Origin of the sequence: Cryobacterium sp. MLB-32, assembly GCF_000738085.1 — a bacterium.
Taxonomy (GTDB): domain Bacteria; phylum Actinomycetota; class Actinomycetes; order Actinomycetales; family Microbacteriaceae; genus Cryobacterium.
Genome location: NZ_JPRS01000003.1, coordinates 1 through 57671 on the forward strand (window position 1 = coordinate 1; position 57671 = coordinate 57671).

The 57671-nt window shown below is 65.2% G+C and carries 49 protein-coding genes and 3 pseudogenes (1 of these 52 running past the window's edge); 21 read left to right on the forward strand and 31 right to left on the reverse strand.

Translation table 11 applies throughout. From position 1 onward, the window contains the following. The first annotated feature begins 298 nt into the window (after positions 1–298). Genes JF66_RS00425 through JF66_RS00445 form a run of 5 tightly spaced genes read left to right on the forward strand, consistent with a single transcriptional unit; the run spans position 299 to position 4303 of the window. Positions 299–784, forward strand: a complete 486-nt coding sequence (locus JF66_RS00425) for a flagellar protein FlgN (RefSeq protein ID WP_035873789.1) — start codon at positions 299–301, stop codon at positions 782–784. Positions 785–792: 8 nt separating this feature from the next. Beyond that, complete coding sequence (gene flgK / locus JF66_RS00430; protein ID WP_035873790.1) at positions 793–2238, forward strand: flagellar hook-associated protein FlgK; 1446 nt, start codon at positions 793–795, stop codon at positions 2236–2238. A gap of 3 nt (positions 2239–2241) precedes the next feature. Beyond that, on the forward strand, positions 2242–3144 hold the full coding sequence (gene flgL / locus JF66_RS00435) for a flagellar hook-associated protein FlgL (protein WP_035873791.1): 903 nt from the start codon (positions 2242–2244) through the stop codon (positions 3142–3144). Beyond that, positions 3141–3521: a flagellar assembly protein FliW gene (locus JF66_RS00440; RefSeq protein WP_035873792.1), complete on the forward strand. Its 381-nt coding sequence runs from the start codon at positions 3141–3143 to the stop codon at positions 3519–3521. Before flgL ends, JF66_RS00440 begins: the two co-directional genes overlap by 4 nt. Before the next feature lie 26 nt (positions 3522–3547). Next, positions 3548–4303, forward strand: coding sequence for an SDR family oxidoreductase (locus JF66_RS00445; protein WP_035873793.1), 756 nt, complete (start codon positions 3548–3550; stop codon positions 4301–4303). Positions 4304–4321: 18 nt separating this feature from the next. Here JF66_RS00445 and JF66_RS00450 read toward each other — a convergent pair whose 3' ends face one another. From JF66_RS00450 to JF66_RS00460, 3 genes and pseudogenes are all read right to left on the reverse strand, one after another. Continuing rightward, positions 4322–4711 carry a hypothetical protein gene (locus JF66_RS00450; RefSeq protein WP_035873796.1) on the reverse strand — a complete coding sequence of 130 codons (390 nt, stop codon included), beginning with the start codon at positions 4709–4711 and terminating at the stop codon, positions 4322–4324. A gap of 117 nt (positions 4712–4828) precedes the next feature. Next, a pseudogene (gene sufU / locus JF66_RS00455) lies at positions 4829–5310 on the reverse strand (Fe-S cluster assembly sulfur transfer protein SufU). Continuing rightward, positions 5307–6617: an aminotransferase class V-fold PLP-dependent enzyme gene (locus JF66_RS00460; RefSeq protein ID WP_035873797.1), complete on the reverse strand. Its 1311-nt coding sequence runs from the start codon at positions 6615–6617 to the stop codon at positions 5307–5309. Before JF66_RS00460 ends, sufU begins: the two are co-directional and overlap by 4 nt. A 99-nt stretch (positions 6618–6716) precedes the next feature. On the opposite strand from JF66_RS00460, the gene clpS reads away from it, so the two are divergent. Both clpS and JF66_RS00470 read left to right on the forward strand, forming a co-directional pair. Further along, entirely contained in the window at positions 6717–6995 is a 279-nt protein-coding gene (clpS, locus tag JF66_RS00465; RefSeq protein WP_035873798.1) for an ATP-dependent Clp protease adapter ClpS, read from the forward strand. Further along, a complete protein-coding gene (locus tag JF66_RS00470; RefSeq protein WP_035873799.1) occupies positions 6992–7552 on the forward strand; it encodes a DUF2017 family protein in 561 nt (186 codons plus the stop codon). The genes clpS and JF66_RS00470 overlap by 4 nt, the downstream gene beginning before the upstream one ends. A 15-nt stretch (positions 7553–7567) precedes the next feature. Here the strand turns inward: JF66_RS00470 and JF66_RS00475 are convergent. From JF66_RS00475 to JF66_RS00490, 4 genes and pseudogenes are all read right to left on the reverse strand, one after another. Next, a pseudogene (locus tag JF66_RS00475) lies at positions 7568–8125 on the reverse strand (ABC transporter permease); the annotation flags it as partial. A gap of 322 nt (positions 8126–8447) precedes the next feature. Continuing rightward, positions 8448–9242 (reverse strand): ABC transporter permease, encoded by a 795-nt coding sequence (locus tag JF66_RS00480; protein ID WP_035873801.1) that lies wholly within the window; start codon positions 9240–9242, stop codon positions 8448–8450. After that, positions 9239–10141, reverse strand: coding sequence for an ABC transporter ATP-binding protein (locus JF66_RS00485; protein ID WP_051972929.1), 903 nt, complete (start codon positions 10139–10141; stop codon positions 9239–9241). Before JF66_RS00485 ends, JF66_RS00480 begins: the two co-directional genes overlap by 4 nt. Continuing rightward, complete coding sequence (locus tag JF66_RS00490) at positions 10141–11205, reverse strand: ABC transporter substrate-binding protein (RefSeq protein ID WP_035873884.1); 1065 nt, start codon at positions 11203–11205, stop codon at positions 10141–10143. Before JF66_RS00490 ends, JF66_RS00485 begins: the two co-directional genes overlap by 1 nt. 302 nt (positions 11206–11507) lie before the next feature. Here JF66_RS00490 and pucL point away from each other — a divergent pair, with 302 nt between their 5' ends. Further along, positions 11508–12413 carry a factor-independent urate hydroxylase gene (gene pucL / locus JF66_RS00495; protein ID WP_035873803.1) on the forward strand — a complete coding sequence of 302 codons (906 nt, stop codon included), beginning with the start codon at positions 11508–11510 and terminating at the stop codon, positions 12411–12413. Positions 12414–12444: 31 nt separating this feature from the next. Then, positions 12445–13857, forward strand: coding sequence for an amidohydrolase family protein (locus JF66_RS00500; RefSeq protein ID WP_035873887.1), 1413 nt, complete (start codon positions 12445–12447; stop codon positions 13855–13857). Between the two features lie 41 nt (positions 13858–13898). On the opposite strand, the gene uraH is transcribed toward JF66_RS00500, so the two are convergent. Both uraH and uraD read right to left on the reverse strand, forming a co-directional pair. Beyond that, the gene (gene uraH, locus JF66_RS00505; RefSeq protein WP_035873805.1) at positions 13899–14237 is read right to left on the reverse strand and encodes a hydroxyisourate hydrolase; all 339 of its coding nucleotides are present in this window, start codon (positions 14235–14237) and stop codon (positions 13899–13901) included. Further along, a complete protein-coding gene (uraD, locus tag JF66_RS00510; RefSeq protein ID WP_051972932.1) occupies positions 14234–14728 on the reverse strand; it encodes a 2-oxo-4-hydroxy-4-carboxy-5-ureidoimidazoline decarboxylase in 495 nt (164 codons plus the stop codon). The genes uraH and uraD overlap by 4 nt, the downstream gene beginning before the upstream one ends. A 333-nt stretch (positions 14729–15061) precedes the next feature. Here uraD and JF66_RS22770 point away from each other — a divergent pair, with 333 nt between their 5' ends. After that, complete coding sequence (locus JF66_RS22770; protein WP_156109590.1) at positions 15062–15202, forward strand: hypothetical protein; 141 nt, start codon at positions 15062–15064, stop codon at positions 15200–15202. A gap of 61 nt (positions 15203–15263) precedes the next feature. Here the strand turns inward: JF66_RS22770 and JF66_RS00515 are convergent, their stop codons facing one another. From JF66_RS00515 to JF66_RS00555, 10 genes are all read right to left on the reverse strand, one after another. Beyond that, complete coding sequence (locus tag JF66_RS00515) at positions 15264–16115, reverse strand: MurR/RpiR family transcriptional regulator (RefSeq protein ID WP_035873806.1); 852 nt, start codon at positions 16113–16115, stop codon at positions 15264–15266. Then, positions 16112–17380 (reverse strand): allantoate amidohydrolase, encoded by a 1269-nt coding sequence (locus JF66_RS00520; protein WP_035873807.1) that lies wholly within the window; start codon positions 17378–17380, stop codon positions 16112–16114. Before JF66_RS00520 ends, JF66_RS00515 begins: the two co-directional genes overlap by 4 nt. After that, entirely contained in the window at positions 17377–18567 is a 1191-nt protein-coding gene (locus tag JF66_RS00525) for an alanine--glyoxylate aminotransferase family protein (RefSeq protein ID WP_081882042.1), read from the reverse strand. The genes JF66_RS00520 and JF66_RS00525 overlap by 4 nt, the downstream gene beginning before the upstream one ends. Before the next feature lie 280 nt (positions 18568–18847). Next, positions 18848–19999, reverse strand: a complete 1152-nt coding sequence (locus JF66_RS00530) for an amidase family protein (protein ID WP_081882043.1) — start codon at positions 19997–19999, stop codon at positions 18848–18850. A gap of 72 nt (positions 20000–20071) precedes the next feature. Continuing rightward, a complete protein-coding gene (locus JF66_RS00535) occupies positions 20072–21160 on the reverse strand; it encodes an acetamidase/formamidase family protein (RefSeq protein WP_035873810.1) in 1089 nt (362 codons plus the stop codon). Between the two features lie 89 nt (positions 21161–21249). Next, complete coding sequence (locus JF66_RS00540; RefSeq protein WP_035873812.1) at positions 21250–22563, reverse strand: nucleotide disphospho-sugar-binding domain-containing protein; 1314 nt, start codon at positions 22561–22563, stop codon at positions 21250–21252. Continuing rightward, on the reverse strand, positions 22560–24494 hold the full coding sequence (locus tag JF66_RS00545) for a glycosyltransferase family 4 protein (RefSeq protein ID WP_231556238.1): 1935 nt from the start codon (positions 24492–24494) through the stop codon (positions 22560–22562). Before JF66_RS00545 ends, JF66_RS00540 begins: the two co-directional genes overlap by 4 nt. Next, positions 24410–24763, reverse strand: a complete 354-nt coding sequence (locus JF66_RS24105) for a hypothetical protein (RefSeq protein WP_231556239.1) — start codon at positions 24761–24763, stop codon at positions 24410–24412. The genes JF66_RS00545 and JF66_RS24105 overlap by 85 nt, the downstream gene beginning before the upstream one ends. 335 nt (positions 24764–25098) lie before the next feature. Continuing rightward, positions 25099–26493, reverse strand: coding sequence for an OFA family MFS transporter (locus JF66_RS00550; protein ID WP_035873891.1), 1395 nt, complete (start codon positions 26491–26493; stop codon positions 25099–25101). Positions 26494–26854: 361 nt separating this feature from the next. Next, positions 26855–28249, reverse strand: coding sequence for an OFA family MFS transporter (locus tag JF66_RS00555; RefSeq protein ID WP_035873813.1), 1395 nt, complete (start codon positions 28247–28249; stop codon positions 26855–26857). Positions 28250–28418: 169 nt separating this feature from the next. On the opposite strand from JF66_RS00555, the gene JF66_RS00560 reads away from it, so the two are divergent. Continuing rightward, the gene (locus JF66_RS00560; RefSeq protein ID WP_035873817.1) at positions 28419–30728 is read left to right on the forward strand and encodes an FdhF/YdeP family oxidoreductase; all 2310 of its coding nucleotides are present in this window, start codon (positions 28419–28421) and stop codon (positions 30726–30728) included. A 71-nt stretch (positions 30729–30799) separates the two neighbouring features. On the opposite strand, the gene fdhD is transcribed toward JF66_RS00560, so the two are convergent. The 4 genes from fdhD to JF66_RS00580 form a co-directional block, all read right to left on the reverse strand. After that, on the reverse strand, positions 30800–31687 hold the full coding sequence (fdhD, locus tag JF66_RS00565) for a formate dehydrogenase accessory sulfurtransferase FdhD (RefSeq protein WP_051972935.1): 888 nt from the start codon (positions 31685–31687) through the stop codon (positions 30800–30802). A gap of 5 nt (positions 31688–31692) precedes the next feature. Next, positions 31693–32811, reverse strand: a complete 1119-nt coding sequence (moaA, locus tag JF66_RS00570; protein ID WP_035873819.1) for a GTP 3',8-cyclase MoaA — start codon at positions 32809–32811, stop codon at positions 31693–31695. Positions 32812–33095: 284 nt separating this feature from the next. Beyond that, entirely contained in the window at positions 33096–34313 is a 1218-nt protein-coding gene (gene fdhA / locus JF66_RS00575; RefSeq protein WP_035873823.1) for a formaldehyde dehydrogenase, glutathione-independent, read from the reverse strand. A gap of 193 nt (positions 34314–34506) precedes the next feature. Continuing rightward, entirely contained in the window at positions 34507–35655 is a 1149-nt protein-coding gene (locus JF66_RS00580) for a glycerate kinase (protein WP_231556240.1), read from the reverse strand. Between the two features lie 167 nt (positions 35656–35822). Here JF66_RS00580 and JF66_RS00585 point away from each other — a divergent pair, with 167 nt between their 5' ends. Beyond that, a complete protein-coding gene (locus tag JF66_RS00585; RefSeq protein ID WP_035873824.1) occupies positions 35823–36095 on the forward strand; it encodes a hypothetical protein in 273 nt (90 codons plus the stop codon). Between the two features lie 9 nt (positions 36096–36104). Continuing rightward, positions 36105–39539 (forward strand): DNA polymerase III subunit alpha, encoded by a 3435-nt coding sequence (gene dnaE, locus JF66_RS00590; protein WP_051972937.1) that lies wholly within the window; start codon positions 36105–36107, stop codon positions 39537–39539. Positions 39540–39548: 9 nt separating this feature from the next. Here dnaE and JF66_RS24110 read toward each other — a convergent pair whose 3' ends face one another. The 3 genes and pseudogenes from JF66_RS24110 to JF66_RS00600 form a co-directional block, all read right to left on the reverse strand. Continuing rightward, positions 39549–40535 carry a penicillin-binding transpeptidase domain-containing protein gene (locus tag JF66_RS24110; RefSeq protein WP_081882044.1) on the reverse strand — a complete coding sequence of 329 codons (987 nt, stop codon included), beginning with the start codon at positions 40533–40535 and terminating at the stop codon, positions 39549–39551. Positions 40536–40896: 361 nt separating this feature from the next. Further along, positions 40897–41745 (reverse strand): annotated as a pseudogene (locus JF66_RS25180) (transglycosylase domain-containing protein); the annotation flags it as partial. A 423-nt stretch (positions 41746–42168) separates the two neighbouring features. After that, a complete protein-coding gene (locus JF66_RS00600) occupies positions 42169–43707 on the reverse strand; it encodes a flotillin family protein (RefSeq protein ID WP_051972939.1) in 1539 nt (512 codons plus the stop codon). A 266-nt stretch (positions 43708–43973) separates the two neighbouring features. Between JF66_RS00600 and JF66_RS00605 the strand changes: the two genes are divergently transcribed. After that, a complete protein-coding gene (locus JF66_RS00605) occupies positions 43974–44747 on the forward strand; it encodes a BTAD domain-containing putative transcriptional regulator (protein WP_051972940.1) in 774 nt (257 codons plus the stop codon). A 78-nt stretch (positions 44748–44825) separates the two neighbouring features. On the opposite strand, the gene pflA is transcribed toward JF66_RS00605, so the two are convergent. The 3 genes from pflA to JF66_RS00620 form a co-directional block, all read right to left on the reverse strand. Then, positions 44826–45626: a pyruvate formate-lyase-activating protein gene (gene pflA, locus JF66_RS00610; RefSeq protein ID WP_035873825.1), complete on the reverse strand. Its 801-nt coding sequence runs from the start codon at positions 45624–45626 to the stop codon at positions 44826–44828. 5 nt (positions 45627–45631) lie between these two features. Beyond that, entirely contained in the window at positions 45632–47899 is a 2268-nt protein-coding gene (gene pflB / locus JF66_RS00615; RefSeq protein WP_051972941.1) for a formate C-acetyltransferase, read from the reverse strand. An 82-nt stretch (positions 47900–47981) separates the two neighbouring features. Beyond that, positions 47982–49709, reverse strand: coding sequence for an AMP-binding protein (locus JF66_RS00620; RefSeq protein ID WP_035873826.1), 1728 nt, complete (start codon positions 49707–49709; stop codon positions 47982–47984). Between the two features lie 187 nt (positions 49710–49896). Between JF66_RS00620 and JF66_RS00625 the strand changes: the two genes are divergently transcribed. Then, positions 49897–50673: an enoyl-CoA hydratase gene (locus JF66_RS00625; protein ID WP_035873827.1), complete on the forward strand. Its 777-nt coding sequence runs from the start codon at positions 49897–49899 to the stop codon at positions 50671–50673. On the opposite strand, the gene JF66_RS00630 is transcribed toward JF66_RS00625, so the two are convergent. Then, on the reverse strand, positions 50670–51176 hold the full coding sequence (locus JF66_RS00630) for a MarR family winged helix-turn-helix transcriptional regulator (protein WP_035873830.1): 507 nt from the start codon (positions 51174–51176) through the stop codon (positions 50670–50672). The two genes, JF66_RS00625 and JF66_RS00630, sit on opposite strands and share 4 nt — an antisense overlap. A 42-nt stretch (positions 51177–51218) precedes the next feature. Beyond that, positions 51219–51827, reverse strand: coding sequence for a TetR/AcrR family transcriptional regulator (locus JF66_RS00635; protein ID WP_035873832.1), 609 nt, complete (start codon positions 51825–51827; stop codon positions 51219–51221). Positions 51828–51901: 74 nt separating this feature from the next. Between JF66_RS00635 and JF66_RS00640 the strand changes: the two genes are divergently transcribed. The 6 genes from JF66_RS00640 to JF66_RS00665 form a co-directional block, all read left to right on the forward strand. Next, positions 51902–53119, forward strand: coding sequence for an acyl-CoA dehydrogenase family protein (locus JF66_RS00640; RefSeq protein ID WP_035873834.1), 1218 nt, complete (start codon positions 51902–51904; stop codon positions 53117–53119). A 122-nt stretch (positions 53120–53241) separates the two neighbouring features. Then, entirely contained in the window at positions 53242–54729 is a 1488-nt protein-coding gene (locus tag JF66_RS00645) for a hypothetical protein (protein WP_051972942.1), read from the forward strand. Between the two features lie 148 nt (positions 54730–54877). Continuing rightward, positions 54878–55309 (forward strand): hypothetical protein, encoded by a 432-nt coding sequence (locus JF66_RS00650; protein WP_035873836.1) that lies wholly within the window; start codon positions 54878–54880, stop codon positions 55307–55309. Continuing rightward, the gene (locus tag JF66_RS00655) at positions 55306–56232 is read left to right on the forward strand and encodes a hypothetical protein (RefSeq protein ID WP_035873838.1); all 927 of its coding nucleotides are present in this window, start codon (positions 55306–55308) and stop codon (positions 56230–56232) included. The genes JF66_RS00650 and JF66_RS00655 overlap by 4 nt, the downstream gene beginning before the upstream one ends. A gap of 19 nt (positions 56233–56251) precedes the next feature. After that, a complete protein-coding gene (locus tag JF66_RS00660; RefSeq protein WP_081882049.1) occupies positions 56252–57538 on the forward strand; it encodes a V-type ATPase 116kDa subunit family protein in 1287 nt (428 codons plus the stop codon). Continuing rightward, on the forward strand, positions 57535–57671 hold the start of the coding sequence (locus JF66_RS00665) for an ATP synthase subunit C (RefSeq protein ID WP_035873840.1). It continues 295 nt past the right edge of the window; the window shows 137 of its 432 coding nt (coding positions 1–137); the start codon lies at positions 57535–57537; its stop codon lies off the right edge, out of view. Before JF66_RS00660 ends, JF66_RS00665 begins: the two co-directional genes overlap by 4 nt.

Consider the following 57671-nt stretch of genomic DNA (forward strand, 5'->3'; position numbering starts at 1 on the left):
ACCTGAACCGTGGCACCTCGACACGCGTACACCGCGAATAGTGATCCCCCGCGGGTACGCGTTCACCCGCGATTCACAGCTTAGGGCGAAGGTAGACCGGACTTCTACCAAAACACCCCCGAATCGGGGCAGAACGTGTCGGCATTTAGGGGGACATGATTTTGACCCCAATTCGGGTCATATTCAGCATTCATTGACTAACGTTGGGTCAAACCCTGCCGATAGTGCCTACGAATGAGCTGAAAGCCCTGCATTGTGCGGGCGGCACGGCACGAATCTGAGATGGTGGTTGAAGCACATGGGTGCCAATGAGCTGTCCGCGTTGCTCTGGCGCGAACGAGAGTTGCTGGAGCTGCTCGTCTTCAAACTAGAAGAAGAGCAACTGCTGCTTCAGGGCGGTAAGAGCCGCTGGCTGCAGCACGCCACCCGCGAGGTCGAGCAGGTGCTCGCCCTGGTGCGCGAAGCCGGCCTCGGCCGCTCCGTGGAGGTCGCCGCCCTCGCGACCGAATGGGGCAGCACCCAGGACGCCACTCTTCGCGAACTCGCCGCGAGTGCCCCCTCGGGCCCGTGGGCCGAAATTCTCGGCGCGCACCTCAAGGCTATGGCCGACCTGACCACACAGATCAAGCAGCTGCGCGACGTGAACGAACAGTTCATTCGGGCCGCCAGCCGCTCCACCCAGGAGACGCTCGCCGGGCTGAGCCCAGACGTGAAGACCTACGACGCCCGCGGAACCACCGACGTGGACGCCACCGCCGCTCGCCTCTTCGACCGGAACCTGTAGGCCGCCGGATGAGTACCTTCGGCGGACTGAACACGGCCTACAGTGGCCTCGTTGCCGCGCGCAAAGGCCTCGACGTGGTGGGGCAGAACATCGCCAACGCCAACACCCAGGGTTATACGCGCCAACGCATCGAGACCTCGGCACTGAGCCCCACCGCGCAGACCGGCATGTTCACCAACAACATCCGCATCGGCCAGGGAGTCACCGTCGACGGAGTGGCCCGTCTCGGCAGCGCCCAGCTGGATGCCCAGGTGCGCTTCTCGTCCGGAACCGCCGGGTACACCGCGGTGCGTGCAAATTCACTCAGCGCCCTCGAGGGGTCGCTCAAGGAACCGACCGAGAACGGCCTCTCGGCCAAGCTCGGGGATTTTTGGGCCGGCTGGCAGAACCTCGCCAACGGTGCCGACACCTCAGCGCCGGCGGCTCTGCTTCTCGGCACCGCAACTGAGCTCGTCGGACAGATCAAGCAGGGCTTTCAGGCCGTCTCAAGCGAGTGGTCCAGCGTGCGCAATGACCTCAACGGCATGGTGAGCGAGTTGAACAACGCCGCAACCCAGGTGGCGGACCTGAACGCCCGCATCCGCTCCACTCTCGCCTCGGGGGGATCGGCCAACGAGATGCTCGACCAGCGCAGCGCCCTCACCACGACGATCGCTGCGCTCACCGGCGCGACCGTGCGCGACAAGGCCGACGGCACGGTCGATGTACTGATCGGCGGCAACGCCCTCGTCTCGGGAGACAAGGCGCACGCCCTAGCGGCGTCAGGTTCGGCGACACTGGCCAACGTGATGACGAGCCCACGACCAGAAACCGGCGCGGATCCGCGCCTCGTCTGGCAGGACGCCAGCCGCGCCAGCACACCCGTCGTCGTCGACAGTGGCGAGATCGCCGGTGCTCTGTCCATGCTCGGCGTCGGGGGACCAATCGTCTCGGCTGCCGATTCATACAACTCCTTCGCCTCTGACCTGGCAGAAAAGGTCAACGCCATCTACGCGCCGGCCGCCGGTGATGGCGCATTCTTCTCCTTCGGTACCACCGACAACGCTGCGGCGAGCCTGAGCGTTATCCCGACCACCGGCGCCGCTGTCCGTGCCGGTGACGCGTCGCTCGGCGTGTACGACGGATCGATCGCCGATGCGATCGCACAGCTCGGCGCCGGCAAGGCCGTCGGCACCGACGGCGCCGCCATCGAGTCTCCCGACTCTGTCTGGTCGACATTCGTCACCGAGCTCGGCGTGGCAACACAGGGCCAACTCCAGCAGGCCACTACCGCCAGCTCAAGCGCGACAGCCGCTGCGGGGCAACAGCTCGCCAACGCGTCCGTGGATCTTGACGAAGAAAACGTGAACCTGCTCATGTACCAGCATGCCTACCAAGGGGCAGCCCGCGTGATGACCGCCGTCGACGAAATGCTCGACACCTTGATCAACCGCACCGGATTGGTGGGAAGATAACCGATGATTTCTCGTGTAACCAGCCAGACTCAGCTGCGCACCGCGCAGCTGAACCTGCAACAGAACATGGCCAATATGTCGAAACTCCAGGAGCAGGCGAGTTCGCTCAAGGCGATCAACCGCCCCTCCGACGACCCGACAGCCGCCGCCGCCGCGCTGTCCGTGCGCGCCGAGGCTCGTGCCGTCGACCAGTACAGCCGCAACGCCGACAACGGCAACGACTGGCTCACCACCATCGACTCTGCTCTGAGCGCGTCGACCAACATCATGAACCGCGTGCGGGACCTCACGGTACAGGGCGGCAACGGAGCGCTCTCCCCCGCGGCGAAGGAGGCTATCGCGGTGGAACTCGACGGGCTCAAGGAAGATCTGCTCGGATTGGCCAACACTTCCTACCTCGGTCGCACGGTCTTCGCGGGCAGTTCCAACGCGGGAGTCGCGTTCACCCCGGTCACCGAGAACGGCATCACCACCTACAACGCAGAATCCAACCCCGCCAGCTCTGTCACGCGGCGTATCGGCGCCGATACGACCGTGCGAGTGGATGCCGACGGCGCGGCCGTGTTCGGTACGGGTCCCGGGTCGGTTTTCTCCCTTATCGATACGATCGCGAGCAACCTGCGCGATGACACCCCACTGAGCGACCAGCTGGACAACGTGGACAAGCACCTCGGTACGATCATCGGGCAGCGATCGGAAGCGGGGGCGCGGCTGGCTCGCGTGGAACGCGCCCAGAGCGCCTTGGTGGAGCAGGCGGGATCGCTGGAAGCCCAACGTTCCGGGCTCGAAGACATCGACCTCGCCCAGGTGATCGTGGACCTCAAGCTGCAGGAGGTCACCTACCAGTCGGCCCTCGCGGTGACCGCCCGCGTGCTGCAACCGACCCTGATGGACTTTCTGCGATGACCCCTGCACTGACCTTCGTCACTCCCCCGCCCGGCCTCGCGCCGATCACCGACTTCACCCTCAACACGGTCGACGGTGCCGACGGACTCTACTCGCTGCAAGCGGTGCCCAATCCGAGCACACGGTTGTTCGTGCTCGACGCGTCGGTCTACCTGCCCGATTACACGCCGTACATTTCGGCAGAGCAGTCCAGCGCCCTCTCGCTGACCGTGGCAGCGGACGCCCTCGTGCTCGTGGTCGTCAACCCCGGCGAAGGCAACACGACCGTGAACCTGATGGCACCGATCGTCGTGAACGCCTCGACCGGAGTCTGCGCCCAGGTGATACTCGAAGGTCAGGACTGGCCTTTGCGCGCGGAACTCAGCACCGCCGCTTAAGCGCCACCGGTGCCAGACTGGGCCTCATGAGCTCATTACTGCTGACCGGTGCCACCGGAACCCTCGGGCGTGCGGTCGACTCGCTTGCGGTGCCCGGCGAAACGCGCACGCTCAGCCGTCGTGCCGCACCGGCTGGGCTCGCAGGGGCTTCCTGGGCGCAGGGCGACCTGGCCACTGGCGAGGGCCTCGACGCGGCTCTCGAGGGCGTCGACACGATCATCCACTGCGCCACGCGTCCACGCGGCGGTGACGCCCGCATGACGCGCATTCTCGTCGACGCGGCTCGCCGCTCCACGACGCCGCCACACATCGTCTATGTCTCCATCGTCGGAGTCGACCGCATTCCTCTGGCTTACTACCGGGAGAAGCTGGCCGCCGAAGACGTCGTCGAAAGCTCGGGACTGCGGTTCAGCATCCAGCGCGCCACACAGTTTCACAACCTCGTCTTCTCCGTCGTCGCGTCCCAACGACGGATGCCCCTGGTGCTGACCCCCAGCATCCGAGTTCAGCCCATCGACGTGCACTACGTCGCGGATCAATTGCTCGCCCTGGCTCGCACGGGCATGGCCGGCCGGATGCCCGACATCGGGGGGCCCCAGGTGGTGCGCGCCTCCGACCTGGCCCGGGCCACCCTCAAGTCGCTCGGCACCCAACGCCCCGTTGTTCCCGTGTTGCTGCCCGGTGCGGTCTTCGCTGCCTTCCGGGCCGGCCACAACCTGGCGCCCGGTAACCGGCTCGGCACCCGCACCTACGACGACTTTCTTGCGGGCCTCCCGGTCTGACTCCCCCGGGATTCGGGGTCACCGGGTGAGCTGGTGGGCGCGCTGGGGAGAGATGTCGAAGGCGCGGGCCACCGCGGCGAGCGTGAACCCCTGCTCGCGCAGGGCCTGCACGGCCTGTTTACGCAACACCGATGCTTCGGAGGCGGCCACCCGCGCCAGCTCGCACAGCTCCTGGGCACTCTTCCAGACGGCCCGGGACTCGTCAGGCACCTGCAGGGTCACGTTCACGTCCACGTCCCCGGGCGAGCAGTGCAGCCAGAGAGCCGCCACCTCTGTGGCGATCTCATCAATCTGCCGCACCGTCGAGGCCTGTCCCCCGGTCCCCAACTCGGGAATGTCGATCGCCCATTCCTTGCCGCGCAGCGTTGCCGTTGCTTCGATCACGGCACTCACGTTCGCTGTCGTCACTGACGCTTCTTCCTGATGCCCCCATGGAAATTCGACTCGTCCCTCTAACGTACCGGACGACCGTTTATGAACGCATGGGACTTTCGGCCCCTCTTGGCACCGCCGGTCGGGCTCCGTCTAGCGGGATTCAGCCTCGAGCACGGCCGCTTCGAACGCCACCCAGGGCAACATCGCGCACTTGACCCGGGCCGGATAGCGAGACACTCCGCCGAACGCCGCCGCGTCGCCGAGCACCTCTTCGTCGGGTTCGACCGTGCCGCGCGAGCGCAGCATCTCGCGGAACGTATCCAGAAAGGCCCGCGCCGCCACAACCGTGAGTCCGCGCAGCTCGTCGTTCAGCACAGAGGCGGATGCCACGGAGATGGAGCAGCCCTCGCCGCGCCACACGATATCGTCGACGCGCGCCTCCTCACCGGCGCCCAGGGTCACGCGCATCGTGACCTCATCACCGCAGGTGGTGTTCACCTGGTGCGACTCGGCCACGCGGGGCCACCCGACACAGCGTCGGGAATGTCGGTCAAGGGCTCGACGGAGGCTCCGTGTCGAGCCTTCGAGTGGTCGAGAATGATGGTCTGGTAGAGCTGCTGCAGAGCGCTCATCGGGTTGCTCCAAAGAAAGGTGCGACCTCACGCAGGGTGGCCAGGAACTGGTCGACCTCGTCGGTCGTCGTGTAGAGGTAGGTGCTCGCCCTGGTGGACGCCGTCACGCCGAGGCGCCGGTGCAGGGGCTGGGCGCAGTGGTGTCCGACCCGCACGGCGATGCCCGCGTCGTCGAGGTACTGCCCCACATCGTGGGCGTGAACGCCGGCCACCTCGAAGGAGGCCAACCCGAGGCGTTCCACGCCGAGCCCGGGACCGAGCAGGCGGATGCCCGGGATCTCACCGAGCCCCGCCACGAGGCGCTGGCCGAGTTCCGCCTCTCGACCGCCGATACGATCCATGCCGGTTTCCCGGAGGTAGTCGACCGCGGCGGCGAGGGCAATGGCCTGCGAGATTCGTTGCGTACCGGCCTCGAAGCGCTGCGGCGGCGCGAGGAACTCGGCGCTCTCCATATCGACGGTCGTGATCATTGAACCGCCGGTGAGAAAGGGCGGCATGCCGGCCAGCAGCTCGGCCTTGCCGTAGAGTGCGCCGATGCCCGTGGGGCCGAGCATCTTGTGCCCGGAGAACACGGCGTAGTCCACGTCGAGGTCAACGACGTTCACCGGGAGGTGGGGCACGGACTGGCAGGCATCGAGGAGTACGAGCGCACCGACCCGGCGGGCGAGGGCGACGAGCTCGGTGACCGGGTTGATCACGCCGGTGACGTTAGACGCGTGGGTGAATGCCAGCACGCGCGTGCGCGCCCCCACGATCTTGGCGGCGGCCACGAGGTCGAGGGAGCCATCGTCGTGGATCGGAATGTAGCGCAACGTCGCGCCGGTGCGCAGAGCAAGCTGCTGCCACGGAATCAGATTGGCGTGGTGTTCCATCTCCGTGACGACGATCTCGTCGCCGGCGCCGAGGGCGAACCGCTGTGCTGCTGCTCCCCCGAGCCCAAGCGAGGCGTTCGAGAACGAGTACGCCACGAGGTTGATCGCCTCGGTCGCGTTGGAGGTCCAGACGATCGTGTCGCTCGGCGCGCCGATGAACGCCGCGACGGTCTCGCGGGCTGCCTCAAAGGCCTCGGTGGCCCCGAATGCAAGCGTATGAGCGCCCCGGTGCACGGCAGCGTTGCGCTGCTCGTAGTACTCCTGTTCGGCCTCCATCACGCTGATCGGGTTCTGCGAGGTCGCCCCGGAATCCAGGTAGTTGAGCGGATGCCCATTCACCAACTGGTCTAGCACGGGGAAGTCATTACGGATGCGTTCGACCTCAACGCCCGTCAACGTGGGTGCTGTCTGGGTCGATGGAACAAAAGACGTCATACTCTTAGGATATTGCCTTCTGCGGCTCGCGTTCCCGGCCCCCGAGCGCGGTGGGCGGTGGAATTCCCGTCAACGCCGTGGCACCCTTGAAGGGTGACGATGACCGATCCCCTGCTTGACCTGCGATCCCAGGTCGCGCTCGAACAACCCTGGATCACGCTCGTCTGGGATGACCCGGTCAACCTGATGTCCTATGTCTCCTATGTCTTTCGCGCCTATTTCGGCGTCACGCCGGAGGAGGCGGAGCGGCTGATGCTGCAGGTTCACAACAACGGTAAGGCCGTGGTGGCAACGGGCAATCGTGAGGCCATGGAACGACACGTGGAGGCCATGCACGGCTACGGGCTCTGGGCGACCCTCGCCAAGGCCGACGCATGAACAGGTTCGGGCTGACCCAGAGCGGCTCCCTCTTGGGCCGTTTCGAGCCGATCGAGGTGGACCTGCTGAAACTGGTGGCCACCCAGCTCGTCGATATGCTTCGGGAGGCCGGCGAGAACGTGCCCGCAGCCGCACAGGACCCCGTGTTCCGGCGAATGCTGCCCGACGCCTACCCCGACGACACGGAGGCCACCGACGAATTCCGGCGGTTCACTGCAGGGGACCTTCTCGAGAGCAAGGTCTTCAATGCGGGCGTTGTGCTCGCAACCCTGGGCGCGGCGCTGGCGGATCCGCCTCAGGCCGACGCCCTGGCCTCCGCCCGGGACGACATCGACGAGCCGCCCGAGCGCGAGGCCGTCACTCTCGACCTCGATCCGGAGGCCGTGCAATCCTGGCTGCGCACCCTCACCGACCTGCGGCTGACGCTCGCCGAGCGACTCCTGATCGCCCCCGACGGAACCAGGCATCTCGAAGGCGACGAGGAACCGTTCCTCCGCGAGCTGTACGAATGGCTCGGTAGCGTGCAGGAGTCCCTCGTGTACGCGATCGACATCTAGGGCGATCCCGCCCGGCTACCGCGCGGGTGCCTGCATCCCCATCCGGCGCAGCACGAGCGTTTCCACGAGCTGCGCACCACCATAGAGAACAAGAGAAGCAACCGTGATCACGACCACGGAGGCCCACACCTCGGAATTCCGCACCTGCGCGACGGCCGTCACGATGCCGTTGCCGAGTCCCTGACCGGTCGAGAGCCACTCGGCCAGCAGCGCCCCGGTGATCGCGGCAGGGATCGAGATTTTCACCGCGGCGAAAAACGACGGCAACGAACTCGGCAACGCGACAAGCCGCAGCGCGGTGACGGCATTTCCGCCGTAGACGGCGATCAGATCATTCATGTGCAGCGACGAGGATCGAAGCCCGAACGCGATGTTCACCAGAGCGGGAAACAACACCACAATGCTGCCCATCACGACGACGGTCGTGAGGCCGCGACCCGTGATCAGGCTGATCACCGGGGCGAGGGCCACGAGCGGAACTGACCGCAGCAGGAGCGCGAGTGGCATCAGGGCGCTCTCGACGCCCCGAGACAGAGTGAAGACGACGGCCAGCACGAGTGCGGCCGTGAGCCCGGCCACGAATCCCAGGAAGGCATCGCCGAGCGTCACCACCAGATTGTCGCCGATTCCGGCACGGTTTTCGGCGGCGGTCGGCACGGTAAACAACCAGGTGAACACGTCCATCGGGCCCTTGGCAAGAAATGGGGAGATGCCGAGGACGAGCAGCAGGCCCTGCCAGGTGAGAACGACGAGGGCCAGGGTGAGGAACCCGGTCAGGAGCGCGCGCCCCACCGTGACGGCGAGACCTCGAGCCGCCACGACGCCGGCTTTGGGTTCCACGCGCACGACCGAGGCCCGTCGGGGAGACGCCGCTGGGGAGAATATCCTCGTCATATCAGGCCGCCCGCGCCCAGGGGGTGGCGACCCGGGCGATCAGCGCGAAAATGGCGTAGCCCAGTCCGGCCATGAGACCGGCCACGAGCGCGAGGCTCCACACCCGGTCAACGTTGGCGGACGAGCCGGCCACGAGCATGGCAATGCCGAGGCCACGCTCCACCCCGCCGAGGTATTCGCCGAGAATGGCCCCGAGGAACGCGGCCGGCGCGGCGACCTGCAGCGCGGAAAGCACGCTGGGCAGCCCCGCGATGACTCGCACGAGACGCAGCTGGGTGAACCGGCCGCCCCCGTAGGCCGTCACGATGTCCAGACTCGCCGCATCCGCTGCCTTGAGTCCGACGAGCGAGCCCACCACCGTGGTGAAGAAGACGGACATCGCCGCCAAAAAGACGGCGGTGCCGGAGGGGTCCCCACTCTGCGGGGCGCCGATCACGATGTAGGCGATCGGGCCGATTGCAACGATCGGTATGCAGTAGGTGATGACCGCGATCTGCAGGGCGACCTTCTCAATGCGGGGCACAACCAGAACAAGCCCGGCCAGCAGCAGCGCCAGGGAATTGCCCCACAGAAAGCCCTGTGCGGCTTCCTGAACCGTGACGGACACATGCGGCCAATAGAAGGCGGGCCCGTCGGTCAGGAGCTGGACGAACACGTCGCCCGGGGTGGGAATCGCGCCGCCGGGCATCGACCCCACACTGCGAAACACCGTGGCGGCCCCGAGCCACCACAGCCCGATGACGAGGGCGAAACCGATGATGCCGGTACCCCAACGCGGCAGCCTCCGGCTCGTCACGAGGTTCCGGCGGGGACGGCGCCGGGTGCGGGAACGCCGTCGACGTCGGAGCGGCCACGAATGGCGTTGTCGCGCGCAGTGCCCTCCCGTGCTGCCTCATCGCTGCCGAACAACAGGTCCGATGCCCGGTCGTGCAGAGCATGGAACGCCGCCGTGCGCATCATCTCGGGGTGCCTGGGCCGCGGCAGGTCGATCTCGATGACCTCCTTGATCCGACCGGGGCGCGCACTCATCACGGCGACCTGATCGGAGAGAAAGATCGCCTCGGATATGCCGTGGGTGACCATGAGGGTCGTGGCCGGCTTCTCGGTCCAGATGCGGAGCAGTTCCAGATTCAATCGCTGGCGCGTCATATCGTCCAGGGCCCCGAACGGCTCATCCAGCAGCAGCACGCTGGGTTTGAGCACGAGGGAACGCGCAATCGACACCCGCTGACGCATACCGCCCGACAGCTGAGAGGGCTTCGCCTTCTCGAACCCGGTGAGGCCGACCAGCGAAATGAGCTCGGTGACGTAGTCCTCGTCGACGGGCAGCCGCGCCACCTCGAAGGGCAGCCTGATGTTGCTGCGCACGCTGCGCCACGGGAGCAGGGCCGCATCCTGGAAGGCGATGCCCAGGCCGTGGTTCTTCTTAAGCTCTCGCGGTGACTGGCCGTCGACCATGGTGGTGCCGCTCGTGGCCGTCTCCAGACCGGCCAGGATGCGCAGGATGGTGGACTTGCCGCAGCCCGAGGGACCTAACAGCGAGAGAAAACTGCCGCGTTCGGAGTGCAGGGTGGCGTTCTCGAGAGCGACGACCGGGATCCGGCCCACCGAAAATTCCTTGTGCAGCCCCTCGATGCGCAGGCCGGTGCCGCCAGCAGTTGTGCCGTCCGGCACCGGTCCCCTCGAGTCGGACATCAGCCGGCGTAGTTCACGAGGTCGGGGTTCTCGGCGTAGACCTCGTCGAGCAGGGTCATGTCGAACAGCTGGGCGGCACTCACGTCGATGCCTGCGGCCGCGAGCGTGGCCACACTCTGCTTTTGCAGCGCGGGGCTGATCGTAAATAACCCGTTGGCGGTGGTCTCTGGGCTCACCACGAGATCAGCCGACTGGATCTCAGCCTGCCGTTTCTCTTTCGCGAGGCTGAGGCCGAGGTCTTTTCCGTAGGTATCCACGGCGAGGGATGCGGAGGCATCCGGGTTCTTGATGGCCTCGGTCCAGCCGCGAATCTGGGCCACCAGCAGTGCCTTGAGCAGCTCCCGGTCATTGGCGATGGCGTCATCGGTCACCGTGAAGGTCTCGGCGACGAAGGGAAGGCCGTTGTCGGCGAGCGGCAGGTTGACCGGGTCAAGTCCCTTGAGCTCGGCGTCGATGGCCTCGTTGGTGACGTACGCAAACCAGCCGTCGACCTCACCGTTGAACAGCGGTGTTGGGTCATATTCCACGGGGAGAGTCGTAACGTCGGTGTCCTTGATGCCGTTGACCTTGAGGAAGGCCTCCCACAGGTTGAGGTTGCTCGCCTGCACACCGATGGTCTTGCCCTTGAGGGCTGCGAGGGTGTCGATGTTGCCGTTGCCCGCGAGCGACAGGATGGAGAAGGGGTTCTTCTGGTACGTCGCGCCGATAATCTTGAGCGGCGCGCCCTCACTCGCGATGACCGTACCCGTGGACACGGCATTGCCGATTCCCATCGTCACGTTCCCGGAGATGACGGTGGCCTCCACGGAGGTGGGCGGCCCGGAGACCAGGTCAACCGAATCGAAGCCGGCGTCGGTGTAGTAGCCCTGGCTGTCGGCGGAGAACTCGCCCATGAACTCGGTGTTCTTGATCCAGGACAGCTGGATGCTCGCGGCCCCATACGACGCCGGGCCGCTGGTAGCTGCCGGAGTGGTCGAGCCCGTGGCACACGCCGTGATTGCGACCGTGAGTGCGGCCGCGGCGGCAACACTGCGGGCCACGCGCACCGCGGTGCGACGTGTCACAGAAGGGGAGTTGGGGATCATGGACGGGTCCTCTCGGGAGCGCACGGGTGAGAACTGTTCGCCTCAAGCATGCTGTGACTGACGCGAGCGCGGTGCCGCCTGCTGGCTGGCAAGATCCTCTGATCGCATGACGACCGCGGATGTTCACATACTAGAGCTCCCGTGTGACGAGAAAACCTCAGTTGGGTTTCCGGCACGTTTCCGGAACTCACTATTCCCGGCAAGCGACTTCACTAGTGTGATCAGACGCCCGAATGAGGATCCCCGCGGTTCCACGTTTTTCAGCAGCAAGGAGCACCCAGATGTCGATTATTCTCGGATCAAACCGATACGGCAAGGCGGAGAACCGCATCGTGCGCCTCTACCGCGACACACCTCGCCACGAGATTCACGACATCAGTGTGTCTACGGCGCTCCGCGGGGATTTTGCCGCCGCACACCTCGCCGGAGATCAGTCCCAGGTACTGCCGACCGACACGCAGAAACAGACCGCCTATTCATTCGCCAAGGAAAAAGGCCTGCTCTCCATCGAAAGTTATGCCCTCACCCTCGCGACGCACTTCGTGGACCACATCGCTCCCGTGCACAACGCCCTGATCGAGGTCGAGGAATTCGCCTGGGAGCGCGTGGTCGTGGACGGGACCGAGCACGACCACACCTGGGTTCGGCGTGGTCAGGAAACGCGGACGGCCAGCGTGACGGTGGATGGGGAGGGCGACGCGCAACGCACCTGGGTGATCGGCGGTTTGAAAGACCTGGTGATTCTCAAGTCCACCGGATCAGAGTTCGCCGGCTTCATGCAGGATCCGTACACCCTGCTTCAGCCCACGAATGACCGGGTGATGGCCACGTCCCTCACCGCGGCGTGGCGCTTCAGCACCATTGATGTGGCGTGGGAACAGGCCTACGCCCAGATCAAACAGATCCTGATCAGCCAGTTTGCACTGGTGCACTCCCTGGCCTTGCAGCAGACGCTGTACGAGATGGGCAAGGCCATCCTCGAGGCCTGCCCGTTCATCGCCGAGGTGAGGCTGTCCGCTCCGAACAAGCATCATTTTCTTTACGACCTCTCACCCTTCGGAGTGGAGAACACCAATGAGGTCTTCCACGCCTCTGATCGGCCGTACGGTTTGATCCAGACGACGGTGCTGCACGACGACGCCCCGGATGCCGGCCCCGCCTGGGACTCATACACCGGACTGGTCTGAGCACACATCTTCGGATGTGTATCGTATGCACGTGCATCGAAATACTAATTCCGTCGGTCAGGTCTATCGCGGCCATGTCTTCGACGTAGCCGGTTCCCCCACGCTTGCCGAGTCGCGACGCCACCTGCGCTCGATTCCCGATGGCGCGCTCGTCGTGCGCGCCGACGGCACGATCGCATGGGTGGGGGCGTTCGCGGAACTGCCGGCAGAGTTCGCGTTGTGGACCGTGTCCGGCGACGCCGGTAATTTTCTGCTGCCGGGGTTCGTTGACGCCCATATGCACTTTGCGCAGACGTACTCGACGGATGCCTTCGGCGGCGGCCACCTGCTGGATTGGTTGGACTCGTGCGTCTTCCCTGCCGAAGCCCGGCTCGCGGACCCGGACTTCGCTGAGCGCATCGCGCGAGATTTCACGCGTCGACGGGTGATGGCCGGAACCACGAGCGCGCTGGTGTTCGGCTCGGCCTTCCCGCAGGCACAGGACGCTCTTTTCGAGGCGACCGAGCGTTCGGGATTGCGGATCGTCAGTGGGCGGGGCATTCAGACCGTGGGCCCCCCGTCGTCGTCGGCTCTGCTCACCTCGGACAGGGCCGCACTCGACCTTGCCGCGGCAGAGATCTCCCGCTGGCACGCCGTGGACACGGGCGATCCCCTGACGGCCCGACTGCAGGTAGCGCTCGTGCCGCGATTCTCCCTCTCGGTGACGCCCTCAACCCTCGCCTCCCTCGGCGACCTCTACGACGATGTGCGCGCGAGCGGGGTGTATTTCCACAGTCACCTGAGCGAGAATGTGAACGAGATCGCCGCTGTGCACTCGGTGTTCGAGACAGAGAACTATCTCGACACCTACGACGGGCACTTCCTGCCGGGTTCGGTTCGAGGCGGGTCCAGTTTGCTCGGGCGGCGCAGCATCCTCGCCCATGCCGTGCACTGCCAGGACGGCGAGCTGTCACGCCTCGTGGAGACCGGCAGCTCGATCGCCCATTGCCCCACCTCGCAGCAGTTTCTCGGCTCGGGCACGATGCCGTGGCGTCGAACGGCGGAATCCGGTGTCACGGTGGCGATCGGCAGCGATGTGGGTGCCGGTGACGAGTGGCTGATCTCCCGCGTTCTCAACGACGCCTTCAAGGTGCACCTGTCGGATTCGGGTTCTGCCAGCATCGCCGTGCACCCGGCCGAGATGCTCTTCAGCGGCACACTCGCCGGAGCCCGAGCACTCGACATGGAGGCGCGTTACGGCAACTTCGATGTGGGCAAGGACGCGGACTTCCTCGTGATCGACCCCGACCGTTGGGAGCCGCTGGCGGCGGTTCTCCAGAACGGAATCCGCGCCGATGATGCCGCCCGCGCCGCGGAACAGACTCTGTTCACCCTGCTCATGGCCCTGCGAGAGCCTGCAATTGCCGGAGTCTTCGTTCGCGGCCGTCGCGTCACCGCCGACTAGCCCTGCCCTCGTTCGACCGCGTGGGCGAAAACGTCCAGTACCTAGCTTCCGCGATACGTGGAGTACGCGAACGGGCTCAGCAGCAGTGGCACGTGATAGTGCGTCGCGGCGTCGCCGAGTTCAAAGCTGATCTGCACTTCGGGGTAGAACGTGGGCTGTCCGGCCGCGGAGAACCAGGCCCCCGTGTCAAAGCTGATGCGGTATCGACCCACCGGCAGGCCGGCGGGTCCCAGGTCGGTGATCCGGCCGTCGGCATCCGTTACCCCGGCCGCCAGCGCTTCCCAGACGTCGCCGAGGTGCTGCTCGAGCGTCACGGCAATGCCACGTGCCGGGCGACCCGTGACGGCATCCAGCACGTGTGTCGTGACGTGACTGATCATTCCGATGCTTTCTTGCCGGCGAGGGCAGCGAGACGGAGCAGGGCGATATCGCGCAGCTCGCTCGCCACGATACGCACCTCGGCCTCATCGTCGAGCTGGAGCCGACGGTTGAGCTCGGTGAGAATCTGCGTGCGCGAGCGTCCCGCGGCCCGGATGAGGAATACCCGGTTGAATTTGTGCTCATAGGCACGGTTACCCTCGACGATCGCCGCGGCGAGGGCCTCGTCGTGCGCGTCATCGGAACGCTGCTCGCCACGGGAAAACCGGGCGGCCGGCGAATCGCCCGGCGCCGATTCGCCGATTCTGGGATGCCCGGCCAGTGCCTGGTCGACCTCGGCCCGGCTGAGCGGCGTCGCGGCCTCACGTGCGGCCAGCAGCAGGTCGGCAGTGCTGGTGAAGGGCGCGCGGGCGACCACATCGTCCGCCCAGCGGGGAACCGCAAGGCAGGAGCCGAGCCACTCGCGCAACTGGTCATTCGGCAACGTCTTCATGGTCTCCCCTGCGGTGAATCGTGAATTGTTCCCGGACTGCTTCAGCCTAGAGCCTCGTGCGATGTCGCGACCAGATAGACGCAGACGATGTGGGAGTGCACACCGCATCCGCATCGGTCTGCGGGGCTCGTGCTCGCCGCAGGAGCCGGATCGCCCAGGCGGAGCGCCCCGGTCGATCGGTCGCCCGGGAGTAAGACACTTCCCACCAATTCCCACTATGGAACGGGGGCGCGATGGCAAGAAGCGGTACCCGGCGTGGCACCGTGATCCGCACCGGACTGGCGGCGATCGCGTTCCTCGTGCTGCTCGTAGCGCGGATCCATTCTGGTCTGGATGGCCCTCGCCGCCGGCGTGCTCACCTCCGTGAACCAGCTCGACTTCACCCTCCTTGATCTCTCGCAGGGTCTGGATCGCTCGCCGGTGCACGATCTCCTGCACGACGCCCGCCCCGTCCTGAGATCATCGGTTCGCTGATCACCCGCCTCACCCCACCGGATGCGCCCCAACAGCAGACGAACCAATCGACAAAATAGCCTCACCAGGGAACCTCGAGCTCCTCCAGGTCTTCGTAGACGCTCGTGATGGCCGCGATGCGCGTGCGGCTCTCGCGAACGTTCGCCCCCATCGCCCCGGTGACGAGAAGATTGATCAAGCTCATGGCGGTGGCGTAGCTGTCGAAGGCCGACACGCTGTCGATGGGGCACTCGAGCCAGTGTGTGGCGAGGTCGGAATGCCGCCGGGCAGACGAATCGGCGATGAGCACGAGCGGGATGCCTCGCCGGTGGATAGCCGCCACGAGTGCGCCGAAACCGGACGCTCGTCGGCGGAACCCCAGGAGGACGACGACGTCATTGCTGCCGAGTCCGGCTAGATCTTCGGCCAGGGATTGGCCAGGCTGGGGCGCGAGCCGAACGCGGTCGCGCACCTGAACGAGTTGTTCGCGTAAATGCAAAGCCAGCGGGTAGCTGTTGCGCATGCCGATCACGACGACCGTACCCGCCGTCACGATCAACCGACTTGCGGCATCCAGACGCCCATCGTCGAGGCTCTCCAGCAGACGACGCAGGTTCTCGTGCTCCGCGTCGGCGTGGGCGGCGAGCCGCGACGGCGTGCCCGCAGACGCCCCCGGCCCGCCGATCGGGGACCCGTGACTGCGCAGGGCCCTGGCATGGTCGCGCACCTCGGCCGAGTCCTGAAAGCCCAGCCGACGGAACAGTCGCGACACGGTGGCTTTGGACACACCGCTCAGCCGCGCGAGCTCCGAAGCGTTGTAGACGGCCAGATCGCTGAGGTGGTCGAGGATGAAGTCCGCCGCACGCTGCTCCTGCGGCGACAGCTCCCCGTACCGCCCGTCGATGCGCTGTCCGATGTTGAGCGCGTGCGTCATGCCGACCCTCCCGCCGTCGCATAGCCGTCGGCCAGGGCCAGCACCGCAGCCTCGAGGGCGTCAAGCGCCACAGCAACGTCGGCCGCCGTGACCGATTCGTCGGGGTGATGGCTGACCCCACCGGCACAGCGCACGAACAACATGGCCACGTCGGTGACGGCCGCGACGGCCATGGCGTCGTGACCGGCCATGGAAAACAGCGACGGCACATCCGTCGGCGCCGCTGCGGCGGTTCGAGTCGAACGGATGCCCCGGTCCAGGACCGCGCGGAGCGGCGCGCTGCAGTGGGCGGCCGGGGCGACATGCGTCTGAACGGTGTGCACGTCCAGCTGCCGGCGAGAGCAGATGTCGGCCAGTGCTGTCTCGATTCGGTCCCAGACCGCATCCCGGGCGGCGTCGGATTCCCCGCGCAGATCGAGGCTGAATTCCGCACGGCCGGCAATGACGTTCACGGCGTCGGGGAAGACCTGCAGGTGCCCGACCGTGGCGATCAGGTTCGCCGTGCGAGCGATGTCTTCGATCGCCAGAATCGCCTCACTCGCACCCGCGAGGGCGTCACGGCGCAGGCTCCAGGACGTTCCGGAATGCCCGGCCGCGCCCTCGATGGTGATCTGGAATCGACGTGCCCCGGCGATTGACGTGACCACGCCGAGTGGTTCGTCGGCGTCGTCCAGCACGGGGCCCTGCTCGATGTGCGCCTCGAGGTACCCGACCAGGTCTCGCGTACTGCGGGCGGCCTCCCCGACGCGGTCCGGGTCGAGGCCAAAGGCCAGGAATGCCTCGTGCACGGTGACGCCATCGGCGTCGGACAGGTTCCACCATTCCGGTTGCCAGGTCCCCGAGAACGCGCGGCTGCCGAGCAGGGTAGTACCGAAACGGGTGCCTTCCTCGTCGCCGAAGGCGACGACCTCAAGCGCGAAAGGGAGGCGACGGCCGGACGCACGAATACGATCGGCCACGGCGATCGCGAGCAGAACACCGAGAATGCCGTCATACCGGCCGGCTGACGGCACGGTGTCCAGATGCGACCCGAGCAGGAGCGCCGGCAGCCCAGGAACGGCCCCTTCGCGACGGCCACACTGATTACCGGCCGCGTCCTGCCAGATGGACAGCCCGGCCTCGGTCATCCAGCGGGCGGCGAGAGAATTGACGGCCGCGTGCTGGGCCGAGAGATAGACCCGCTCGATCAAACCCCCGGGCAGTACCGTGTGGGTGGCCAGTTCGTCGCACCGGGCGAGGATGAGTGCCGCCGTCGCCCCGGTCACGACGCCACCTCGTCGGCGTAAACGTCCCACGCGGCGCCGACTCCCCCGCCGCCCGTCACCGGAGCGCCCGAGCGCCGCAGCACCTGCTCGAGGGCGGCCAGTGTGGTCAGCACGGTGTCCCGACGGGCGTTGTATCCCATGGTGCCGATACGCCAGACCCGGCCGTGCAGCGGGCCGAACGACGTACCGATCTCAATCCCGAAATCGTCCAGGAGCGAGCCGCGCACGGTTTCACCGTTGACGCCGTCGGGGATGAGCACCCCCACGACGTTGTTCATCTTGTGCTCGAGGTCGCCGAACACCGAGAGCCCCAGACCGCGCACACCGGCGAGCATCGCCGCCCCGTGCAGTCGGTGCCTCTCGATCGCGGCCGGCAGCCCCTCCTCAATGAGCAGCCGGGCACATTCCCGCGCGCCGTACAGGGCGGTCGTGGCCTCTGTGTGGTGATTGAGTCTCTTCGGGCCCCAGTAGTCGAAGAGCATCGCAAGGTCGAAGTAGTTCGATCGAATCGGACTGCGGCCCGCCGCCTCGCCGGGCTCACGCAGGCCGGCCTCGACGCTCGAGCGCGAGCGGATGACCTCCGTCGCGCGGGGCGAGAACGTGGCGGGAGCGCTCCCGGAAGGACCAGCAAGGCATTTCTGAAGTCCGGCGGTGACGGCATCCAGGCCCCAGGCATCCGTTCGAAATGTATTGCCACCCAGGGAGGCCGTGACATCGGTATAGAACAACACCCCGTGCCGCGCGCAGACCTCACCGAGTTCCTCGAGCGGCTGCATGACGGTGGTCGACGTGTCTCCGTGCACCACGGCGAGGAGCGCGGGCCGGGTCTCGATGATGGCTTGCTCGATTGCCGCGGCCGTGAACACCTGTCCCCACTCCACCTCGCGCACGTGGACCTCGGCGCCGGCGCGCTCGGCGATTTCCTTCAGCAGATGGCCGAAACGCCCGAAGATGGGCACAAGGACCCGGTCGCCCGGTTCGATCAGCGAGACGAGGGCCGCCTCGATCCCGGCGCGCGACGTGCCGTCAACCAGCAGGGTCTGCTCGTTCGCGGTATCGAACACCGTGCGGTACACCGCCATGGTCTCGTTCATGTAGGCCGTCATGGCGGGGTCGAACTGGCCGAGGAGCTGCGCCGACATGGCGCGAAGCACACGTGGGTCGGCGTTGATGGGCCCCGGCCCCATCAGGAGGCGCGGCGGAGGATTAATCGGAAGACTGGAAATGTGTTCACTCCCTCGGCATTGTGAATCATCTGTTTCGAGTGCCGAGTTTACGTAACACGCGTTTCAGTCATGTTTCCGGGAGCGGTCAAGCCATGACCGATGAGCTGGTCAGCGACCGACGACAGTTATGGTCGCACCCGTCGGGGCGTCCGCGGGAAACCACTCGCGTGCATGAAGCCGAAGTGATCGACGTCTCCGCTCGCGAGCAGGGTGTAACGGAACTCGTCGGTGACGCTCGAATTCACACTGCTGCGGACAGGTCAGCGGCAGCGGCCACGATGGCCGCGTCACTGAACCGCGGGCCCACGAGACCGAGGCCCACCGGGCGCCCCCCGACGGTCAGCATCGGCGCCGAGACAGCCGGATACCCTCCGATAGCCGCCAGACACGTCATCGAAACCGTCGCCGTGCGCGCCGCATCGACGGCACGCGTGCCCGCATCCCGATTCGGCGCCGCCGACGAGGTGCTCGGAAGCAGCAGAATTCGGCCATCGAGCACAACGTTCAGTCGATCGCGGGCCTCCTCCAGCCGACCTCGGGCATCCGCCTCTTCGTATTCGCCCACCTGCCGCGCCCAGGCGAAGCGCCGTGCCACATCGACGCCCAACGCGCCAGGGTTGTCGCTCACCCAGCCACCGTGCTCACGCCACGCTTCGGCCGCCTGCACCATGCGAAACGCCGCGGACAGCGCCGTCAGGTCTCCGACGTCGACGATGTGCGGCTCGGGCAGGACCCCCACGCTCTGCAGTCGATCGAGAGTGTCGACGAAAGACGCCTGCACCCCCTCGTCAGCGCCGAACACGAGCGACACCGCGACCGCATACTCCGTGGGCGCGGCCACCTGCGCGCCGGAGGCAAGACACGTCTCCGCCACCAGACGCAACAGTTCCGGCGTGCGCGTCAGCCAGCCCACGGTATCGAAGCTCGGTGCGAGCGCCAGAAGTCCGTCACGGCTGACGCCATCGTGTGTACTGCGCAACCCCCACAACCCCTGATATGAGGCAGGAACTCGGATCGAGCCGGCGGTATCGGTGGCGAGGCCGATGCTGGCATGACCCAGCGCGACCGCTGCCGCCGGACCGCTCGACGATCCGCCGGGGAGCCCGCCCGGGACACGAGGGTTGGGTGGGGTGCCGTAGTGCTCGTTGACCCCCGCGAGGCTGTAGGCGAATTCGTCGGTGCGCGCGATTCCCCGCACCGACGCTCCCGCGTCGAGAAGGGCTCGCACGGCGGGGGCCGTTGTCGCGGCCGGAGCTGCACGACGGAGGTACTCGGGTACGCCCGCGCCGAGCGCGAACCCGGCAACCTCAAACAGGTCCTTGACGGCGATCGTCTCACCGAGAAGGGGGCCGTCCGCCGCACCCTGGATCAGAGGCTTCCTACCACTCGCCAGATGCTCTCGTCGAAGGCGGGGGTCGGCACCGGCAGCGCCGTCGTCACGTGGTTGAGCTGGTCGAGGGCTGTGTCAGCCATGGAAATCCGCCTTTCGGATGCGTGCGTGAACTCCACACACGATGTCGACTACCTGGGAGATGTTGAAATCGGTCGCCGCGCTCAGGTATGCGTAGGCGAGGGTGCGATCCATGCCATAACGAGCACCCAGCAGGGCGATGGCCGCTCGAACGCACTCGCGCACGGCCTCGTCAAGGTCGACGTTGAGGCCCGTCGGCACGAGAAAGTCGCTCGTTTCCGCCAGCGGACCCACGAGAGATCCGAAGTGCGCCTCGGCTTCCTCGCGAGGAATCACGTCGAACCGCACGGTGACCCGAAGACTCGCCTCCATCGCGGTCAGTGCGACCTCGCCGTCACCCTGGGCGAAATGCGGGTCACCCACGTACGCCAGGGCACCGTCCACCTGAACAGGCACGTACAGCGAGCTGCCCCGAGTGAGCAGATTGATGTCAATGTTTCCGCCATGCGACCCGGGCGGCACGGAGTGCGGTCGCTCCATTCCCGAAACGGCAACCCCCATGATGCCCAGGAAGGGGTTGAGTGGAAACCGAACATTCCTCGGCCCGCCGGGAACGAGCGGCAGTGTGCCCACCTGAACGCCGTCGTGCTCCTCAACGGTGGCGAACACGCTCACGTTCTCGGGACCCAACGGGTATTCGCCGGGCAGCGCGCCCTTCGCGTGGCGGTTGGAGATGATGCCGTAGGGCACACGGGGAATCGCCTCGACGAGAGTCATTTTGAGCAGGTCGCCCGATCGTGCCCCCCGCACGTGGATCGGCCCCGTGACCACGTGCGGGCCGTCCACCAGTGGGGTGCGGGGATAGTCGCTCGCTGCCAGGGCGACGGCGTCATCGAGCACGAGGTGGGGTGCCACCCCGAATTCGCCGAAGAACGCGGTAGGGTCACGCCCCTGATCCTCGTGGATCCCCTCATGACTGATTGTGTCAATGGTGACGTCGGTGCCGGAATCGATCGTGAGTACCGCGACATCCGATTCGCACGGTAGCCGACCCCACAACACGGTCTGCCGTGTCGCCGGCAGGTATTGCCCCGCACGGATGGCGCCGGTAGCGGGTTGAAGAACGTCTATGAGGGTGACCAAGGTGTGCCTCCGTGTCAGCGGTGCCTGTCAGCGGTACATGTGCTTGAGGCTATCGCCCACCGCACGGGTCGCGGTACCGCTGCCGTCACTCAGCAGACGACGGATGCCGCCGTTAATGCCTCACGGGCACGCCGCGGCCCGGTCCCGTGTGAGAGCGACTGCCCGAGCCGCTCCAACCGATCACGAGGTGCGCCCGCCAACGCGAGCAACCGAACGGCCGCGGCGCGGATCTGCGCCGACGTGGCCGTGTTCGGGTCGAGAGTCTCGGCGAAACCGGCTCGATCGAGCGCTGCCGCCCCGGCAAACTGGTCGGTGGAGAACGGGAGCACGAGCAGGGGAACCCCGGCCGTCATGGCCTCGGTCACGCTGTTATTACCCCCGTGGCTGACCGCGAGAACGGCATGATCGAGCAGGCGCACCTGCGGGAGAAAACCGCGCACGAGCCAGCTGTCGGGAATCGGACCGAGGGTTGCCGGTTCGGTCGCCCCGGTTGCCAGGGCAACCCGTACACCGAGTCCGGTCAGGGCTGCGGCGACCCGCTCCAGTACATCGCCGCGAACGGACAGGAAACTTCCGAAGCTCACGTACACGATGGGTTCCTCGCTAGCCGCCAGCCACGCCTCCACGTCCGAGTCGGGCGCTTCCGAGCGCACCGCCGAGCCGAGGAAGACGTGCTCGGGAAGCAGCGCCGTGCGTTCCGCCGAGTGCAACTCCTCCGGATAGTTGAGCAGCAGCACATCACCGGTTTCCTGGAAGGCGTCGGTGCTCGGAACCGCACCGGGGTTGAGCTCCGCGAGGGCGGCGTTCCACTGCGCGGTGAACGAATCCCGCACCGATTCGCAGAGCACCCGAAGACCGGCCAACTCTGTGACGCCCGGCCGGAAGACGTCAGACCAATCCGGAGGGTATCCGTAGACCTCGCCGAAAACGGGCAGGGCCGACGGATGCCCGAGCACAACATCGGCATGGTGCACACCCGCCGTCATCAGGCCGAGCCGGGCGCTGAACGCGAGGTGGTCGACGATGACGTGGTCGGGTTGCACCCGCCGCACGAGGGCCTGCACGTTTCGCGCGATCTCCACGGGGTTCCAGAGAAGATCGCTGCTCCGCGCCTCGGCCTGGAACCGCAGCGTGTCCACCATGCCGCGTCTCGTAGCGTCGAAGAATCCTCGCAGGGCGTCGTCTTCGCCCGCGGGCTGCGCCTCGACGCGAATCGTTCCCGGGTTGGAGCCACGACCCAGTTGCAGGTTCTCCCGTTCGAACCCGAATGCGGCAACGATGTCTGCGGTCGCCGGGCCGCTGGCCACGACAACGCGTTCGCCTGCCTGCTGCCAGGCCGCGCCGAGCGTAGCCAGCGGGTAAAGGTGTGATGCGTAGTCAGGGCTGATAATCAGGAGCGTCATGAAGCCTTCAATTCCCAGGTCGCGGTCTCTTCGGCTCGAGCCACGTCACGATACACATCGGTGAGCGAGCACGCCATGGCCTGGATCGTGAAGTTCTCCTCCACCATCGTGCGGCCGCGGTCGGCATATTCGCGGCCGAACGGACCGACAGCGATGTCAAGCGCCGAGGTGATGCCACGGGCGAGTTCGCCGGCGCTCGCGGTGTCGACGAGAAAACCGGTCACACCGTTTTCCACATAGGTGGCCGGCCCTCCCGCATCCGGTGCGACCACGGGCAACCCCGTCGCCATCGCCTCGAGCAGAGCCAGGCCGAACTCCTCTTTCACGCTGGCACAGACATAGGCGCCGTGCGGAGCGCACAACCCGACGCGTCCGAACCGGGCTGCGACAAGCCATCGCGCGACCGTATCGTTGGCACGATGCCCCGCCAGCAACAGGCCGTTTTCCGCGGCGCTCGCCAGGGGCAGCGCCGCGTCGATACGCGTCAGCTGTTCCTGCTCGTCCGGTGACGGATGCTCGAGATCGCCACCCACGATCAGCAGGTTGCTCCCCTCATGCAGTGTCGGGTCGGCGGCCCAGGCCTCAACCAGGCTGGCCATGCCTTTTACTCGATGCAGCCGACCGACAGAAATCAACAGGGGCAACCGCCGGCGCCGCTCCGGAAGCATTCGAAGCAGGTCATCAAGCTCGGCGGTCGCGGGCACGATGGATGCCCCCACTCGCGGTTCCAGAGCCTCCGCCAGACTTTTCTCGATCACGGAAAGGTCGATGCCCTCCGCGACGACGGTGTGGCGCTCAGGGTGGGCGTTGATGTCGATCCCGACGAGTTCGCGCATGTCACGCTCGAGGTCGGGACGGGGAAAGAACACCGTGTGTGCGGCGTCTGCGGCCAGCCGCTGCACGAGGCGCGACCGAAACCAGAAGTGCTCCGCCTCGTCCACGGTCCCGAAGTTGGCCCGGGTGAGCGACCCAGAGCGCTCCAGGGAGTCGATCACCGCATGGGGATCCGGTGCGACCGTGAACACAATGGGAATATCAAGCTCCCGAGCGACCGTCGCGGCAGCAAGGCTGCCGATGTCTGCCATTCTCAGATGAATCGCATCGACCGTTCCCGCGGCCCGCAGCACACGGCGGATGCCGCGCTGCGCCTGGATGCGCCGCGGCCACGCGTCCGCGGCCGGTACCACTCCGCCGAGAAAAGGCACGGCGGCGAAGGCATGCCCCGAGAGCGTCGAGGACACCTCGGTGAGGCAGGACAGGGCCGTTTCACTGCTACCGCGGCTGAGCGTCAAAACTCGTTCAACCTGATCGGTGGCATTCAGGTCTGAGCGACTGTTGACGTCGACTCCACCCGCACGATGTCCCGCCACCAAGGCATCGCCGAGGCGCACGAGCAGGGTGGCAATGCCACCGTTGTCTCCTGACCCGACCCTGGAGAGTTCGCCGTCGATGTCGGCATGCAGGAACAACTGCGCAACGGTCGTGCCCTGGCTCCACGGCGGTCGGGGATAGCTCGCCGACGTGAGGTCGAAGAGTGCGAGCCTGGCCACATCGGCCAGCTCGTCGGTGCCGAAGGAAAGATCCGTCACAATGCGAACGTTCGTGTCGTTCGCCACGCGATCACCGAGCCCGGCGACCGCAGCTGCTCTGGCTTCGGCCGATTCGGAGCCGTCAACGGCCACGGCGCGCAGCAACCTCTCGGGAATGCGGCCGGGAACGAGCCCGAGTGTTTCCACCAGTCGGGCTCGCGCGCCCGACTCCGTCACGCCGAGCAGGGCGCCTTCCACAGCCAGCGCGACGGAATCGGCCGCCGACGCGCTCCACTGCTCGAGAGTGCGCTGGGCGATCATGCCCGAGAAGCCTCCACCGATGACCATGCCCACGAGGCCGGCAAGGGCATCCAGCGCGGGAGCCGAACGCCGAATGCCCACGCGGCGTGGTCGCGGAGAAAACCCGAATCGTGACCGAGCAGCGGAACCAGCACGTCGTCCGCCGAGTCATCGAAGATGCGGGCGAGCGCATGCACGGCCGCGATGGCCGTCACCTGATCGGACGAGTCCGTGGTGGCCGCCGCGAGAAGGCGGACAGCTCTGGCCCCGCCATCGCGGCTTGATGCCACGGTCAGGTCGTCGGCATAGCGGATCCCAGCCAGTATCGAGCCGGACTGACGCATAACGTCCAGGGCTGTGTGCGGTCCCATGGTGCTCCCCTCGGGGCGATCTGTCGGTGTTGGCCCGGCGATTACGATTTCGTATGCGAGTGAGCCCGAACGCTCGGCCGACATGCGGCCTGGGCAAACGCCCACATACTCTTCGGAGCCGCGAACACTTCGGATTGCATACTGTCGAATTGTGTCATGACCGCACCGCCTTGTGAGGCTGAGGTAAGCGTCTCTCAGTAAGCGTCCAGCTGCGCCCGTCACCCGAACAGGGCTGCCACCTTGAGCAGAGTCAGCGTCACGCCGAAGACCAGCGGCACGCCGACAACGGTCCAGCTCGCGATGAGTTGCAGGTACTTCATGTCAGGCCCTTCATGTCAGGCCCTTCTCCGGGTCGAGCGGACCGTACCCGGTGCCGCGGTGGCTTCGTGGAATTTCGAGGCGACAGGCGTGATCAACAGGTTGGCCACGAACCCGATCACCAAGATGCCGACCATCGCCAGCAAAGCCGCCTGGTAATCGGCGGCGGTGAGTTGTCCGGGCGTTCCCTGCGCGTCCAAAATCGAATTGACAATCAGCGGACCGGCGATGCCGGCAGCAGACCAGGCGGTGAGCAGCCGTCCATGGATCGCACCCACCTGGAACGTCCCGAAGAGGTCTCGCAGATACGCCGGTGCTGTGGCGAAACCACCGCCATAGAAGGAGATGATCACGAAGGCGAGAATGACATAGAGAACCGTCGTGCCTGAACCGAAGAGTGCCAGCACGAGATAGAGCACGCTTCCCACCCCGAGATACACCATGTAGATGTTTTTGCGTCCGGTGAAATCCGACGTCGCAGACCAGACGAATCGACCTCCCATGTTGGCGATCGAGAGCAACCCCACGAACCCACCGGCGACGGCCGCGGTAACGAGCGACGAGCCGCCCGATTGACGGAAGAAATCCTGGATCATGGGAGCGGCCTGCTCCAAAATTCCGATGCCTGCCGTGACATTGCAGAACAGAACAATCCACAAGAGCCAGAATTGGCGGGTCTTGATGGCGTTCTTCGCCGAGACGTGGTGGCTTGTCACCAGACGCTTCGCCGTGATCTGTGCCGGATCGAATCCGTCCGGCTTCCAGCCGTCGGCCGGAACCCTGATAGTGAAAGCACCGAACATCATGTACGCCAGGTAGACCCCACCAAGGGTGAGAAAGAGCTTGCCCACCGAGTCCCCACTCGCGACCCAACCGGCCGCCCCCGAATTCGGATCATAGGCCGTGAGCAGCACGGTTGACACAGGGCTGGCGATGAGGGCGCCGCCACCGAAGCCCATGATCGCCATACCGGTGGCCATTCCCGGGCGATCAGGGAACCATTTGATCAGGGTAGAGACCGGGGAGATGTAGCCGATACCGAGGCCGATACCGCCGAAGAAGCCATAGCCGAGATAAACGAGCCATAGTTGGTGGCTGAAGATCCCCAGCGCTGCGATCAGAAATCCACCCGACCAGAACAGCGCCGACACGAACATCGCTTTGCGCGGGCCATTCGTGTCCACCCAGGTTCCGAGGACCGCGGCCGACAGGCCCAGCATCACGATGGCGAGAGAAAAGATCACGCCGATCTGGGTGAGGCCCGTAGTGAAGTGCGACACCAAGGCGGTCTTGTAGACACTCGAGGCATACGCCTGGCCGATGCTCAGGTGAACGGCCAAGGCTGCCGGCGGTATCAGCCACCGGTTGAAACCGGGTGGAGCGACGGTGCGATCACGATCAAGCCAACTCATAGTGAATTCCTCGCTGCCAGAGGGCACAGCCAGAATACTGCCGAATTCGTGAAAGGGAAGAAAATCCACGACCCCTGTTTTCACCCCAACCGCCATTCGGTCGCGCAGTCGAGGTTCGACCGCCCCGAGGGCCGGCGGGGCGAGGCGAAACGCGGGGCAATCTGATTGCCCCGCGTGCAATCCTCCCGTCAACGGCATCGCTGTGCTCGGAACTGATCCGCTTTCTGAAGGTCAGAAGGTCAGCAGGTCAGCTCATCGTCAGCTGAACAGCGCCGTCACCTTGATGAACGTCTGGCTCAGACCGTAGACCAGCGGGATCCCGACGATGCCCCACCCGATGATCACTTTGATGTTCTTCATATCAGGACTCCAGTACAGGTTCGCGAGCGGAGGAAACCGCCGCGGTGGGTTCGTGGAAAGTCGACGCGACAGGCTTGACCATGAGGTTGGCCAGGAACCCGATCACCAGAATGCCGACCATGGTCAGCAGCGCCGGCTGATAGTCAGCCGCCGTCAGCTCTCCGGGTGTGCCCTGCGCGTCCAGGATCGAGTTCACGATCAGCGGCCCGGCGATGCCCGCCGCAGACCAGGCCGTCAGAAGGCGTCCATGGATGGCGCCGACCTGGAAGGTGCCGAACAGATCGCGAAGGTAGGCCGGTGCCGTGGCAAAACCGCCACCGTAGAACGAGATGATGACGAACGCCAGGATCACGTAGAGCGCCGTAGTGGCGCCGCCGAACAGGGCAAGTGCGAGGTACAGCAGCGTTCCCACTCCGAGGTAGACCATATAGATGTTCTTGCGTCCGGTGAAGTCCGAGGTGGCCGACCAGGCAAAGCGCCCACCCATGTTCGCGATCGACAGCAGTCCGACGAAACCACCGGCGACAACGGCGGTGACCAGGGACGAGCCGTCCGGCTGCCGGAAGAAGTCCTGGATCATCGGTGCGGCCTGCTCGAGGATTCCGATGCCGGCGGTGACGTTGCAGAACAGAACGACCCAGACAAGCCAGAACTGGCGGGTCTTAATGGCATTCTTCGCCGACACATGATTGCTGCTGACCAATGCTTTGGCCTTGATCTTCGCGGGATCGAATCCATCCGGCTTCCAGCCGGCGGCGGGCACTTTGATGGTGAACGCCCCGAACATCATGTAGGCGAGGTACACCACGGCGAATGTGAGGAACAGCTTCCCCACGGAGTCGCCGCTCGCGACCCAGCCGGTCGCACCCGAATTGGGATCGTAGGCCGTGAGCAGCAGGGTTGACAGGGGGCTGGCGATGAGGGCGCCACCGCCGAAACCCATGATGGCCATTCCGGTCGCGAGTCCCGGGCGGTCGGGGAACCATTTGATCAAGGTCGACACCGGGGAGATGTATCCGATACCGAGCCCGATGCCGCCGATGAAGCCGTAGCCGAGGTAGACGAGCCACAACTGGTTGCTGAAGATCCCCAGCGAGCCGATCAGGAAGCCACCCGACCAGAAGAGCGCGGAGACGAACATGGCCTTGCGCGGACCATTTGTGTCGACCCAGGTACCGAGTACGGCGGCCGACAACCCCAGCATCACGATGGCGATGGAGAAGATCACGCCGATCTGGGTGAGGCTCGCATCGAAGTGCGAAACGAGGGCGGTCTTGTACACGCTGGACGCATAGGCCTGGCCGATGCTCAGGTGAACGGCGAGGGCCGCCGGAGGGATGAGCCAGCGGTTGAATCCGGGTGGGGCGATGGTGCGGTCGCGATCGAGCCAACTCATATGGGAACGTACTTTCTGTTCTGGGTGGCGTCATCGCCCCCCGACCGTCGGATTTCAGAACTGTGAGAAATCTCTCAGCAAAGACTATACGAACGCATCCAGCGTCCTTTTCCTCCGAGTTGCGGCGGCGGGTGCACCCTCGCCGAACTTTTCGGTGCAGGATGGAGTAATGAAACGTGGAGCACCGGTCGAAGACATCAACGAAGACAACCTGGTCGTCAAGCAGCCCAAGACGCATGCAGCGGGCTTGGAAGCGGTGGTTGTTGCGCTTGACCGCGGAATCGCCCAGGCGGGACTCTCCCGCACGGCCCGCTCCCTGCTGCGACTCAACCAGCGCGATGGAACAGATTGCCCCGGCTGCGCATGGCCGGAGTCTCAGGGTCACCGCAAGACGGCAGAGTTCTGCGAGAACGGCGCGAAGGCCGTCGCGGAGGAGAGCACGCTCCGAACGGTGACCCCCGAATTCTGGGCAGAGCACTCCATCGCCGAGCTGGAAACCAAGACGGAGTATTGGCTCGGCAACCAGGGTCGCATCACGCATCCGGTCGTCATCCGTCCCGGCGACACGCACTATTCTCAGATCAGCTGGGACGATGCGTTCGAGCTGATCGGCGAGAAGATCCGGGCGTCGACGCCCGAACGCACCGTCTTCTACACGTCCGGCCGTACCGCCAACGAGTCAGCCTTCATGTACCAGTTGTTCGCACGCTCCATCGGCACCAACAACCTGCCCGACTGTTCCAACATGTGCCACGAGTCCTCGGGTTCGGCACTCAATCCCACGATCGGCATCGGCAAGGGCACGGTCTCCCTTGAGGACATCCACCAGGCCGAGCTCATCTTCGTGGTGGGCCAGAACCCGGGAACGAATCACCCGCGTATGCTTTCCGCACTCGCGGAGTGCAAGGACAACGGCGGCAAGATCGTCGCCGTCAATCCGCTTCCTGAGGCGGGCCTGTTCAACTTCCGCGACCCGCAGACACCCACCGGCCTCGTCGGGAAAGGCGTCGACCTCGCCGACGAGTTCCTGCAGATCAAGGTCGGCGCGGACCTCGCACTGTTCCAGGCGCTCGGCCACCTGCTGCTCGAAGCCGAGGAGCGCGTTCCCGGGTCGGTCGTCGACCACGCTTTCATCGCCGAGAACACGGACGGCATCGACGCGTATCGCGCCGCTCGCAAGACAATCGACTGGGACGAGACCGAGGCTGCCACGGGACTGACCCGCGAGCACATCGCCACGGTCGCCCAGATGATGGTCGAATCCAAGGCCACGATCATCTGCTGGGCACTCGGCCTCACCCAGCAGCCGCACTCCGTGAACACGCTCAAGGAGATCATCAACCTGCTTCTGTTGCAGGGAAACTTCGGCAAGCCCGGCGCGGGCGCCTGCCCGGTGCGCGGGCACTCCAACGTGCAGGGCGACCGCACCATGGGCGTCTGGGAGAAGCCGAAGGAAGAGAGCCTTGCCGCCCTCGACCTCGAGTTCTCGATCGAGTCGCCACGAGCACACGGCCTGGACTCGGTCGACACCGTCGATGCCTTCGTGCATGACAACGTGGACGTCTTCATCTCGATGGGCGGCAACTTCGCCCTCGCCTGCTCCGACACGGAGCTGCTCGAGGGAGCCATGCAGCGCGTGGGACTCACGGTGAGTGTGTCCACCAAACCGAACCGCTCCCACGTGAAGCACGGCCAGACGTCGCTCATCCTGCCAACACTCGGCCGCACCGACACCGACGATAAGCACCCCGGTGGTCGTCAGGTGCTTTCGGTCGAAGACTCCATGTCCGTCGTTCGCACAACCCAGGGACGCCTTGACCCCGTGTCGGAGCACATGCTGGCCGAACCCGTGATCATCGCTCGAATGGCGAACGCGACTTTGGGCGCCGACCACGTGATCGACTGGAAGGCGATGGCCGACGACTACGACGTCATCCGTGACCACATCTCCCGGGTCATTCCTGGCTTTGAGGACTTCAACGCTCGCCTCAAAACCAAGAACGGGTTCGTGCTTCCGAACCCGCCGCGTGATACCCGCAGCTTCAAGACCGACATCGGTCTGGCCCGATTCACGGTGAGCCCGCTGGAATACCTGACGCCACCGGAGGGGCACCTGATCCTGCAGACGATGCGCAGCCACGACCAGTACAACACCACGTTCTACGGCCTCGACGACCGCTACCGTGGCATCTCCAACGGTCGCCGGGTCATTCTCATCAACGCCGAGGATGCGGTCGACATGGGCTTCCAGGACCGCGACATGGTCGACGTCATCAGCACCTTCCAGGGCACGGAACGCCGAGCAGACAGCTTCCGGCTGGTCGTGTACCCCACGCCACGCGGATGCGCGGCCGCGTATTTCCCGGAGGCAAACGCGCTGATGCATCGCGAGCTCGTGGCGCGTGAGTCGAACACTCCCGGTTACAAGGCGATGGCGGTGCGCTTCGTGGCACGGGCCGAGGAACCGGCCCTCGCCTAACGAGACAACGACGAAGGGCTGCCGGGGCGGGTGCATGCACCCGCCTCAACAGCCCTTCGTGTGTGATCCGCTCAGACTATGACGGTCGGGCTCGCGTGCGCCCGTTCCTCGTCGCCAGCGCCAGAGCCAGCCTCCACGATGCGGTGGTCCCCGGCGTAAATGACCATCGACTCTCCCCGGAGGAATCCCACGAGGGTCATCCCCACCTCGGCCGCGAATTCAGCCGCCAATGACGATGGGGCCGATACCGCGGCGAGCACCGGGATCCCGGCCATCAGTGCCTTCTGGGCCAGTTCGAAGCTGGCCCGGCTCGACACCATCAGAACCGTTCCGGTCAGCGGCAGGCGCTCCTCTTTCACGGCCCAGCCGATGACCTTGTCGACGGCATTGTGTCGGCCCACATCTTCTCGCAGCACGAGAAGTTCGCCGGTTGTGCCGTCGAAGAGCGCTGCCGCGTGCAGCCCGCCGGTCTTGTGGAAGACATCCTGTCCGGCGCGGAGCAGCCGTGGGAACGTCGTCAGCAGGCCGGCATCCACGCGCAAGGCATCCGCGGCCACGTCGTAGATCGATTTCGTGCGCACGGCGTCGATGCTTGCCTTCCCGCACAAACCGCAGGAACTCGTGGTGATGAACGAGCGTTCCAGGCTCGGATCGGGCGGTGCGACACCGTCGGCCAGGGTCACGTCCATCACGTTGTACGTGTTTTCCCCGTCAACAGTCGCACCGGCGCAGTACCGCGCGGCGCTGAAATGCGCACCCCGGGTAATGATGCCCTCCGACACGAGAAACCCCGCAGCGAGGTCGAAGTCGTTTCCGGGTGTGCGCATGGTGACCGCCAACGACCTGCCATTGACGCGCATTTCCAGGGGTTCCTCGACCGCGAGGAAGTCCTCGCGACTGATTCGGCTCTCCCCCACCGTCAACCGCACAATCTTGCGTCGTGCCGTAATTCTGCCCATGTTAGTTAACCGCCAATGTAAGACATCTCAATTTTCTTCTTTCCTGACGCCCGCAGTTCCCGGGTCTTGGAGCTGCGAAGCTCCGAGTATCGGTCGGTACGCTCGCGCCAAATATGGGCCATCACGGTGGAGAGCTGCTCGTCGGTGCATCCCCCGCGCATGAGGGCGCGGAGGTCGTGCCCATCCGTCGCGAACAGGCAGGTGAAAAGCTTGCCGTCCGTGGACACCCGCGCACGAGAGCACGAATGGCAGAAGGATTGCGTCACGCTTGAGATCACGCCGATCTCTCCGCTCCCGTCCTGATAACGCCAGCGCCTCGAGGTCTCGCCGTCATAGTTCGGGGCTACCTCCTCAAGGGGCATCTCTGCGTGGATGCGACTGACGACCTCGGCGGAGGGCACCACAGCGCCCATCTCCCACCCGTTGCTCGTGCCCACGTCCATGAACTCGATGAAGCGCAGAATATACGGCGTGCCTTTGAAATGACGGGCCATCGCCACGATGTCCTGGTCGTTCTTGCCGCGCTGCATGACCATGTTGATCTTGATGGGACCGAGGCCGACCTCATGGGCGACGTCGATGCCCTTCAGAACCTTGTCCACCGAGAATTTGACATCGTTCATGGCCTGGAAGGTCTCGTCATCGAGGGAGTCCAGTGACACGGTGACGCGCTTGAGGCCGGCATCCTTGAGCGCCTGGGCCTTGGTGGCCAGCACGGAGCCGTTGGTGGTCAACGCGATGTCGATCTCGCGCCCATCGGGCGTTCGGAGCGCCGCAAGCATGCCCACGAGTTGCTCGAGGCCGCGCCGCAGCAGCGGTTCGCCGCCGGTGAGACGAATCTTTTCCACGCCGTGCGCCACGGAGATGCGTGCGAGGCGAGTCATCTCCTCGAAGGTCATGAGCTCGTCGCGCTCCATGAACGCGAAGTCTTTGCCGAAGATCTCTTTGGGCATGCAGTACACACAGCGAAAGTTGCAACGATCGGTGACCGAGAGCCGCAGGTCCTGCAATGCCCGGTTGCGGTGATCCGTCACACGTCCGGTGGGTTTCTCGGTCAGGAGCGGGATATCCGACAAGTGGCTGTAGAAACGCGGAGTGGGTGCTGTTACATCGACGCCTGTCATTCAACCAGCCTAATCCTCCAGTCTGTGTTCACGCGCAGTGCGCCACGGGTCAGGCACGGGTCAGGCACGGGTAACGCGCCGCGACGTACGGTTCACACCGGGACCGTTCGGATCACCAGAAGGGAATGAGCCAGTGAACCAGTGAACCAGTGAACCAGAGCGTGCAACCCCGTGATGTACGCAGGCTCACCAGTGGGCACTCCGGGCAGCGCGGTGCCGGCTGACCAAACACAACAACGGATGCCCCGGGCGGGACATCCGTTATTGTGACAGTTGCCTGGGACCTAGGCCTTCACGTAACCGTTCGGATTGAGCACGTACTTCGTTGCGGCACCGGCGTCGAACTCGGCGTAGCCGCGCGGGGCGTCCTCGAGACTGATCGCCTTGGCGTTCACAGCCTTGCCGATCTGCACCTTGTCGTGCAGGATCGCCATCATCAACTGGCGGTTGTACTTCATCACCGGGCACTGCCCGGTGGCGAAGGTGAGCGACTTGGCCCAGCCGAGGCCGAGTCGAATCGAGAGAGAGCCGACCTGGGCAGCGGCGTCCTTGGCTCCCGGGTCACCCGTGACGTAGAGTCCCGGAATGCCCAGACCACCACCGGCAGCCGTGACCGTCATCAGGGAATTGAGCACCGTGGCCGGTGCCTCCTCACCCGCTGACTTGCCATGGCCTCGTGCCTCGAAGCCCACGGCATCGACACCCGCATCGACCTCGGGTACGCCGAGGATCTGTTCGATCTGCTCCCCCGGCTCGCCCTTGGTGAGGTCGATGGTCTCGCAGCCGAAACTGCGAGCCTGCGCGAGGCGCTCGGGGTTCATGTCGCCGACAATGACGACCGCTGCACCGAGCAGTTGCGCCGAGACGGCGGCCGCGAGTCCCACCGGGCCTGCGCCGGCCACATACACCGTTGACCCCACGCCGACACCGGCGGTGTAGGCGCCGTGAAAGCCGGTCGGGAAGATGTCGGAGAGCATGGTGAGGTCCATGATTTTCTCCAGGGCCTGGTCCCGGTCAGGGAACTTCAGCAGGTTCCAGTCGGCATACGGGACGAGTACGTATTCTGCCTGCCCGCCGACCCAGCCGCCCATGTCGACGTAGCCGTAGGCGCTGCCGGGGCGATCCGGGTTCACATTGAGGCAGATGCCCGTCTTGCGTTCCTTACAGTTGCGGCAGCGACCGCAGGAGATGTTGAACGGTACGGAGCAGATGTCTCCGACCTTGATGAATTCAACGTCGGGGCCCACCTCGACCACTTCGCCCGTGATTTCGTGCCCCAGCACGAGGTTTTTGGGGGCTGTGGTCCGACCGCGCACCATGTGCTGGTCTGATCCGCAGATATTGGTGGTGACCGTGCGCAGGATCACGCCGTGCGGCACCTTGCGACCGACGTTGGCCGGGTTGACGCCCGGCCCGTCCTTCAGTTCGAATGTTGGGTAGTCAATGTCGATGACCTCGACTTCTCCCGCACTCTTGTAGGCAACTGCTCTGTTCCCCGTCATGAACTTCCTTCCTAGTTTTTGTCTGCTGATCAGGACTAATCCGAACAACATGTGATTGATCTAGTTGGAGCACTACAACGCAACTATATGGGGGGATCACGTGCCCGCGACGTGATTCCCAGCTCCTGCACATACAACGGGGATGGGCGCTGCGCGGTCCGCCCTGAGCGCTGTCCATCGCCCCGATCGGACATTAGAGAATTGCGCAGACCTGCGCTGTGACGTCACGAACGCGGTCGAAGGCGTTTCGCTGAAGTTCCGCGAGGGAGGCTGGGCCGTTTGCGATGGAGAAGGCCGCCGTGAGACCGGCCGCTCGGGTCTGGTCGGACGACAGCCCGACGCTGCCCGCGATCACGATCACCCGGGCCGCGGTCGGCGAGAGCCGGGTGACCGCGTCGACGACCTTGCCGGCGAGGGACTGGGAGTCGAAACGACCTTCCCCGGTGAGCACGAGGTCCGCGCCGGCCAATCGGTCGGCCAGTCCGACGGCATCCGCCACCATCGTCGAACCGGGCATCATCTCGGCCCCGAGGAGGGGAACGAGCGTGGCCGGCATGCCGCCGGCGGCACCGGCGCCGGGCCTGTCGAGCATGCTGAGCCCGGTGGCGCGCTCAACCACGGCGCAGAGATGGGCCAGGCCGGCATCGAGCACGTGCACATCGGCCGCGGAAGCGCCCTTTTGCGGTCCGAACACGGATGCCGCCCCCTGCTCACCGCACAGCGGATTGCTGACGTCGACGGCCAGACGCCACCGCACACGACGGGCCCGCTCATGCAGGCCGGATACGTCGATCGCGCGGATGGCGCCGAGACCGGCCCCTCCGGGAGGGACGACCTGTCCGGCGTGGTCAAGGAACGCCACGCCGAGCGCGCTGAGCAGGCCGGTTCCCCCGTCGGTACTGGCCGACCCTCCCACGCAGAGCAGGATCTCGTCGACGCCCTGATCGAGCAGATCGTGTGCGAGGATCCCGACACCGAAGCTGTCGGCGCGGAGGGGCTCCAGCTCGACGTCCGAGACGTCTGGCAACCCGTTGGCTTCGGCAGCCTCAATGACGGCGGTTCGGCCGTCGGACGATATTCCGACCCGCGCCTGTCGGGGCCTGCCGAGCGCGTCGACGGTAGACAGCGTTCGGGCCGGCACGCCCCAGACAGCCAGCACGGCGTCGAGGGTTCCCTCGCCGCCGTCGGCCATGGGGCACTGCACGATGACGGCGTCAGGACCGAAAACCGCTCGGGCTCCCTCGGCCATGGCGGCCGCGGCCTCGGCGGCGCTCAAACTGCCCTTGAACGAATCGGGCGCAACGACCACGGTGAGCGGCGTCATCGCCGCGGGAGTACTCATGCCTTCAGGCTATTTCACTCTCTCACCGGCGACGTCCGGAGGCTCGACGAACCGAAAGCTTTGGCCGGGACGAACCTTTTCCTCAGCAAGCTCTGGCGAGTGTCGGCGGGGTGGCATACACTTTTCCTATAGAACATTTATTCTATTTTCGAGTGAGGAGTCCGGCCATGCCGCAGATTATTGACGCACCGGTTGACGTAGAGCTCACGAGCGAGGGAGACCCACGCGCATTCGTGTGGAACCGGTTCGAACACACCGTTATCGGGCAGCCCCAAGCCGTCTTCAAACGAACCAGCTGGTGGGAAAATGCCGGCTCCCCCACCCGAATCGACACCGAGCTGTGGCGTCTCGATGCGTCACGCGGAGGTGAGGAACAGCACCGTTATGATCTACGCCGCGGTGCCGATGGTGCCTGGACGCTCGCTCTGGACTGGGGGTGAGCAGGAACGATGTCCTTCCCCCACCTCCACGTTGCGAGCGCCTACTCCACCCACTACGGAGTCACCCTTCCCGAGTCCCTCGTCGAGCAGGCGGCCGAACAGGGTGCAACCTTTCTCGCCAGCACTGATGTCGATGGCCTGTATGGCGCAGTCAAACACCTGAGAGCCTGCGTTGCCGCCGGTATCAGGGCAGGGCTCGGCGCAGACCTGGCTGTCCATGACGACGAGTACCGTTCCCTCGGACGGGTCGTGGTGCTCGCGCACGGCAATAACAGCGGCCGCGGGTATGCCGCTCTCTGCCGCGCCGTCAGCGCTAGCCACAGCAGCAGCGCTAGCCACCACAGCAGCGCTAGCCACCTCAGCAGTGCCAGACACCACAGCGGCGCCGGCCACAACAGCAGTGCCGCCGGCCGGGCCAGAGCAGGCATGACCCCGAGCATCTCTCGGGCGCACCTCGCCGAACTGGCCGAGTTGCGGTCCCTGACCGTTCTGTTGGGACCGTCCTCAGACGTGGGCGTCGCCATCCAACAGCGCGACAGCACCGATGCCCAGGTGCGCCTCACCGCCTGGCTGCGGGTGATGCCGGCGCACTCGATCCAACTTGAGATCGTGTGCCATTTGGCCGAACCCGGCACCCCCGGCAGCGTCGCCCCCGCCACTCGGATGCTGTCCCTCGCCGAGCATTCCGGCCTGCCCGCGGTGCTCTCCAACGCGGTGCGTTATGGGACGGCAGGAGATGCCGTCACCGCCGATCTGGCCGACGCCGCCCGACACCTCACCCCCCTCGCCGAGCTCGAAACCCGCGATACGCTGCAGACCAACGGACAAGCCTGGCTCAAACCGACCGCGGCCATGCATCAGGTCGCGCGCATGGTCGTGGATGCCGGATCACACGAGGACGGCGCACTCGAACGCCTGTTCTACGATACGGCTCGACTCGCCGATCAGTGCGGCCTCGATCCGCACACTGATATCGGCCTTGGCCGCCCCCGCATGCCCGAAGCTCGGATCATCGGCGTCACCGGTGATCCGGTGCACGAGCTGTGGAACCGGGCCCGGCACGGCATCACGGATCTGTACTCCGGCACGGGTACGGCGACCATGGACGCCGCCCACGCACAGCTGGCCCGGGAGATGAAGACGGTCGAGCACCTGGGTTTCGCGAGCTATTTCCTCACAGTGGCCCGAGTCGCCGACATCATCCGCGACATGGGAATTCGCATTCAGGCGCGCGGTTCGGGCGTAGGTTCCGTGCTCAATTACGCGCTTCGCACCTCGTCCGTCGAACCCATCTCGAACGGTCTGCTCTTTGAGCGTTTCCTCTCGCCGGAACGGCAGACGCTCCCCGACATCGACCTTGATGTTGAGTCGGCTCGTCGTCACGACATCTATCGAAAAATATTCGAGACGTTCGGCAGCGACCGCGTCTCCCTGATGTCGATGACCAATGCATACCGTGGGCGCGGGGCTGTGCGTGACGCCGGCCTCGCTCTGGGCCTGCCGGACGACCAGATCGCCTCGATCGCCAAACAGATGTGGCGGTTCAACGCCCGCGACTTCCGCCGCGCCCTCGAGGAGAAGCCCGAGCTCGCCGCACTCGCCACCGAGGTACGTGAATCGCAGCAACTCGATCTCCTCGTCGACCTCACGGCACGGCTCGACCGCCTCCCCCGGCATATTTCGGTGCATCCGTGCGGGGTCATCCTCTCCGACGCGAGCCTGCTTGACCGAACCCCGGTGCAGGCCTCGGGCATGGGACTGCCGATGTCGCAGTTCGACAAGCACGACATGGACCCGATGGGCCTCATCAAACTCGACATTCTCGGCGTGCGCATGCAATCGGCCATGGCCCACGCCGTCGAAGAACACCGACGACTCACCGGGGAGAGTATCGACCTTGACAGGATTCCTCTCGACGACCCTGGAACGTACGAGCTCATCCGGTCCACCCGCACCCTCGGCATCTTCCAACTCGAGTCACCGGGCCAGATGGAGCTCGTGGGCAAGCTGCAGCCAGAGGTGTTCAACGACCTGACCGTGGAAATATCATTGTTCCGGCCCGGCCCCATGAAGAACAACATGCCACTCACCTATTTGCAGGCCCGGCACGGCGAGACAGCACCCGACTATCTCCACCCGCGTTTTCGGCACATCCTCGAAGAAACCAACGGCGTCGTCATCTTCCACGAGCAGGTCATGCGCCTGTTCGACGAGCTGACCGGCTGCGGGCTCGGCAAAGCGGATGTTTTCCGTCGCCATCTGGGTAAGCCCGAGGAGCTTCCCGCCATCGAGGCATTCGTTCGCGAGCGAGCACTTCTGCGCGGGTTCCCCGAACACGTCATCAATCGAGTGTGGACCGTGCTCGCCGGATTCGGCAGCTTCGGTTTCGCCAAAGCTCACGGAGCCGCATTCGCCCTGCCCACCTATCAATCCGCGTGGCTCAAGACCCATCATCCGGCGGAGTTCCTGGCCGGTCTACTCACGCATGATCCCGGCATGTGGCCGAAAGACCTGCTGGTGGCGGAGGCGCGAACCCTGCGGGTACCGGTGTTGGGCCTCGATGTGCAGCGAAGCGCGCTCGACTATCGAGTTGAGGCGCTCCCCGACGGAAGCCAGGGCATCCGGCTTGCACTGCCTGAGCTGGTCGGAAGCAACGAAACGGAGCGTGCCCGCATTGTCCGACATCAACCGTTCAGCTCACTGCAAGACTTTCGCGACAGGGTGAGACCTCGCCGGCGTTCCTTCGAGGCACTCGCCCGGGTCGGCGCACTTGACTGTTTCATCGACTATGACCGAACACGACGCCACGAGCTCCTCGCCCACATCCAGTCCTTGCGCGGTACAGCCGTCGCAATCACGGCCGAACAACTCGCTTTCGATGTCGAATTGCCGGTGCACAATTATGGAAGTGGCAACAACGGGGACAAGGCGGCAGCCGTGACGTCTCTCGAGCTGCGAGGACGAACGCAAACAGACCTTGAGCTGCTCGATCTGAACCTCGCCGTTTCTGACCACCAGATGACCAGGTTCCATGCACTGTTTGCCGAGCTGGGCGTCACTCCGGCTTCCGCGCTCGGTTCCCTCCCCGGCGGCACCGAGGTGCTCATCGCCGGCGTACGACGGGCCACGAACACCCCGCCCATGCGCGGTGGACGACGTGTCGTGTTCGTGAGCCTCGATGACGGCACCGGCCCGGTATCGAATGTCGTGTTCTTCCATGATGCGCAGGAACGCGTGGGCGGACGAGTCTTCCAGACCAATTACATGCTCGTGCGCGGCCACACCCGCCGCTCGGGAGCGAAGGGAGTCTCGGTCACGGGAGAAAACCTCTGGGACCTCTTCGATGTCGCACGGGAAGTCCGGGAACGCCACACGCGCGAACTCGCCGATGTCACGATCGCGCCCGGCACCCTGCTGGAGTTCCGTTCTACCCGACGCGCCTGATCCGGGTCGCTACCGCGCGGGAGCAACGGGCCGGGGCGAGGGCGACGCCGAGCCGGGACCGCCCGCCTCAACCAGGTCATCGCCGCCGTATTTTGCGTTCGCCACTGACATCACGGCAGGCCACATGCGGTGCCGTGCCGTGGCAACCGGACCGCTCGGAAAATTCAGGCGACGCTGGTTGACACTACCCGACAGGCTGACAACCGCGACCACGGTGGCCACCTTGGAACTCGCGCCGCTCATCCAGGTGTTCTTTGCACCATCCGTGGTTCCGGTCTTACCGATCATGGGCACCCACGGCTTCGTCGCGGCATTGGACTGCTGCGCCGTGCCCTTGGTCATCACGCGTCGCATCCCGTAGGTCATCCCCGCATCGACGAGCGGGTCAACGGACGCGGCGCACTCTGATTTTGGAACCGGCAGTTCCGTGCCGTCCGGACCCACGATCCTGTCGATCGCAATCGGGCTGCAGGTCACTCCCTTGTTCGCGATGCCCGCGAACGCCACAGCCATGGTGAGCGGCGCCACCTCGTTCGTGCCGATCACCGTAGCAGCGGTCTGCGACAGAGGTTTGCCATCGGCCCGATGAACCAGGAAACTCTCGGCCGTCTTCCGAATCCCACACAGGTCCAGTCTCTTGGCCATGCCGATGAAACCCGTGTTGATCGACCGTACGGTGGACTCGAGGGCCGTGTAGTTTCCCCCGGGCTCGTTCTGGTCGTTCCGCGGGTTCCAGCGTTGACTGTCATAATTCTGCGGGCCCAGACAGCTGTCCTGAAACGTGCCCCAGTTCGATTTGCGTCGTGAGTCCACGCGTTCGCTCAGCTGGTGTCCCTCCTTGAGCCACTCAGCCAGGGTGAAAACCTTGTACGACGAACCAGGCTGAAAACCGCTCGAACCGCCATAGGCGTAATCCGTGTTGTAGTTGATACCGGTGTAGTTGGCCCCGGTCGCCTGCACGGCGGGATCCTGGCTGTAATCCTTGTTCTGCGTCATGGCCAGCACCCGTCCCGTGCCGACCTGCACACTCGAGATCACCGCACCCAGATCGGCTTCGCGAAGGTCTTCGGCACCTGAGCGTCCATCGTTGCCACGGCCGCCTGCTGGATGTCGAGGTCCAGGGTCGTGTAGACGTCGTAGCCGCCGCGGCGGAAGTTGAGCATGCGCGCCGCGCCATCATCGCCGAAAGCAGGGTCATTCTGCAGAATCTTCGTGACATAGTCGCAGAAGTAGGCATTGGCCAGAGCTGTCTGGCACCCCGTACTGGCTCAGTGATGACGGGTTCGATCGGAGTCGCGATCGCGGCGTCGTAGTCCGTCTGAGAAATCTTGTCGTACTTGAGCATGGCTCCCAGCAGGTAGTCACGGCGCTGCCTGTTGGCCGCGTATCCGTTTGCGGCTCCGTTGGAGACACTGTTCGGCTTGTCGATCTGAAATTTCACCGGATTGTTCACGATCGCGACGAGGCTCGCCGCCTGAGCGAGCGTCAGATTCGCCGCCGTCGTGTTGTAGTAATAGTTTGCAGCGGCCTCGATGCCGTAGACCGTGCCACCAAAACCGGCGATATTGAAGTACTGGCGCAAAATATCGTTCTTGCCCATGGCCTTTTCCACCCCGATGGCGAGGCGCATTTCCTTCAGCTTGCGCTCCGGGGTCGTCTCGGTAGCTTGGGCATAACAGTCGTCATGCTTCGCGGCGTCGGAGATCAGCTCACATTTTTGAATGAGCACATTCTTGACGTATTGCTGCGTGATCGATGATCCGCCCTGGGTGGCTCCGCCCGACACCGTCGACGCCGTCGCGCGGAGCGTTCCCTGCAGATCGATTCCACCGTGCTCATAGAACCGAGGATCTTCACCCGCGATGGCCGCGTCCTTGGCGTAGGGGCTGATCGCATCAAACCCCACCTCGATTCGGTTCTGGTCGTAGAAGGACGCCAACAGCACCGGCGTTCCGTCCGTCTGCACGGCATAGATGTTGCTTTTCTGCGAGAGCGCGTCAATGGTCACGAAGGAAGGAAGCCCCTCGAACACGTTGATGGTGTTGGTCGCTGCCAGAGCCGAGACAGCCAGAACGGGCGCCACGCTCGCCGTGACGAGTATGCCCACGACAGCGCTCATGGCGACGAATCCCAGCACCCCACTCGCGATGCCCGCAAGAGTTCGGCGCTCCGAAAACTCAGGAGGGGACGTCGCACTGGTGACCATGATTGCTCCCTTATCCCCCTCGTGGGCTCTATAGAACAACAAGATCGCATGAATCGCTAGTGGCGCGCCGCTCGAAATGTTTCATCTTTATTGCGGTCCTCGGCGTGAAGCCCCCCGCCGCTCCGCCACGGTGGGAGACCGGAGTGCGCAGGGGCGATCTGGACAACGATTCCCGGCCCGCGACCGGGCCTGCCTGTGCACGCCCGTACGCAGGCGGTGGCCGGAGAGCGAGGCGCAGCCCCGTCGTCCCCGTGATGCATGATGATGTTCCCGCAGGCCACAGCGGTCGCTCCGGGCTTCAGCACCGGAACGTAGCCGCACATGGGACAGGGCCTGCTACCACGGGATGGGCGGTCCACCTGGGCCACCCATCCGGCAGGGCTCAGCCCTCGCGCACGGACCGTCCCGCGCGGCCGGGTGAGCCTACTTCTTCAGACCACCTACGAACCCGGCCGCGGCGTGGCGAGCGGCATCCGCCGCATCGGCGCCGACGTTGGCCGCGAGCACGTCGAGGTCGATGTCCTCGGCCGAGGGGCCGTCGGCCTCCGCATATGCCGGCTCCACGAGATCCGGCACGGCGGGTGACTTCTGCGCGGGAGTCTTGGCCAGTGCCGCTCCGACAGCGGTACCGCCGACCAACCCGCCGAGGAGGTCCTTGATACCCAGCCCCATGGTGGAGTTGAGCACCGCGTCAACCTCGGAGAAACCCGAGGCGACGTTCTTGCTCAGCTGGCTTGCACCGTCCGTGGAGATCACTGTGAGCTGGTCGATGTTGGACATCGGGGCGGCAAGTTCGTGAGCGATCTGCGGCAACATCTCGACGAGTCGCAGCTGAATCAGCGCCTCAGACTGCTCCGCCACTGCCTCGGCCGACAGACGGGTGGCAGTCGCCTCAGCCGTACCGCGAGCAAGGATGGCGTCGGCCTCGGCCTGGCCTTCCGCACGCGTGGCTTCGGCATTCGCGACACGGCTGTCACGTTCCGCTCTCGCCTTTGCGACTGACGCCTCGGCTGCGGCCAGCGCTGTCACTCGGATTCGGTACGCATCCGCGTCCGCGATCGCGTTCACCTCGGATTCGAGTTCGGCCTTGCGCAGGCTCGCCCGCCGCTGCGCGGTCAGTTCCTGCTCCTGCACGATCGCCTGCTGCGCCTTCGCCTCTGCAAGCGGCTTAGACGCGGCGGCCTCTGCGGCCGCCTTGTCGGTGTCGAGCTGGAGCGCGGCCCGACGAAGAGCCAGAGTGTTCTGGGCCTCCGCGATGGCCTGCTCGGCGGTGATCAACGCCTCTTGCGACTCACGATTCGCGAAGTGCTCAGCGACCTCGGCCTGACGACGAACCTTGGCCTGTTCCGCTCGACCGATGTCGCGAATGTAGTCGTTCTCGTCTGTGATGCCCTTGATCTCGAAGGAGTCGACATCGAGACCCTGGTTGGCGAGGGATTCGCGGGCGGTGGCGAGCACTGCGGAGCCGAGTTCATCTCGCTTCTGAATGACGGTCATCACATCGGTAGCGCCGATCGACGAGCGCAGGGAACCGCTCAGGACTTCCTGCGCGAAGCCGTCGATGTTCTTGTCCTGGCCAAGGAACCGCTGGGCCGCGGCTCGAATGGACTTCGGCGAGTCTCCGACCTTGACGATGGCGACCGCCTCAACAGACAGGGTGATTCCGTTTCGGTCCTGGGCAACGGCCGTGATCTCAATAGCGCGGCTTCGCAGGCTGATCTTGAATGCCTTCTGGAAGAAAGGGGTGATGAATACGCCCTGGCCGTGCACGACCCGCTGGCCCGATTCTTCGAGTGTGGCGCCATCGACGATCGTCTTGCGCGATTTCTTGCCCGTGATGATCAGCGCTTCGTCGGGTCCGGCGTTCTTGTAGATCGTGCGGGCGTAGATGAGGGCGACAACCAGGACCGCGACAATAGTCACAATAATTCCGGGAAGCGGACTGCTGAACACGTCGAACATGGTGGTCCTTCCGGCGCCGAAGCGCGAGTCTGACACGCGTCGGTCGGTCGAACCGGGGCGCGGTGTTACGCGTCCAGTCTCGCAGACGCGTGGCTCGGCTGACCCCCGTGCAGGGCTGAGGGCGTCGACGCGCGGATTGGGCCCCGCCGCGTATTGACAAGGAGCGCGTCAGTGGCCATTCTGTCCGTAGCGCACGTACACGGAGCGCCCGCGTGCGCTCACGACCCGGGGTTTTCTACTCGGCACTCCATGCGAGGAGGGCAACAATGCGACCTCTTGTTCCCCCGTGGAGCCTGACCCTTCTCGGGTACTGGCAGCTCACACGCAACGGCGAACCCGTCGACGTCGGCGCGCGTCAGCAGCGTGTCATCACCTCACTGGCCCTGCTGGGAGTGAGACCGCGGCACTTCATCGCCACCATGCTCTGGCCCGACGGTTCCGAAATGCGGGCGGCCGGAAACCTGCGCGCGGGTCTGTTCCGCATTTCGCATGAGCTCCCATCTCTCCTGTGCGCGACCGAGCCGCTCCGGTTGCACGACGATGTCGCCGTTGACGTGCACCGGCTCCGCGGCCTGATCGGGACCATCCTGGATTCACGGGACACCGTGATACCGATCAGCACGATGGAACAGCTCCGCACCGCCGACCTCCTACCCGGCTGGTACGAAGACTGGGTTGTCTGCGAGCAGGAACTGCTCATACATGAACGGGTCGACGCCCTCGAGGTGGTCGCCAAACGCTACCTCGCGCACGGAGACACCGGTCACGCACTGATCGCGGCGCGGGCGGCAGCGGCTGTCGAGCCGCTCCGCGAGAGTGTGCAACTCCTTCTGGTGCGCGCCTATCTCGCCGCCGACGACCGTGCGTCGGCGGTGCGCACCCATCAGGACTTTTCCGCCACCCTCCAGCGCGAACTCGGCGTTTCGCCGTCGCCACACTTCGCTGCCCTGCTCAGGCGCGAGTTACCGTCCGCTGCAACCCTGAGCTCGAACACAGCGGAGAGCCGGCGAGCAGCCCCGCGCGCGCTGGGCGCCCGCTAGGCCCCGCCGCCCCCGCCGGTCGAGGCGCGACGAGGGACTCGTGACTCAGGAGTTGACGAGACCACGCAAAACCGTTCGTCAGAAGACGGTGAGCCCTCGTGCTCGAAATTGCTGCCGAACCCGTTCGAGCAGCGCATCGTCCGGCGGGCGCGTTCCGTGCAACGGATACGTCAGGCCCAGCCGGTGCCACTTGTCTTCTCCCATTTGATGAAAGGGCAGCACCTCCACCCGTTCCACATTCGGCCAGCGTTGCACGATGTCTGCGACGGCCTCCACATTGTCTCGGGCATCGGTCAGCCCCGGCACCAGCACGAACCTGACCCAGACGGCTGTGCCCCGTTCCGCCAGGCGACCACCGAACGCGATCGTCGGTGCGAGCTCCCGGCCCGTCACCTCTCGATAGGTGTCGGGCAGGCCCGACTTCACGTCGAGCAGAACAAGGTCGGTGTCATCGAGCAGATCGTCAGACGCCCGTGTCCCCAGGTACCCCGAGGTGTCGAGGGCCGTGTGGATCCCGAGGCGCCGACACTCGGCGAAAATCCTGCCGACGAACGCCGATTGCATGAGGGGCTCTCCCCCTGACACCGTCACGCCTCCACCCGTGACGACAAAGGCCCGCTGATACCGCCGGATGCGATCCATGATCTCCTCGACGGTGGTCACCCGGCCATCGCGCAGCTTCCACGTGTCCGGGTTGTGGCAGTACTGACAGCGCAGCAGGCATCCGGAGAGAAAGATGGTGAGGCGTGTTCCGGGACCGTCGACGGCCGTGACCAGTTCCCAGGAGTGCACGCTCCCGGTCGCGCCGTCGTTAGCCAAGGCAAGCGCGCGATGGTGCCTGTCGGTCAGCTCCACGGCAACGGGGTGGCTCGGTGCCATCCCGATCACACTCCGGCGTGGAACGTGCGGCTGATCACGTCCCGCTGCTGCTCCCGAGTGAGACGAACGAAGTTCACGGCGTAGCCGGACACCCGAATCGTGAGTTGTGGGTACTTCTCGGGGTGTTCCATCGCGTCCTCGAGGGTTTCACGACTCAGCACGTTGATATTCAGGTGGTACCCGTCGGTGAGCGTGTACGCATCGATGAGCCCGACCAGGTTGGCAACTTGCTCGTCCGGGGTGTGTCCGAGCCCGGCGGGCACCACGGTGGTGGTGAGCGAAATCCCATCCTGGGCCTCGGCGTAGGGGATCTTGGCGACGCTGAGCGCCGACGCGAGCATCCCGTGCCGGTCGCGGCCGTTCATCGGATTGGCACCGGGAGCGAACGGCGCACCAGCACGCCGGCCGTCGGGGGTGTTTCCCGTCTTCTTGCCGTAGACCACGTTGGACGTGATCGTCAGGACCGACTGGGTATGAACCGCGTTGCGATACGTGGGGTGTTCCCGGAGCATGTCCATGAATTCCTCCACGATCCTGACCGCGATCGAGTCGACACGGTCGTCGTCGTTACCGAACGACGGGTATTCGCCCTCAATGCTGTAGTCCACGATGAGGCCTGTCGCGTCTCGCACCGGACGAACGGTGGCGAACTTGATGGCCGACAGGGAATCGGCGGCCACGCTGAGACCGGCGATTCCGCAGGCCATGGTGCGGAGAACATCACCGTCGTGCAGCGCCATCTCGAGTCGCTCATAGGAATACTTGTCGTGCATGTAATGGATACAGTTCAGCGCATCCACGTACGTTTCGGCCAGCCATTCGAGGGTGCTGAGGTAGGCAGACCACACCGTGTCGTAGTCGAGAACCTCGGCGGTGTTGGCCGGCGTTACCGGTGCTATCTGCTCTCCGGTCAGCTCGTCGCGGCCGCCGTTGAGTGAATAGAGCAGTCCCTTCACGATATTCACCCTGGCGCCGAAGAACTGCATCTGCTTGCCCACGCGCATGGGCGAGACGCAGCAGGCGATGGCGGCGTCGTCGCCCCAGGCGTCCCGGATCAGATCGTCGGATTCATACTGAATTGCCGAGGTGTCGATCGACACCTGTGCGCAGAACCGCTTGAAACCCTCCGGCAGCGTCGACGCCCACAACACTGTGAGGTTGGGCTCGGGGGCCGGGCCGAGGTTGTAGAGCGTTTGGAGAAAGCGGAAGGCGGTCTTCACGACGAGCGTCCTGCCGTCGAGCCCGATGCCGCCGAGCGACTCGGTGACCCATGTCGGGTCCCCCGAGAACAGTTCGTCGTATTCCGGCGTGCGCAGGAATCGAACGATGCGGAGTTTGATGACCAGGTCGTCAATGAGTTCCTGAGCGCCGAGCTCCACCAGGACCCCGGAGTCCAGATCACGCTGAATATAGGTGTCGAGGAAGGCCGCGGTGCGTCCGAAGGACATCGCCGCGCCATTCTGCTCCTTGACCGCGCCCAGATAGGCGAAGTAGAGCCACTGCACGGCTTCACGCGCATCACGTGCCGGGCGCCGGATGTCGAACCCATACGCCTCAGCCATCTGCACGAGCTCGCGGAGCGCCCGCACCTGCTCGGAATTCTCCTCGCGCGCCCGAATGATGTCGTCCGTGGAGAAGTCGAGATCCAGCTCGGCCCGCTCACTCTCTTTGGCCGCAATCAAGGCATCGACTCCGTAGAGCGCCACCCTGCGGTAGTCGCCGATGATGCGCCCGCGACCGTAGGCGTCCGGTAGCCCGGTGATCAGGTGACTGTGGCGGGCACGCTTGACGGCGGGTGGGTAGACGTCGAAGACACCGTCGTTATGGGTCTTGCGGTAGTGCGTGAAGATCGTTTCGAGTTCCGGCGATACGGGGTAGCCGTAGGTCTCGAGGGAGGTCGCGACCATCCGCCAACCACCGAACGGCATGATCGCTCGCTTGAGCGGGGCATCCGTTTGCAGGCCCACGATAATTTCGTTGTCCCGGTCGATGTACCCGGGGGCGTGGGCCGTGATCGATGCGGGTGTCGTGGCATCCACGTCGTAGACGCCCCTGGCACGTTCGTCCGGGAACATAGCGGTGAGGCGCTTCCAGATCCCCAGGGTTCGGGGAGTGGGCCCCGCGAGGAAAGCGGCATCGCCCTCATACGGGGTGTAGTTGCGCTGGATGAAATCCCGCACATCGATCCCGCGCTGCCACGGCCCTGCGGCAAAGCCGGCCCAGGCCGTTGGTGCGTCGTGTGTTGCGCTGCGAATGCCCTCGGTGATGGTCATACTTAAATGCTAGACGCCTGATATTCCCCTGTCACCGGGCCGATGGTCCCTTTTTCCCCCCTCCGCCCGCGCAGACGAACGTCTACCGCTTGAGCTCGGGGAAGTGGTCGTCGCGCCACTCGTCCGGCAGCGTGGCCCCGGCGGCCGCAGCGGCGTCTTCCCTCGCCCGAAGCTCGACTCGGCGGATTTTGCCCGAGCTGGTCTTCGGGAGCTCAAAGAATTCCACCCGGCGTACGCGCATATAGGCCGGCAGGTTGCTGCGGGCATGACTCAACACCGCCAGGGCGGTGTCGCTCGTGGGTTCCCAGCCCTCGGCCAGAAAGATATAGGCCTTGGGGATGTTCAGGCGTGTCTCATCCGGGGCCGGCACAACGGCCGCCTCGGCGACTGCGGGGTGCTCCAGCAGCACGCTCTCCACCTCGAACGGGGAGACCTTGTAATCCGAGGACTTGAAGACGTCATCCGTTCGGCCGATGAAGGTGATGTAGCCGTCGGCATCCCGGCTTGCCACGTCCCCCGTGTGGTAATACCCATCACGGGTCGCCTCGGACGTCCCGTCCGGGTCGCCGTGATAACCGGCCATCAGGTTGGCCGGTTTCGCGGACAGATCGAGGCAGATTTCGCCCTCGTCAGCGAGGTCACCCGTGATCGGGTCGATGAGCTGCACGGTCACGCCGGGCAGCGGCATGCCCATCGAACCTGCTTTCAGCCGCGAGCCCGGAGCGTTGCCGATCGTCGCCGTGGTTTCGGTCTGCCCGAAGCCGTCCCGAATGGTCAGTCCCCAGTGCTGTTCGACCTGCCGGATCACCTCCGGGTTCAGTGGTTCGCCAGCTGAGAGAAGCTCGCGCATTCCCGACGGTTTAGCGGTCAGGTCGACCTGGATGAGCATCCGCCAGACCGTCGGCGGGGCACAAAACGTGTTGACTCCGGCCCTCTCCAGCTGAGCAAGGAGCGCCTTGGCGTCGAAACGCGCGTAATTGAAGACGAAGACCGTCGCCTCGGCGATCCACGGTGAGAAGAAGCTGCTCCAGGCATGCTTGCCCCAGCCCGGGGAGCTGATGGCCAGGTGCACGTCACCGGGCCGGAGTCCCAGCCAGAACATGGTCGACAGGTGACCGACCGGATACGAGGTCTGGGTGTGCATGACCATCTTCGGCTTCGTAGTCGTGCCGGAGGTGAAGTAGACGAGCGACGGGTCGTGGGAACCGACAACAGCCTGTATCGCCTCGGGAACGACCAGATAGGCGTCGGAGAAGTTCAGCCATCCGGTCACCGCCCCGTCCACACAGATTCGCGAGTAGGTACCAGGAATGCCGTCGAACTTGTCGGCGTCGATTCCATTCGCCAGCACATGGTCGACTCCACCGCGAATGATCCGATCCTCGAGATCGGCGGCACCCAGCACCGTCGACGTGGGCATGATGACCGCACCAATCTTCATGATGGCGAGCATCGCCTGCCACAATTCGACCTGGTTGCCGAGCATGAGCATCACGTGGTCGCCGTGCCGGATACCGATCTGCGTCATCCAGGTGGCAACCTGATCGGAGACCCGGGACATCTCCGCGTAACTGATTCTCTGTTCGCGACCGTCCTCCTCAACGATCCAGAGCGCAATCTGGTCGTTACCGCGTGCGATCACATCGAACCAGTCCACCGCCCAGTTGAAGTTGGGGCCGACATCCGGCCAGACAAATTCAGCCGATGCCTGCACGTGCCCCTCGCGCAGTCGCAGCAGCTGATCACGCGCGGCCCGGTAATTCTCGGTACTGGTCGTCGTGCTCGCGGACGTGCCTGGGGCGTAGGTCATGATGTTTCATCTCCTGGGGGTGAACGGCTGCCGACATCGGCTGTGACGCGGCCTCCGACACTGGTCATCGGTTCAACCTACTCGTAAAGAGCTAGGGATTACTAGGACTTCCTAGTACGTTGGGTGAACAGGCACGGCCTCCGTACCGGGCCACACCCACCGCACCACCCGAGGGGGAAGACACCGCATGGATACCTACGACAACATTCTGCTGGAACGTCGCGGCCGAGTCGGCCTCATTACGCTGAATCGTCCCGAAGCGCTCAACGCTCTCAACGATGCGCTCATGCGCGACGTCGTCACCGCGGCGACAGACCTCGATCGCGACAGTGACATCGGGGCGATTGTGATTACCGGCTCCGAACGGGCCTTTGCCGCGGGTGCGGACATCAAGGAGATGGCCCCACAGACCTACATGGACATGTACGCGGCGGATTGGTTCGCCGGCTGGTCCGACCTCGCCGCCGTGCGAACCCCGGTCATCGCGGCCGTGGCCGGGCACGCGCTGGGTGGAGGCTGCGAGCTCGCCATGATCTGCGACTTCATCATCGCGGCCGATACCGCAAAGTTCGGCCAGCCCGAAATTAAACTGGGGGTCATTCCCGGCATCGGCGGATCACAACGGCTGACCCGGGCCATCGGCAAGGCGAAAGCCATGGAGATGATACTGACCGGTCGCACCATGGCGGCGGACGAAGCCGAACGCTGCGGCCTGGTGTCACGGGTTGTACCCGCCGCTGATCTGCTCACCGATGCCCTCACCACGGCCGCCGCAATCGCCGGCCGCTCTTTGCCGATCGCGATGCTGGCCAAGGAGGCGGTTAACGCTGCCTTTGAGACCACCCTTGCCGAGGGCGTCCGCTTGGAACGTCGTCTCTTCCACTCGACCTTCGCCACGGCAGATCAGAAAGAGGGAATGGCCGCCTTTGTGGAGAAGCGAGTGCCCACCTTCACCAACCGCTAAGCGAAGTCTCCGGCATCCCGGCGAAAGTCGGCCAGGATGCCGATGAGGCTTTCGACGTCGGTCGACGTCAGCCCCAGAGTGCCGAACACCTCTGAGTTGAGGCGCTCCGTGGCGGCGAGCACCACGGCGCGACCGGCGGTCGTGATCTCCACGAGCGTAGCCCTCCCATCGCTGGGGTGCGCCACACGTCGCACATATCCGGATGCCTGAAGGCGGTCCACCGCGTTGGTCACGCTCGTCGGGTGCACCTGAAGCCGAGCACTCGCCTTGTTCATGGGGAGGGCGCCGTTCCGGGTGAAGCTCAGCAGCGTCAGGAGCTCATACCGAGCGAAGGTGACGCCAAGCGGCTTCAGAACTGCCTCAATCCGAGCGAGGATGATCTGCTGGGTGCGCATGACGGCGGTCACCGCGGCCATTCCGTCGGCGGCATCCGCCCACCCATGTTCCACCCACTGGCGGCGGGCCTCCGCAATCGGGTCTACCGGCAGGGGTGACGCGTTCACGTTGTCTCCTGTGCTCTAGCCACGATGGTCAGCCTCATCTTCTCACGCACGGTCGTGCACTCGAATTCCATTGACGACGAGGGCGGCCAGTTCGTCATACGCCTCGGCGGCGGTCAATCCCGTGCTGTCGGAGATATGACGCTGCTGGATGCGCACCATGACGGCCGATACCGCTTCGGCGATGAACGCCGCGGGCACGTGGCGGAATCTACCTTCTCGCACGCCGTCATTGATCAGGTCATGGACACGGGCGGCGGCGAACTGGGTGTTGCGCTCGTAGATGGCGTTCGCTGGCGGAAAGGCCGCCACGTCGTCGATGAAGGCAGCGGACGCGGGTCGAAGCTCGTCGCCGACGCCGCGCAGATAGGCCGCGATCCTATCGGTCGGCTCACTGGTGCCGTCCAGTTTGCGCTCCACGCGCTCGGCAGCGCCCTTGAAGAAGAACACCACGACCTTCTGCACGAGCTGCTCTCGACTGCTCGCCAAGGAATAGATCGTGGACTTGGAGCAGTGCAGCCGGTGTGCCGCCGCGGCCAGGGTGATGTCCGAAAACCCCTCCCGCAGGAAGAGCTCGACGAGCTGGCCGAAGAGTTGGTCCTGGCGAGCCGACCACCGTTGACGCGACTGCCGGACCGCAACAGGTGTGCTCATTCCATGAACCCTCTCGAAACTTGTGGTGTACGCTCGTACTCGAAATCGTACCAATAATCCGCGCGAGGTAGACAATGACGTTCAACCGCACCACCCCGGCCGCTCCCGACCCCCTGCCGGAATCGACCGAAGAAACGCCCTATCCGACAGGCGACCTGCTCTTCGTCACGGACCTGCTCTCGACGGACGAACAGCGGCGCCTCGCCGACGCGCGCACCTTCTTTCAGACGGAAGTGCGCCCGATCGCGGTCGAATACTGGAACCGGGCCGAGTTTCCGTTCGAGCTGTTGCCGAAACTGGCCGCTCAGAATTTGAGCGGCATCGGCTCCCGCACGACGAGCCACCTGCTGACCGGGCTCCTGCAACTTGAGCTGACCCGCGCCGACACCTCCATCTCCACCTTCTTCGGCGTGCACCACGAGCTGTTTGCGGCTTCGATCGAACAACTCGGCTCCCACGAGCAGAGGGAGCGACTGCTCCCCGATCTGCTCGCGCTGAAGAAGGTCGGGGCTTTCGCACTGACCGAGCCGCTGCACGGGTCGGATATCTCTCGTGAGATGGAAACGACGGCCACCCTCGACGGGTCGGAATGGGTGCTCAACGGCCAGAAGCGCTGGATCGGCAATGCCGCGATGGCCGACTACGTGCTCGTCTGGGCCAGGGACACCGCCGACGGCCAGATCAAGGGTTTCATCGTCGAGAAAGAATGTGACGGTTTCAGCACGACGACCATAGAGAACAAAATCGCCGTGCGCATCGTCCAGAACGCGAACATCCGCCTCGAGAATGTCCGGATTCCGCTCGGCAACCGGCTCCCCGGCACGAATAGCTTTCGGGACACGAACGTACTGCTGCGTAATTCACGTGTCTGGGTGTCCTGGCAGGCCGTCGGCCAGCAGTTCGCCGCATTCGACGTTGCCCGCGCTTACGCTCTCGAACGCCAACAGTTCGGACGGCCCATCGCGGCATTCCAGCTCATTCAGGAACAGCTCGCACGAATGATCGGCAACGCGACGCTGTGCCTCACGCTGATGGTTCAAATGGCACGTCTGCAGGAGACAGACCGACTGACCATGGATCAGGCCGCTCTCGCAAAATCCACCTGCACGGCCCGGATGCGCGAAACCGTGGCCCTCGGTCGCGGGATCCTGGGCGGAAACGGCATCAGCACGGATTACGAGATGGCCAAGATCTTCGCCGACGCCGAAGCGATCTACTCCTACGAGGGCAGCTATGAGATTAATGCTCTTCTCGTCGGTCGGGCCGTTACCGGAATCTCGGCGATCGCCTAGACAGCTCAGCGCATCCGCGTGGGAGCCTCCCACTCTGGCCCTCTGGATAAAAACCTGCCGACGGGCCGACTAGGGTCCACGGGCCCTGTGAGCACACTGCATTCCCCGCGTACGATGTCCGCATGAGTGACCAGAACAGCCCGCAATCGTGGGACGACAGCCGCGAACCTCATGACGAACCGGCCCCCGAATACCTCAACCGATGGCTGATGGCCCAGCGGTGGTATTCGGGATCCAGCCGCAGTCCGCTGCTTCACATAGTGGCACAGTGGACGCTGGCGAATCCCGATCCGGGGGTGGAGATTCGTACCCTTCTGGTGCGCAATGCTGACGGTGACGAGCGCACGCTCCACCAGGTTCCGCTCACCATACGCTCCCTAGCGGTGCCGACCCTCGAAGGGGCCCTGATCGCGATCGTGCACAGTGCCGACGGGACCCCCCGATATGTCTACGACGCACCGCATGACCCGGCGTACGCGAGCGCTCTTCTGCGTTTCATGCTGCAGGAGGAAACCTTTCCCGAATACGTCGACGTGAATGCGCCCACCACGGTGCGCGGTGAGCGGATTGCGGGGGTCGGCGTCGTCTCGGCCCACCCCACGGTGGTCGCCAGTCGGGTTCTGGTCGGCGAACAATCGAACACTTCCGTCATTCTGGACCTCGCCGACAACGGGATCGAACGCACCCGACCGGTCATCTGCAAGATCTTCCGCACCATTAACCCCGGAGCCAACCCGGACGTCGTGGTGCAATCGGCGCTGGCGCGCGCGGACTCGCGATTCATTCCCGAGCCGGTCGGCTATTTGGCTGCCGAGTGGCCCGACCGTCTGCGACCGGACGGCCGTGCATTCGGCCATCTGGCCTTCGCTCAGGAATTCTTCCCCGACGTGTCGGATGCGTGGCGAACGGCCCTGCTCGCGGCCGCCGCCGGGGAGGACTTCACAGAACGGGCCCGGCGGCTCGGAGAAGCAGTCGCCGAGGTGCACACCGATCTCGCCGAAGCCATGCCCACTCTCGTCGCGAGCCCTCGCATCATGGTCGCGATGGTCGCGGCCATGCTCGACCGCTTTCGCAGCGCCACCGCAGACGTGCCCGACCTCGCCGGGATCCGCACGGATGTCGAGAACATCTTCGCGCGCGCCCTCACGGTTGCCTGGCCGCGGCTGCAACACATCCACGGCGACCTGCACCTTGGGCAAGTCCTGGACGTGCCCGGCCGCGGCTGGATTCTCCTCGACTTCGAGGGAGAACCGATGCGAACACTCGCCGAACGAGACCAGCCGGATGTGCCGATCCGGGATGTGGCAGGCCTGCTTCGGTCCTTCTCATACGTCGCCGCAACTGTCACCCGCGACCATCCGGAGCTCGATCCCGCACGCATCGCGACCTGGGCTGCGGCCGCGCGACGCGCCGTGCTGCAGGGGTACTCCCGGGGCTCCGGCCTCACGGTCGACGATCACGACCCGCTTTTGGAGGCATTCGAGTTGGACAAAGCCGTCTACGAGACCGTGTACGAGACCCGCAATCGACCCAGCTGGCTCCCGGTGCCACTCGCCGCCGTGCACCGTCTCGCGTCCTCGGACGCGCGCAGCCGGAACGACCAGGACTGATCGGGCTCATCGTGGATCCGGGAGAGGCCCCGACCCGGGGGCCAACGGTCGCCGACCGGGGTCTGTCCGTTCCTGCTTGAGCTGGCACGTCTTGGTTCGTCGGTCTACACTCCCACTGTCAGCATGCGTCCACCACTCGGGGAGTCTCATGGCAGGGTCGAATTTTCTTGACCGGTTTCGTCCGGTCGGCGCACCCGGCCCCGGGGCCCCTGTCGGGGTACCCGCGGCGGATATCCCCGGGGTCGAGGTCGAGCTCGCTCAGGTCTTCGCCGCGCTCGCCGCTGATGCGGACGCCTGTCGTCGGATCGTCGAGGCGGCCCGGCGAGACGCGGATCGGACGGTCAGCCAGTCGCGTGAGCGGGCGGCGGGCATCATCGCCCAGGCACGACTGGACGTCAGTGCAGAGCAGGCCGCGGCCGCGGTACGCGTTCTCGGCGATGCCGCTGAGCGGGACGCCCAGATAATGGACGAGGCGAGCCGGAGGAGCGCCGATCTCCAACGAGCCGGCCGCTCGCGTCTGCCGCGCGTCGTCGAGACCATCATCGACAGGCTGGTGGCCGAGCGGCTGGCCGGCGCATGAGTGCCGGCTGGATTGCGGCATCCGTGCGCGCCAGATCCATGGCCGAGCGCCGCGTCGGTGCGGGTCTGTGCCACACCATCAGCATGCACACGTCTCCAGCGCCTGCGCTGGCGCTCCTGTCCGGAACCATGTATGGCGAGAGGCTCGCCGCGTGCACCTCGCCGGTCGAATACGAGCGCGCCACGCAGAACACCGTCTTATGGCAACTGCGGGTCCTGGCCGGGTGGCTTCCGGCCAGCGGCACGCGACTCGTGCGCGCGCTGGCCGCGGGCTTCGAACGCGACAATATTCTGGCCCTCGAGGGTACGTTCACATCGGCCGCTGAAACGCCCGAGTACTTCGACCTTGGTGTGCTCTCCACGGCGTGGCCGCGGTTGCGGAACGCGCAATCGACCGCACAGCTTCGAGACGGGTTGCGCCTCACACCCTGGGGTGATGCGGGCACCGACGGCCAGACGTCCCTGGCGGACGTTCTCACGGTCACGTGGCTCAGCCGACTGGCGAGCGCCGCACCAGCGTCCCGGCCGTGGGCGCAAATGGCGGTCGGACTCTGCGGGGCCAGGATGGTTCTCGTCGATCGGTCCGTGCCCTCGTCTCGTTTCCGTCACTGGGTTCGCCCCCTGCTGGGAACCGCATGGGAGTCAGCGACGACCATGGCCGACATGAAAGTTGCCTTGCCACCGACGGCCCGCAAGCTTCTGGACGGCCTCGACCATCCGGATGAGCTCTGGCGGGCAGAAGTGCGCTGTCGCCTGCGTATGGAAGACGACGCCTTTCGAATGCTCCGGGTGTCGCCCGCCGGGCCAGACACCGTGCTCGCCAGCCTGACCGTGCTGCAGAGCGATTCCTGGCGTCTGCGAGCTGCCCTGTTCGCGGCCGACCGCGGCGCCGGATCGAGCGAGGTGCTCAATGCCGTGGCGTGAGTCGTTGAGCCCGCTCCAGATGAGACGTGTGGCAATCGTGGCCCCGCGGGAGCGTTCACGTGAGGTTCTCACAGCCGTCGCCCAGAGCGGCGTTGTGGAACTGGACCTGCCCGTCCCCGCCGCAGAGGGCCTCGAAGAAATGGAGCGCGTGATCGGTGTGGCCGTCGCCTCCGACGGGAACGTCGGCTGGGTCGGGTGGACCCCCGTGCGGGATCTCGTCCCACTGACCGACAGCCTCACGGCCCTCGACGCCGCCGTGGTACCGCTGGCGCGCCCGCGCGGTATTCAGCCGCCCACCCTGCAGGCCGGAAAACCCGGCGGAGGGATGTCTCGCACGCTCGTCGACACGTACGGCACGGTGCCGTATGCCGACGTCGACCCGTCTCGTCTGGCCGGGCTGGCCTACGTCGTCATGTTCGGGATGATGTTCGGCGACCTGGGACACGGTGCCATCCTGCTCGTGATCGGCCTTATCCTGGGCAGCGGGCAAATCCGCAGGTTGCGGAATCTCAAGCGTGCCTGGCTGTTCGTGGCCGGCGCCGGGCTGGCCGCCATGATCTTCGGTGCACTGTATGGACAGGCTTTCGGCCCGACGGGCCTCATCCCGGTTCTGTGGCTGGACCCTCTCTCCAACCCCATCCCGGTGCTCACCACCGCCGTGATTTTCGGGGCGATACTCCTGGCCGGCGCCTACGCCCTGGGCACCATCAACCGCGTCAGGGAGGGCGGCTGGGGCTTTGCGCTCTATGCCAGTTCCGGGGTCGCGGGCTCCGTCCTGTTCCTTTCTCTGGGGTTGCTCGTCTGGGGCGCCGTGGCCGGATTCGGCATCATGATGGGCGTTTCGGCCGTTCTGGCGGCAGCAGCGCTGGTCTTCATCTTCATCGGGTTCTTCGTCGAGGCCGGGGGTGGCGCCACCGGAGTCGTGCAGGCGGGGATCGAGCTCGTCGACGCGGTGATCCGCCTGGGGTCCAACGTGGTGTCCTTTGCCCGGCTTGCCGCGTTCGGGCTCACCCACGCGGCTCTGCTCGCGGTGGTGTGGACCGCCACAACCGGACTGTGGTCTCCCGGCTGGGGGGCTCTGGCGGCCATCGTCATCTTCCTCGTCGGCAACGTCCTGACCTTTGCGCTCGAAGCCCTCGTATCCGGTGTCCAAGCTTTGCGACTCGAATACTACGAGCTGTTCTCTCGAATCTTTCAGTCGGAAGGACAGCCCTTCCGCCCCTGGGCCCCCGACCTCACGAATGACCTTGCCGAGGTCGGTTCGGACCACCACCCTACGAGTCCCATCGAAAGGCCACCCACGTGAATATCTGGCTCGGTACAATCCCGTTCTTTCTCCTCGCGACGGTCGGTGCACTCCTGCTTCTGAAACGACGGCGCAGGTCTGGCCTCACGGTGCTCGTGGGTATCAATGCGGCGATCATGGCGGGGGCCCTGAT

Coding starts and splice junctions, on each gene's coding strand:
- JF66_RS00525 (WP_081882042.1), bottom strand. CDS start 18,567: ATGGGGCCGGGGCCCATCAACGCCGACCCACGTGTGCTTCGCGCCATG.
- clpS (WP_035873798.1), top strand. CDS start 6,717: ATGACCGATCCCCTGCTTGACCTGCGATCCCAGGTCGCGCTCGAACAA.
- JF66_RS24105 (WP_231556239.1), bottom strand. CDS start 24,763: ATGGGACCGCACACAGCCCTGGACGTTATGCGTCAGTCCGGCTCGATA.
- JF66_RS00635 (WP_035873832.1), bottom strand. CDS start 51,827: ATGAGCACACCTGTTGCGGTCCGGCAGTCGCGTCAACGGTGGTCGGCT.
- JF66_RS00540 (WP_035873812.1), bottom strand. CDS start 22,563: ATGACGCTCCTGATTATCAGCCCTGACTACGCATCACACCTTTACCCG.
- flgL (WP_035873791.1), top strand. CDS start 2,242: ATGATTTCTCGTGTAACCAGCCAGACTCAGCTGCGCACCGCGCAGCTG.
- JF66_RS22770 (WP_156109590.1), top strand. CDS start 15,062: ATGGCCCTCGCCGCCGGCGTGCTCACCTCCGTGAACCAGCTCGACTTC.
- JF66_RS00640 (WP_035873834.1), top strand. CDS start 51,902: ATGACGTTCAACCGCACCACCCCGGCCGCTCCCGACCCCCTGCCGGAA.
- JF66_RS00585 (WP_035873824.1), top strand. CDS start 35,823: ATGCCGCAGATTATTGACGCACCGGTTGACGTAGAGCTCACGAGCGAG.
- pflA (WP_035873825.1), bottom strand. CDS start 45,626: ATGGCACCGAGCCACCCCGTTGCCGTGGAGCTGACCGACAGGCACCAT.
- moaA (WP_035873819.1), bottom strand. CDS start 32,811: ATGACAGGCGTCGATGTAACAGCACCCACTCCGCGTTTCTACAGCCAC.
- uraD (WP_051972932.1), bottom strand. CDS start 14,728: ATGAAGACGTTGCCGAATGACCAGTTGCGCGAGTGGCTCGGCTCCTGC.
- JF66_RS00445 (WP_035873793.1), top strand. CDS start 3,548: ATGAGCTCATTACTGCTGACCGGTGCCACCGGAACCCTCGGGCGTGCG.
- JF66_RS00660 (WP_081882049.1), top strand. CDS start 56,252: ATGAGACGTGTGGCAATCGTGGCCCCGCGGGAGCGTTCACGTGAGGTT.
- JF66_RS00655 (WP_035873838.1), top strand. CDS start 55,306: ATGAGTGCCGGCTGGATTGCGGCATCCGTGCGCGCCAGATCCATGGCC.
- fdhD (WP_051972935.1), bottom strand. CDS start 31,687: ATGGGCAGAATTACGGCACGACGCAAGATTGTGCGGTTGACGGTGGGG.
- JF66_RS00555 (WP_035873813.1), bottom strand. CDS start 28,249: ATGAGTTGGCTCGATCGCGACCGCACCATCGCCCCACCCGGATTCAAC.
- JF66_RS00460 (WP_035873797.1), bottom strand. CDS start 6,617: ATGACGTCTTTTGTTCCATCGACCCAGACAGCACCCACGTTGACGGGC.
- JF66_RS00560 (WP_035873817.1), top strand. CDS start 28,419: ATGAAACGTGGAGCACCGGTCGAAGACATCAACGAAGACAACCTGGTC.
- JF66_RS00580 (WP_231556240.1), bottom strand. CDS start 35,655: ATGAGTACTCCCGCGGCGATGACGCCGCTCACCGTGGTCGTTGCGCCC.
- JF66_RS00600 (WP_051972939.1), bottom strand. CDS start 43,707: ATGTTCGACGTGTTCAGCAGTCCGCTTCCCGGAATTATTGTGACTATT.
- JF66_RS00620 (WP_035873826.1), bottom strand. CDS start 49,709: ATGACCTACGCCCCAGGCACGTCCGCGAGCACGACGACCAGTACCGAG.
- pflB (WP_051972941.1), bottom strand. CDS start 47,899: ATGACCATCACCGAGGGCATTCGCAGCGCAACACACGACGCACCAACG.
- JF66_RS00425 (WP_035873789.1), top strand. CDS start 299: ATGGGTGCCAATGAGCTGTCCGCGTTGCTCTGGCGCGAACGAGAGTTG.
- JF66_RS00650 (WP_035873836.1), top strand. CDS start 54,878: ATGGCAGGGTCGAATTTTCTTGACCGGTTTCGTCCGGTCGGCGCACCC.
- flgK (WP_035873790.1), top strand. CDS start 793: ATGAGTACCTTCGGCGGACTGAACACGGCCTACAGTGGCCTCGTTGCC.
- JF66_RS00625 (WP_035873827.1), top strand. CDS start 49,897: ATGGATACCTACGACAACATTCTGCTGGAACGTCGCGGCCGAGTCGGC.
- dnaE (WP_051972937.1), top strand. CDS start 36,105: ATGTCCTTCCCCCACCTCCACGTTGCGAGCGCCTACTCCACCCACTAC.
- uraH (WP_035873805.1), bottom strand. CDS start 14,237: ATGATCAGTCACGTCACGACACACGTGCTGGATGCCGTCACGGGTCGC.
- JF66_RS00485 (WP_051972929.1), bottom strand. CDS start 10,141: ATGTCCGACTCGAGGGGACCGGTGCCGGACGGCACAACTGCTGGCGGC.
- JF66_RS00645 (WP_051972942.1), top strand. CDS start 53,242: ATGAGTGACCAGAACAGCCCGCAATCGTGGGACGACAGCCGCGAACCT.
- fdhA (WP_035873823.1), bottom strand. CDS start 34,313: ATGACGGGGAACAGAGCAGTTGCCTACAAGAGTGCGGGAGAAGTCGAG.
- JF66_RS00440 (WP_035873792.1), top strand. CDS start 3,141: ATGACCCCTGCACTGACCTTCGTCACTCCCCCGCCCGGCCTCGCGCCG.
- JF66_RS24110 (WP_081882044.1), bottom strand. CDS start 40,535: ATGACGCAGAACAAGGATTACAGCCAGGATCCCGCCGTGCAGGCGACC.
- JF66_RS00470 (WP_035873799.1), top strand. CDS start 6,992: ATGAACAGGTTCGGGCTGACCCAGAGCGGCTCCCTCTTGGGCCGTTTC.
- JF66_RS00515 (WP_035873806.1), bottom strand. CDS start 16,115: ATGACGCACGCGCTCAACATCGGACAGCGCATCGACGGGCGGTACGGG.
- JF66_RS00605 (WP_051972940.1), top strand. CDS start 43,974: ATGCGACCTCTTGTTCCCCCGTGGAGCCTGACCCTTCTCGGGTACTGG.
- JF66_RS00550 (WP_035873891.1), bottom strand. CDS start 26,493: ATGAGTTGGCTTGATCGTGATCGCACCGTCGCTCCACCCGGTTTCAAC.
- pucL (WP_035873803.1), top strand. CDS start 11,508: ATGTCGATTATTCTCGGATCAAACCGATACGGCAAGGCGGAGAACCGC.